This window comes from Chryseobacterium paridis, assembly GCF_016595215.1.
GTDB classification, from domain to species: Bacteria; Bacteroidota; Bacteroidia; order Flavobacteriales; family Weeksellaceae; genus Chryseobacterium; species Chryseobacterium paridis.
Genome location: NZ_JAENHK010000005.1, coordinates 1 through 57,671, shown reverse-complemented (window position 1 = coordinate 57,671; position 57,671 = coordinate 1). Strand labels below are relative to the sequence as shown.

47 protein-coding genes (1 of these 47 running past the window's edge) are annotated in these 57,671 nt (G+C 35.3%); 25 read left to right on the top strand and 22 right to left on the bottom strand.

The annotated features are described in order from the left end of the window. The 17 genes from tssO to JHL15_RS05165 all read left to right on the top strand — a co-directional run. Positions 1-253, top strand: partial view of a type VI secretion system TssO gene (gene tssO, locus JHL15_RS05245; RefSeq protein ID WP_200243911.1) — the 3' end only. 269 nt of this gene lie to the left of the window's left edge; only the last 253 of its 522 coding nucleotides appear in the window; its start codon lies beyond the left edge, outside the window; its stop codon occupies positions 251-253. A 41-nt stretch (positions 254-294) separates the two neighbouring features. After that, complete coding sequence (locus JHL15_RS05240) at positions 295-1,206, top strand: PKD domain-containing protein (protein WP_200243909.1); 912 nt, start codon at positions 295-297, stop codon at positions 1,204-1,206. Positions 1,207-1,251: 45 nt separating this feature from the next. Continuing rightward, a complete protein-coding gene (tssR, locus tag JHL15_RS05235; RefSeq protein WP_200243908.1) occupies positions 1,252-3,651 on the top strand; it encodes a type VI secretion system protein TssR domain-containing protein in 2,400 nt (799 codons plus the stop codon). 289 nt (positions 3,652-3,940) lie between these two features. Then, positions 3,941-4,342 carry a type VI secretion system tube protein TssD gene (gene tssD / locus JHL15_RS05230; RefSeq protein WP_200243907.1) on the top strand — a complete coding sequence of 134 codons (402 nt, stop codon included), beginning with the start codon at positions 3,941-3,943 and terminating at the stop codon, positions 4,340-4,342. Positions 4,343-4,738: 396 nt separating this feature from the next. Next, a complete protein-coding gene (locus JHL15_RS05225) occupies positions 4,739-7,234 on the top strand; it encodes an ATP-dependent Clp protease ATP-binding subunit (RefSeq protein ID WP_200243906.1) in 2,496 nt (831 codons plus the stop codon). Between the two features lie 80 nt (positions 7,235-7,314). Continuing rightward, positions 7,315-8,181 (top strand): lytic transglycosylase domain-containing protein, encoded by an 867-nt coding sequence (locus JHL15_RS05220; RefSeq protein WP_200243905.1) that lies wholly within the window; start codon positions 7,315-7,317, stop codon positions 8,179-8,181. A 260-nt stretch (positions 8,182-8,441) separates the two neighbouring features. After that, entirely contained in the window at positions 8,442-8,849 is a 408-nt protein-coding gene (gene tssD / locus JHL15_RS05215; RefSeq protein ID WP_200243895.1) for a type VI secretion system tube protein TssD, read from the top strand. A 224-nt stretch (positions 8,850-9,073) separates the two neighbouring features. Beyond that, positions 9,074-11,266, top strand: a complete 2,193-nt coding sequence (locus tag JHL15_RS05210; RefSeq protein WP_200243893.1) for a type VI secretion system Vgr family protein — start codon at positions 9,074-9,076, stop codon at positions 11,264-11,266. Between the two features lie 8 nt (positions 11,267-11,274). Then, positions 11,275-12,165 carry a hypothetical protein gene (locus JHL15_RS05205; protein ID WP_200243890.1) on the top strand — a complete coding sequence of 297 codons (891 nt, stop codon included), beginning with the start codon at positions 11,275-11,277 and terminating at the stop codon, positions 12,163-12,165. Beyond that, positions 12,140-12,397: a hypothetical protein gene (locus JHL15_RS05200; protein ID WP_200243887.1), complete on the top strand. Its 258-nt coding sequence runs from the start codon at positions 12,140-12,142 to the stop codon at positions 12,395-12,397. The genes JHL15_RS05205 and JHL15_RS05200 overlap by 26 nt, the downstream gene beginning before the upstream one ends. A gap of 1 nt (position 12,398) precedes the next feature. After that, positions 12,399-13,955, top strand: a complete 1,557-nt coding sequence (locus JHL15_RS05195; RefSeq protein ID WP_200243884.1) for a hypothetical protein — start codon at positions 12,399-12,401, stop codon at positions 13,953-13,955. A gap of 29 nt (positions 13,956-13,984) precedes the next feature. After that, entirely contained in the window at positions 13,985-14,398 is a 414-nt protein-coding gene (locus JHL15_RS05190; RefSeq protein WP_200243881.1) for an immunity 70 family protein, read from the top strand. A 54-nt stretch (positions 14,399-14,452) separates the two neighbouring features. Then, positions 14,453-16,030: a hypothetical protein gene (locus JHL15_RS05185; protein WP_200243878.1), complete on the top strand. Its 1,578-nt coding sequence runs from the start codon at positions 14,453-14,455 to the stop codon at positions 16,028-16,030. A 9-nt stretch (positions 16,031-16,039) separates the two neighbouring features. Next, positions 16,040-16,693 carry a hypothetical protein gene (locus JHL15_RS05180; RefSeq protein WP_200243875.1) on the top strand — a complete coding sequence of 218 codons (654 nt, stop codon included), beginning with the start codon at positions 16,040-16,042 and terminating at the stop codon, positions 16,691-16,693. Positions 16,694-16,705: 12 nt separating this feature from the next. Next, on the top strand, positions 16,706-17,206 hold the full coding sequence (locus JHL15_RS05175; RefSeq protein WP_200243872.1) for a hypothetical protein: 501 nt from the start codon (positions 16,706-16,708) through the stop codon (positions 17,204-17,206). Between the two features lie 125 nt (positions 17,207-17,331). Next, positions 17,332-20,157, top strand: coding sequence for a DNA polymerase I (gene polA / locus JHL15_RS05170; RefSeq protein ID WP_200243869.1), 2,826 nt, complete (start codon positions 17,332-17,334; stop codon positions 20,155-20,157). Positions 20,158-20,159: 2 nt separating this feature from the next. Then, positions 20,160-20,951 (top strand): hypothetical protein, encoded by a 792-nt coding sequence (locus JHL15_RS05165; protein ID WP_200243866.1) that lies wholly within the window; start codon positions 20,160-20,162, stop codon positions 20,949-20,951. A 72-nt stretch (positions 20,952-21,023) separates the two neighbouring features. Here JHL15_RS05165 and JHL15_RS05160 read toward each other — a convergent pair whose 3' ends face one another. The 3 genes from JHL15_RS05160 to JHL15_RS05150 form a co-directional block, all read right to left on the bottom strand. Further along, positions 21,024-22,949, bottom strand: a complete 1,926-nt coding sequence (locus JHL15_RS05160; protein WP_200243863.1) for a hypothetical protein — start codon at positions 22,947-22,949, stop codon at positions 21,024-21,026. Positions 22,950-23,094: 145 nt separating this feature from the next. Beyond that, positions 23,095-23,730 (bottom strand): LysE family translocator, encoded by a 636-nt coding sequence (locus JHL15_RS05155; RefSeq protein WP_200243860.1) that lies wholly within the window; start codon positions 23,728-23,730, stop codon positions 23,095-23,097. A 60-nt stretch (positions 23,731-23,790) separates the two neighbouring features. Then, a complete protein-coding gene (locus JHL15_RS05150; protein ID WP_234047691.1) occupies positions 23,791-24,654 on the bottom strand; it encodes a hypothetical protein in 864 nt (287 codons plus the stop codon). Positions 24,655-24,897: 243 nt separating this feature from the next. Between JHL15_RS05150 and JHL15_RS05145 the strand changes: the two genes are divergently transcribed. The 3 genes from JHL15_RS05145 to JHL15_RS05135 all read left to right on the top strand — a co-directional run bounded on the left by JHL15_RS05145 (position 24,898) and on the right by JHL15_RS05135 (position 27,449). Next, on the top strand, positions 24,898-25,512 hold the full coding sequence (locus JHL15_RS05145; RefSeq protein WP_200243858.1) for a TetR/AcrR family transcriptional regulator: 615 nt from the start codon (positions 24,898-24,900) through the stop codon (positions 25,510-25,512). Positions 25,513-25,606: 94 nt separating this feature from the next. Further along, positions 25,607-26,875, top strand: a complete 1,269-nt coding sequence (locus tag JHL15_RS05140; RefSeq protein ID WP_200243855.1) for an MFS transporter — start codon at positions 25,607-25,609, stop codon at positions 26,873-26,875. A gap of 10 nt (positions 26,876-26,885) precedes the next feature. Beyond that, positions 26,886-27,449 carry a cysteine hydrolase family protein gene (locus tag JHL15_RS05135; RefSeq protein ID WP_200243853.1) on the top strand — a complete coding sequence of 188 codons (564 nt, stop codon included), beginning with the start codon at positions 26,886-26,888 and terminating at the stop codon, positions 27,447-27,449. Between the two features lie 49 nt (positions 27,450-27,498). On the opposite strand, the gene JHL15_RS05130 is transcribed toward JHL15_RS05135, so the two are convergent. The 19 genes from JHL15_RS05130 to JHL15_RS05040 form a co-directional block, all read right to left on the bottom strand. Next, a complete protein-coding gene (locus tag JHL15_RS05130; RefSeq protein ID WP_200243849.1) occupies positions 27,499-28,122 on the bottom strand; it encodes an FEKKY domain-containing protein in 624 nt (207 codons plus the stop codon). After that, a complete protein-coding gene (locus JHL15_RS05125) occupies positions 28,119-28,466 on the bottom strand; it encodes a bromodomain-containing protein (RefSeq protein ID WP_200243847.1) in 348 nt (115 codons plus the stop codon). The genes JHL15_RS05130 and JHL15_RS05125 overlap by 4 nt, the downstream gene beginning before the upstream one ends. Positions 28,467-28,486: 20 nt before the next feature. After that, positions 28,487-29,302 (bottom strand): TraB/GumN family protein, encoded by an 816-nt coding sequence (locus JHL15_RS05120; RefSeq protein WP_200243837.1) that lies wholly within the window; start codon positions 29,300-29,302, stop codon positions 28,487-28,489. A gap of 34 nt (positions 29,303-29,336) precedes the next feature. Next, complete coding sequence (locus tag JHL15_RS05115) at positions 29,337-30,002, bottom strand: hypothetical protein (RefSeq protein WP_200243834.1); 666 nt, start codon at positions 30,000-30,002, stop codon at positions 29,337-29,339. 2 nt (positions 30,003-30,004) lie between these two features. After that, a complete protein-coding gene (locus JHL15_RS05110; protein ID WP_200243831.1) occupies positions 30,005-30,562 on the bottom strand; it encodes a YdeI/OmpD-associated family protein in 558 nt (185 codons plus the stop codon). An 8-nt stretch (positions 30,563-30,570) separates the two neighbouring features. Next, positions 30,571-31,419, bottom strand: a complete 849-nt coding sequence (locus JHL15_RS05105) for a hypothetical protein (RefSeq protein WP_200243826.1) — start codon at positions 31,417-31,419, stop codon at positions 30,571-30,573. A 105-nt stretch (positions 31,420-31,524) separates the two neighbouring features. Beyond that, complete coding sequence (locus tag JHL15_RS05100) at positions 31,525-32,838, bottom strand: DUF389 domain-containing protein (protein WP_200243823.1); 1,314 nt, start codon at positions 32,836-32,838, stop codon at positions 31,525-31,527. A gap of 97 nt (positions 32,839-32,935) precedes the next feature. Then, the gene (locus JHL15_RS05095; protein ID WP_200243820.1) at positions 32,936-34,084 is read right to left on the bottom strand and encodes an FAD-dependent oxidoreductase; all 1,149 of its coding nucleotides are present in this window, start codon (positions 34,082-34,084) and stop codon (positions 32,936-32,938) included. A gap of 21 nt (positions 34,085-34,105) precedes the next feature. Then, on the bottom strand, positions 34,106-34,858 hold the full coding sequence (locus JHL15_RS05090; RefSeq protein WP_200243818.1) for a helix-turn-helix domain-containing protein: 753 nt from the start codon (positions 34,856-34,858) through the stop codon (positions 34,106-34,108). Positions 34,859-34,868: 10 nt separating this feature from the next. Next, on the bottom strand, positions 34,869-35,540 hold the full coding sequence (locus tag JHL15_RS05085) for a hypothetical protein (protein ID WP_200243815.1): 672 nt from the start codon (positions 35,538-35,540) through the stop codon (positions 34,869-34,871). Positions 35,541-36,115: 575 nt separating this feature from the next. After that, the gene (locus JHL15_RS05080; RefSeq protein ID WP_200243814.1) at positions 36,116-36,919 is read right to left on the bottom strand and encodes a hypothetical protein; all 804 of its coding nucleotides are present in this window, start codon (positions 36,917-36,919) and stop codon (positions 36,116-36,118) included. A 5-nt stretch (positions 36,920-36,924) separates the two neighbouring features. Then, positions 36,925-37,488 (bottom strand): hypothetical protein, encoded by a 564-nt coding sequence (locus tag JHL15_RS05075; protein ID WP_200243813.1) that lies wholly within the window; start codon positions 37,486-37,488, stop codon positions 36,925-36,927. A 79-nt stretch (positions 37,489-37,567) separates the two neighbouring features. Next, positions 37,568-39,283, bottom strand: a complete 1,716-nt coding sequence (locus JHL15_RS05070) for an ATP-binding protein (protein WP_200243812.1) — start codon at positions 39,281-39,283, stop codon at positions 37,568-37,570. 5 nt (positions 39,284-39,288) lie between these two features. Then, positions 39,289-40,398 carry a sensor protein KdpD gene (locus JHL15_RS05065; protein WP_200243808.1) on the bottom strand — a complete coding sequence of 370 codons (1,110 nt, stop codon included), beginning with the start codon at positions 40,396-40,398 and terminating at the stop codon, positions 39,289-39,291. A 57-nt stretch (positions 40,399-40,455) separates the two neighbouring features. Beyond that, positions 40,456-41,541 (bottom strand): porin, encoded by a 1,086-nt coding sequence (locus JHL15_RS05060; RefSeq protein ID WP_200243807.1) that lies wholly within the window; start codon positions 41,539-41,541, stop codon positions 40,456-40,458. A gap of 14 nt (positions 41,542-41,555) precedes the next feature. Next, positions 41,556-42,113 (bottom strand): potassium-transporting ATPase subunit KdpC, encoded by a 558-nt coding sequence (kdpC, locus tag JHL15_RS05055; RefSeq protein ID WP_200243805.1) that lies wholly within the window; start codon positions 42,111-42,113, stop codon positions 41,556-41,558. Between the two features lie 12 nt (positions 42,114-42,125). Further along, positions 42,126-44,165 carry a potassium-transporting ATPase subunit KdpB gene (gene kdpB / locus JHL15_RS05050; RefSeq protein ID WP_200243802.1) on the bottom strand — a complete coding sequence of 680 codons (2,040 nt, stop codon included), beginning with the start codon at positions 44,163-44,165 and terminating at the stop codon, positions 42,126-42,128. Positions 44,166-44,347: 182 nt separating this feature from the next. Continuing rightward, entirely contained in the window at positions 44,348-46,042 is a 1,695-nt protein-coding gene (kdpA, locus tag JHL15_RS05045) for a potassium-transporting ATPase subunit KdpA (protein ID WP_200243799.1), read from the bottom strand. 445 nt (positions 46,043-46,487) lie between these two features. Next, positions 46,488-47,813, bottom strand: coding sequence for a sigma-54-dependent transcriptional regulator (locus JHL15_RS05040; RefSeq protein WP_200243796.1), 1,326 nt, complete (start codon positions 47,811-47,813; stop codon positions 46,488-46,490). Between the two features lie 352 nt (positions 47,814-48,165). Between JHL15_RS05040 and JHL15_RS05035 the strand changes: the two genes are divergently transcribed. From JHL15_RS05035 to JHL15_RS05015, 5 genes are all read left to right on the top strand, one after another. Continuing rightward, positions 48,166-51,033, top strand: a complete 2,868-nt coding sequence (locus JHL15_RS05035; RefSeq protein ID WP_200243793.1) for a M16 family metallopeptidase — start codon at positions 48,166-48,168, stop codon at positions 51,031-51,033. 297 nt (positions 51,034-51,330) lie between these two features. Next, on the top strand, positions 51,331-51,558 hold the full coding sequence (locus tag JHL15_RS05030; protein WP_200243790.1) for a hypothetical protein: 228 nt from the start codon (positions 51,331-51,333) through the stop codon (positions 51,556-51,558). Beyond that, positions 51,555-54,548 carry a SusC/RagA family TonB-linked outer membrane protein gene (locus JHL15_RS05025; RefSeq protein ID WP_200243787.1) on the top strand — a complete coding sequence of 998 codons (2,994 nt, stop codon included), beginning with the start codon at positions 51,555-51,557 and terminating at the stop codon, positions 54,546-54,548. Before JHL15_RS05030 ends, JHL15_RS05025 begins: the two co-directional genes overlap by 4 nt. 29 nt (positions 54,549-54,577) lie before the next feature. After that, the gene (locus JHL15_RS05020) at positions 54,578-56,371 is read left to right on the top strand and encodes a RagB/SusD family nutrient uptake outer membrane protein (RefSeq protein ID WP_200243784.1); all 1,794 of its coding nucleotides are present in this window, start codon (positions 54,578-54,580) and stop codon (positions 56,369-56,371) included. Between the two features lie 48 nt (positions 56,372-56,419). After that, positions 56,420-57,337 (top strand): metallophosphoesterase family protein, encoded by a 918-nt coding sequence (locus tag JHL15_RS05015; RefSeq protein ID WP_200243781.1) that lies wholly within the window; start codon positions 56,420-56,422, stop codon positions 57,335-57,337. The last annotated feature ends 334 nt before the right edge of the window (positions 57,338-57,671 follow it).

Below are 57,671 nucleotides of genomic sequence, written 5' to 3'. Positions count from 1 at the left end.
AAATTCTATTCAGACAGGGATCAATGATATTAATAATACTTTTGGACCTGATTTTATAGACATCAGAAAAGATGCTTATCCACAGATTGCCCAGTTTTATAAAATGTACTTTGAAGATAAAAAAATCATTTCAAGAACTACGGAAGATATAAAACTCTTTCAAAAACAATATCAGGATTGCCTGATTGGTCTTAAAGAAACTAAAAACCGCGTATTTGAGCGACAAAATGCATTAAAGGAAAGAACTCAATAAACGGAAAAATCATTTTCAACAAATCACATCACATTATAACTATGAATTATTTTCAAAAAAACAAAAAGAACATTATTATCGGTGTTATAGCGACATTGCTAATTGCGGCTCTTGTTGCACTATGGCTGCAGAAAAAGGTCATTCATTCTGCGGATGATATTGTAGGGGTTGTGTATCCATCTACCATAAGTGTAGGAGATACGCTGGTATTTGAAGATAAAACACAATTTGCAAAAAGCAAAAAATGGAACTTCGGAGACGGAACAACTTCTGAGAAAAGCAGTGGGATTCACTTCTACAATAAACCAGGATACTATCCGGTGACCCTCATTATTGATAACAAATACTCTAAATCCTTCCCGGTATTGGTTTCTGCAAGAGCTCTTCAGAAAGCAAAAGACACTGCAACGGTTAAAACAACAATAGAGGCTCCATTGCAGGCAATGCAATTCGAAAACGTACAGTTTCGTGCGATCTCTGATGCAAAACAGTTTAGCTGGAAATTTGGAGAAAGTGGAACGACTGACTCTAAAGACAAATTGGCTATCTATTCCTATAAGGAACCAGGGGATTATATTGTTACTTTATACACGGACGAGAGCATTGAGCCAATTATACACCGTATCAGAATCAATCCTTCTTATGATGCATTGAATGATCAGGATGTAAGTGTAGAAGATGCATATGCTAAGATCGATAATGATTTTAAATACCATTTACAGCAAATAGCCAATGGGAATAGCTTCAATTCACACTATAATTATTTACTTCAGAAATATCTTTGTAACAACGAAAATACGGTGGTAAAAGTAAATGATAGCAAAGTAAATAATTTTTACATGTACTGTGCGGGACTTCAGTTTGAAAGAAATACTGTTATTCAGACTGTAAAAGTTAATTTTGATGATACACAGAATTGTGTTACCAAAGTTGATATTAACCAAAGCAAATAACTATAACCCATTGTTGGGTACACCAAATCATAAAAGAAAATTAGGATGAGAAATAAATTTCCTCTAGCAGCATATTATATCGGAGTTTCATTTTTATTGACCAGTTGTCAGGTAAAATTACCGTCAAAGAAAACTCCAGAGCCGACGCAATACGGGCAAATTGATAATTCCCCGGTAGTTAATGGTTATTCGAGAAAATCTGTTCCATGGATTGCCATTTCGGATAGATCAAGAAATACTGCTTATCTCGATAAAAATGATGAAAAATCATATAAAGAAGTTAAGTTCCTGGAGCCTTTAATGGTTTTGAAACATAGAGACGGCATGGTAAAAGTGGCGGAATATATTCCGGATGCACTTATGAAGAAGGTGTCATCAAAATCTATCAAAACTTATGGCTGGATTCCTGAATCTGAACTTTTGTTGTGGAACAGTTCATTAAAAGACGAAAGGACAGGTTATCCGGTAAGGGTTGCTGTCGTTCCAAGCAACAGTGATGTAATCAGAAGTGCAGAGAGGTACTATAAAAATGATTCTATCATGGTTTTCAATTCTCCTAGCTTAATTGAAAACGCTAATGTGAAGATTCCTAACGGGCAAATAGTATATGTTTACAAGCAGGCTGAGAATAACAAAAGATTTTTGGTAGGAAAAAAACCAAATATTGATTTGGATAGCATCAGTACAGGATTATACGGATGGGTAAGTTCGAATGTAATATCCGCGTGGGGCGAGCGTTCTGCAGTGAAAATGAAAAATACAACGGGTGTTACAGAAACTGCTTTAGGTTTACATGAAGGAGCTCCGGGAGGAAATGATGCCGTAAACAGAACAGCGGTTCTTCTTACAGATGTTAATAAAAGAACACCCCTTGAAAATATTTATCCTGTTAAATTAGCTTTAAAGGATGCTCCAACTCCAGATTCAAAAACTAAATATTTTACCAATATTTTAGATTATAGCAAAAACTATATCTTCAACGTACTTGGTGAACCTATTTATTTTGATCGTTACCGTGAGATTACGGAGAGAAATAAAAGAATCAATATCGTATTTGCAGTAGATATCAGTGGGCCAAATGCTCCATATACTCCGATTGTAAAATCTTTATTACAGGATTTACAGCTTAGATTTGAGAAACCTTCTTATTTCAATACTGTAAAGTATGGAGTTGTTTTATACAAAAACAATACATGTGGGGATAATGTAGCGGTATCTAATTTAAGTACTGATTATAGTAAAATAACAACCTTTATTGATCAGAAGATTAATGAAATGAATTGTCCTACTAATAGCGGTTATCAACCTGTTAGTGAAGGGCTGATGGCGGCAGGAAACCTTCTTTCAAATGTTCCTGATGAAACCAATATTGTGATAACCGTAGGGACATCTGCTAATCAGAGCGGGAATATGTATGGCGTTATCAATTCCCTTACACAGGCACAGGCAAGATTAATTATGTTCCAGACCAGTTCGAGATCTTCAGACACTTACAATGATTTCGTATTGCTAGGTCAGAATGTAGTGTCCAATACCGCAAAAAATATTGCTGAACTCAAAAAGCAAAAGATCATCAATCAAAATGATGTATTAACAAGAAATAACTTTAATCTTGTAGAAGGTGATGAAGGGTTTTTCTCACTGGATTATCCAAAGCAAAGTATGTCACAGGGATTTGTAATTTTTCCTAAAAAAGGTGATATAGCGACACCAGGGTATTTGAAAAAATCTGTAGATAGTTTAATTTCTCAGGTAACTCTTGATAATTCAACAATCGACAATTCTCTGAATGAGTATTTCCACTCTTCTGTAGGAGCTGGAAAAACAGATGTAGACTACAAGTATAAATATTTATATACAGGACTTACCAACCCGGTTCCTGCAGGAATTGCCGCTCAGCTTATCAATTACGGAAGTCCGTTTTTGGTAAAGGGATATATTCCAAAAGAGCTTAAAGAGTATCAGCCAGGTCTTGAAAAAGGTATTTTAATTTCTGAAACAGAATATGATAACCTTAAAGCTTTCTATAAAGAAGTTTATTTAAAGACAGGTGCAGAAAGGGCAGATTTTAATCAGTCAAAAGCGATTAAAGAATATGTTAAGCTTCTTAAAAAGTATAATCCAACTACGAAATTCTTAGACAAAGGAGATTTGTATGAACAGCCAATGTCTTATGCAGTAGGGGTAACCACTGGTTTTGATAATTCTGAAGAAGAGCTCATGTCAAAGTATAAGCTTAAAGGTTGGAAGAAATCTAAAATTGTTTTAAATGAAACAGTTAGAAAGTACTTCTTAAACTATAAAGATTTAGCTGAAAGAATGCTTACTCACAGAAATAATCCAGCAGTGAAAATTCAACAAAACGGACAAACATTCTATTGGCTAAACGAATATTTTATGCCAACAATGCTTCCTGTTGAAGAGCCGGAGTATACAAAGCATTAATCAATCATAATAGATCACGAGGCGGAAATTTATTTCCGCCTCTTTTTTTGTAACAGAAAGAAAAAACAGCTATCTATATCTCTACAATTTCAATATTTTAAAAATAATGAAAACCACTTCTGTCAAAGGAAAAATTAGATGTTATAATCTTATAGCAATTGTGATAAATCGTAGAACTACTACAAAAAATCAGAAATTTATTTAAAAGCTTTTATGTAAGAAATCGGGTGGTTATCTTTGTTTCACATTCACGGAGTTAAAAATACTATTAACGATAAAAATTTACATCATGGCAGCGAATTCAAGAGGCATTTTAAAATTTAACGGAGGCGAAGGTCAAAAATTATTAAAACTTAACTACAGTGTTTCCAGATCTACAGACGTATCTGGAAGAGTAGCATCCGATCCATCAAATGCCCTTATAAAAATAACCGTAGAAGCTACAGAAAAATCTGATATTCTTGAAAGCCTACTGAACGGGAAATACAAACCAACAACCGGAGAAGTTACATTCAACAAATCTCACGAAGAAGGAACCTTGATTACTTTGAAGTGGGAGAATGGGTATGTAATCCAGCATGAAGTAGACTTTGATGCAGTAGATGAAAACAGTATGCTGATCAGTTTTGTAGTAAGCGCTGAGACAATCAATTATGGTCTTGCTGCTTTTGACGGTTTATGGCCAAGCTAATTCAAAACGACACATTTTAATCCACATTCATAGAAAAAGAGACTGTCCATCAAAAGGCAGTCTTTTTTGCCTGAGTTATGCATTGGGGTAGATCAGATATGTATAAAATTTTGGTAAAATAATACTTTTAACGAAAAACAATCTGATTGGATATTTTTTTTTACCTTTAAACCTCACCAGAATCACGAAATTATGTCAATTACGCCCTAACATATACAGTTTATCCTACAGCCCCTCACAGAACTGTGAAGAGGCAATCATAATAGGAGTATAACTATCGCAAAATAAATTCAAAGCTTTTCTATTTTAGAAAAATAACCGACACTGGACCACAATTGGTGGGAAATAGAATTATTTACACAAAACACACAACACATATTAATAAGAAAATTATCAATGGGAGTACTAGTAACCAACGAGACAGTAAAACAGCTTTTTCATATTGCACAATCTATAGCAAGAGAAAATTATAATGCCACTTATGGCGGACCACATCTTTTACAGGCTTTGATGCATAAAGATATCGGGCTTAATGAGTTTTTGAGAAATATAGATAAAGACCCCGGATATTTTTATGAGTGGGCGGATGTGCGAATCGAGGACTATCCGAAAACAACCCATCTTCCTGATGAAGTAGGACAGGATGAGCATGTTGATCAGATCACGGAAGAAGCTGATGATATCAGGCTAAAATTAGGGTTGGATGAGATTACCCCGATCTGTATACTAACTGCCATTGTAAAACCTCAGGTTGCATTCTCGTTACAACAGTTGAAGTCTTTGCCATTAAGAGAGCATGAGATACTCAATCTTTACAGAAAAGATACCCCTTTCAGTACCTCAGAAAATGGTGAGTTTTCTTCACTTTTTTCCAATACGTCCGACTTTTCTGAAGCTTCTTTTCCATCCATTAAAAATTACTGTGTCGACAGGACTGCTCAAGCAAGACAGGGAACACTGGAAAATATTATCGGAAGAGATAAAGAACTAAGAATGCTTGTGGAAATTCTTTGTCGCCGAAGTAAGCCTAATGTAATTATCATTGGTGAGCCTGGAGTTGGTAAAACTGCTTTAGTAGAAGGTTTTGCTATTGAGATCACCAAAGGTAACGTTCCTGATATGCTTAAAAATGGAACCTTATTAGAACTGGATACCGGAGCGCTATTGGCGGGAACTTCTTATAAGGGAGAAATTGAAGACCGTCTGAAAAAAGTAATTAATGAGTGTAAAAAAATAGAGAAAGCTATTTTGTTTATTGATGAAATTCATACCCTGCTAGATCCAAAAGGAAGCATCGGAAATGTTGCTAATCTCTTAAAACCTGAATTGGCAAGAGGAGAAATTACAGTTATCGGAGCAACGACTCAGGAAGAATACAGAAAAATTATTGAGCCGGAACAGGCTTTCAACAGACGTTTTGAAGTGCTGACCGTAAACGAACCGGATGAGAAGACATGCGTCAAAATGATTGATGTTTTGCTGGATGGTTACAAAAAGCACCATAATATTGAAGTTGAGAAAACAGCTATTCCGGAATGTGTGCGCTTAGCAAAACGATATGCTAAAGGGAAGAAATTACCTGATGCTGCGATTGATCTTCTGGACAGAACAATGGCTGCTATTAAAATGCTTGATGAACTTTCAGAAAAAGAACTGGAAAGCTGGAAAGAAAGTTATGAAACCATTTTAAAAGAGGAGTACACAGATGCTAAAGATCAGGCAGATGAACTGATCTGGACGTATAATTTATTGAGAGATAAGATCAGTCCTATTTTATGGGGATCTTTGAGCGAACAACCTGCTATTGATAATTCAATGCCGGTAGATCAGATTAAAAAGATCATTGATGATACATACGCTGAGTTGCTTCAACATGCATCTAAGAAAAGAGAGAAGGTTGACAGGCTTGAGCTTGCAGCGGTAATGGCTGCTAAGACCAATATTCCTATTGGTAAAATCCAGGCTCAGGAAAAAGAGAAGCTTCTGAATATGGAATCTCTCTTATTAAATCGTGTTGTAGGACAGGATCATGCCTTAAAAATACTTTCAGATGCAATTGTTGAGAACCGAAGCGGACTTAATAAACCAGGACAGCCGATAGGATCTTTCTTCTTACTGGGGCCAACAGGAACAGGGAAAACAGAGCTGGCGAAATCAATGGCTGAACTTCTTTTCAATGATGAAAAAGCGATGGTTCGTTTTGATATGTCAGAATTTAAAGAAGAACATTCAGCGGCACTCCTATATGGAGCGCCTCCAGGATACGTTGGGTATGAAGAGGGTGGTATGTTGGTCAATAAAATTCGACAACAGCCATATACCGTAGTTTTATTTGACGAAATTGAAAAAGCACATCATTCTGTTTTTGACGTATTCCTTCAGATCATGGATGAAGGGAAAGTTCATGATAAACTTGGAAAAGAAGGAGACTTTAGCAATGCTTTAATATTATTCACGTCCAATATAGGAAGTGAGGAGATTGTAAAGCAGTTTGAAGAAGGCAAAGTCCCCGAGTCTTCATCATTAATGCAGATCATGTCTAATTCGGGAAGATTCAGACCTGAATTTTTAGCCAGAATTACTGAAATTATTCCTTTTGCACCGATTACAGAATCTATCGCTGAAAGAATCTTTAATATTCAGTTGAAATCACTCCATGCCTCATTGATGAGATTGGGTATGACACTTAAAATAAGTGATGAAGCGGTTAAAAATCTTGCTTTGGGAGGATTTAGCAGTAAATATGGAGCAAGACAGATTTCTGGAGTTATCCGTGCTCAACTGGCGAGACCGATCTCAAAAATGATTGTCCGGGAAGAAGTAAAATCAGGACAAACCATTCATGTAGATTGGAATACTAAAGAAGAGAAACTAAGCTGGAATGTAGTATAATATTTAAAAGATAAGAGCATTCTAGAGTGCTTTTATTTTTTTTAATTTTATAATGAAAATATTAATAATCAAATTGTAGGATGAAATTTAATTTCAAACACATTGCTACGGGACTATTATTGATGACATCCGTTCATTTTGTGAATGGGCAGTTTCTATCTGCGTCAGATACTTCCGAGAACAGTGTGAGAAGATATAAAAGTGTCATTAATTCAAATAAAGAAATAGTTGAATTTATAGAATATTCACTCTCTCAAAGAGGATTGCCAAGACACTTAAGAAACCTGGCATTGATTGAATCAGGTTTTGACAGAAAGCAAGTTTCAGGGGCCGGAGCAGTGGGTGTCTGGCAGTTTATGACTGCTCACGCGAATCAATACGGGCTTTCTGAGCAAAGCCGATCAGATCTGTACAGAAGTACTAAAACAGCAGTAATCTCGCTGGGCAAATTATATAAGAAATATAACAATTGGGTAACGGTTGTTGCTGCCTACAACTGTGGTGAAGGCAATATTTCAAGAGCAATGGATGCTGCCGGATCTTCACAATATCATATTTTCAGTAAATTCCTGCCAGAAGAGACCGTTAATCATGTAAAAAAATATTTAAATGCATGCTATGCGACCGGTGAGCTGCAAAGTGTATTAGGTGATTATAACAATTCCCGGATGAATGCAGTCTTTATCAATGGGACCGGACAAAACAAGGTTGCAGCTTCTCTAGCTGAAACGGATATCAATGCAGGATTTGATTTGAGTATTGTTGCTGATGAACTTGATGTAGATATTGATAAAATCCTGGCGTGGAATCCCGGAATAATGGACGAACTTCAACGAAGTGGTGAAAGCATATTATATTTACCGGTAGATCTGATGCCAGACTTTTTACTCAAGAAAAATAAGATACTTACTCGTTCTATAAAAGAAGGAAATAAAACGACGAAATAAAGATATTATCCAGAATTTTTGCGGATAATTAATACCTCCAGCTATGTTTTTTCCTGTTGTTTTGTAATTTAATTTATTGTTAATCAGTAACTTGTGTTTATTTTTATTTCCAGAGTCGTAGAATTACTACATCAAATCGTAGAATTACTACAAAAACTCAAATTGATGTTAGAAAACTTTTGAGTTCGAAATAAAGGGTATAGATTTGTTTCATAATCAACACCACATCACAAAATATTAACGATTAAAATTTACAAATCATGGCAGCAAATTCAAGAGGAATCTTAAAATTCAACGGAGGCGAAGATCAAAAATTATTAAAGCTTAACTATAGCGTATCAAGATCTACAGACGTTTCCGGACGTGTAGCATCAGATCCATCAAATGCGATCATCAAATTAACCATTGAAGCTACAGAGAAATCTGACATCTTAGAAAGCTTATTAAACGGAAAATACAAACCAACAACTGGAGAAGTAACATTCAACAAATCTCACGAAGAAGGAACACTGATCACTTTAAAGTGGGAGAACGGATATGTTATCCAGCACGAAGTAGACTTCGATGCAGTTGATGAGAACAGTATGTTGATCAGCTTTATCGTAAGCGCAGAAACGATCCATTATGGCAATGGTATCTATGAAGGTGTTTGGCCAGGAGCTAAATAACCCGATCATCTTAGTAAAAATAAAATTGGTACAGAATAGTTTACTCACAAAAGTTCACTATTCTGTTTTTTCATTTTGAGACATCTTACTCTATTTATTTCCTATATGTACTTATTAATTAAGTATTTATAGTTTTTATAATAGATAAAATGAGAAAATTATCTAAATAATAATCGGATAATTATGTTTATCGTACCAGCCACTAAACCCAAAATACTAAGGTTATGTTTAATGATGATAAATCGTCAAAAATACCATCTTCCAAAAATGTAAAAGCTCCTTCTGAACAATTAGGAGATGCAGTTAAAACACAGGCAATACAAAAAGCTAGTGAAAAAGTACAGGAGAAAACAAAAGGTAAAGTTCAGAAAGTAACTCAAAAACTGTCGCAGGCACAAGCTTATTCAAGTGCAGCCCAGAATGTCTCCAACCTTTTTATGAACCAGGTGATGCAACCGAATGCACCTTCCATCGTAGAAGATAAGGTATGGAATAAACAACCCACTTCTAAAATACATAATGCAGGTGCTATTCCTGAAAGTCAAATCATGGGTATTAACCGTGTGGTTAAACTTGACATAATAATTGAGGGGAAAATCGTAAAGCATTTCAAACACTTTAAGTTAAAACAAAGTGCCGTAAAGCATCATGAATTCGATTTGATGCTGGCTCATGATACATTAGGTAATCCGGAAAATCATAATCTTGAAGAAGCTCAGAATTTTCTGGGAAAGAGGATTACAGTAGTTTTCAAATACAAAGACGTAGAAGATGGCCCTGAAAGAAGTTTTATAGGTGTCATCACTGAAGTTGGCTTTAGTCAGGAAAAAGGCAGTCTGGGCAATGTTGTACTTACGGGATCAAGCCCTAGTTTTCTTTTAGATGCGGCACCACATATTCAAAGCTTTGGAGGTGCTAAGGAAATTAGTTTAAACAGTATTGCTGATCAGGTTATCAAAGAAGGCCTGGGACAGAATAAATTTGATTTCAGAGTAGATTCCCAGCATGGAAATGTTTCTTACAGCTCCCAATACGAAGAAACGCATTATAATTATCTGGCAAGAATGGCTGAAGCTTATGGCGAACAGTTCTATTATGATGGAGAAGTACTTCATTTCGGAAAGCTACCCCCTCAGGAGCAACCTGTAAAATTGACTTATGGCAGCAGTGTCAGTGATATAAAAATCAGAATGAAGGCTCAACACGTTAACCCAACTTTTTATGGGTATAACAGCAGCAAGAATGAAAAACTTACTACAGGTAGTTCAAAAATAAACCATAGTTCAGACATTGCTAAAAGAGCATATGAAATTTCTGAAAAGACTTTTACAACACCCTCTTTAAGAGTAGCTCCTATTAAAGCAGCTTCATTTATGGATATTGATGCATCTCAAAAAGGAACTGCAGGAAGTAAAGCCTCTGATGTATTCATTACTTCAGGAATTACAAGTGTTCCGTTTCTATATCCTGGATGTGTTGCAGATATTGAAATGCGTAAAACAGATAGTAATCAAACCTCTTATTTCACTAAATTAATGATCATTGAGGTCAGTCATGAAGTGGATGCCAGAGGATATTACACGGGTAGCTTTGATGCTATTGCTTCAGACACCGGATTTATTCCGCGTCCAGAATTTCAGCAGCCAAAAGCAGAGGCTCAATTTGCCAAAGTAATCTCTAATACAGATCCACTGAATCAGGGACGTGTACAGGTACAATTCGACTGGCAAAATGGATCTACAACCACGGAATTCATTCGCGTAATGACTCCTGATGGTGGAGGAAGTGAAAAAGTGAGTAAAAATCGAGGCTTTATGGCTATTCCAGAAGTTGGAGACCAGGTTGTCGTGAATTTCGTTCATCAGCATCCCGATCGTCCTTTCGTTATGGGAGGAATGTTCCATGGTGGAGTCGGCGGTGGCGGTGGCGCCGGAAATAATATCAAAAGCTTGAGCAGCAGAAGCGGAAATAAACTGGAATTAGATGATGGTGCAGGTTCAGTATTCTTAACGGATCAGGGAGGGGCTAATATGAAGTTTGATGGGGCAGGGAATGCTACAACGAATGCTAATAATGATAAAACAGTAAAAGTTGGTAATAACAATACAGTAAACACGGGAAGTAAGAATGTCATTAATGTAGGAGGTAAAGATGGTGGAGGTGCCAATTCCGTTTTTTCTATGGATAATGCAGGTAATATTTCTTTAGAATGCGATACTAACGTTACCATTAAAACCGGAGCAAGCTCCATTACACTGAAATCTGATGGTACCATCATCCTTAGCGGTAAAATAATTGGAATCAGTGGGGAAGGAATCGGAGTTGTCGGTACCAAAGGAATTGATCTTTCATCCCCTGCCAATCATCTCGGTGGCGGACAGACCAAGATCGATGGTGGGGACGCCTTTATTAATTAAACAAATTTATGAGTGAGTTATTCAATATAAAAAATACATTTTCTGAACAATATACTTTAATAATAGATTCGGATATTAAGGCAGTGAATGTGCATATGATTTCCCGGTCACAACTGAGATGGGATTTTACAGTTTTACAGGTAGGAGACGACCACGTAAAAGTAAAGATAATTGTCCTCGATCATATCCTGCTGGAAGCCAATAATCCTTTAATTAAAGAGGTAGCAGCTTTAACGAATGCTTTTTCTAGATTGTATAACGAATTGTATTTAACAGTAGATAAGGAAGGTAAGGTGATTGAAGTTTCCAATATGGATGTTATTCGTTCAAAATGGCAACAGACAAAAGCTGAAATGGAAAAGATCGCTGAGAATAATCCGGAAATTAAAAATGCCATTGTTTTGAATGATAATATTTTTCAGGATGAAAAAAAGTTAATAGAGGGAATTCAGAATAACGAATTTTTCCTGATGTATTTCAATAAGATCTATGGACGAAAGATTCCGGGAAATTTTAAAGAAAATGCATTAAACTTTTTTAATTCTGCCAATGTGCATTGGAGTTTCGATCTTAAGAATAGCAGTAACCCTTTGTTATCTTCGAATGAGATGATTGTAGAACTTTCGGGAGAGCCTTCAATCTTATTGAATATAGGATTTTATAATAGAGCCTATATTCAGTTTTCTAATCAAATTGATGTTTCAAAGCTGAAAACTTCACTCAACGAGAAAGGAATTTATAGAACAGAGAAGTCTACAGGAAGGATTATAGAAGCCTCTATAACAAGAGAAGAAATTGCCGACCCTGAAAATCTTTATGCAAAATTGAAATATACATTTTATAGCGACGAAATCCTTAAATATAAAATGTCAGATGAATACAATACAGCGAATTCCTGATGTAAAATCTTATATAAAAACTATTTCTATAAGAAACTATAGTTTCGGATTTAATTTAAAATCCGACAGGAAAAACTGTACTAAGACCTTTTTCATATTTATGGCAAAAGAGTATGAAAAGGATCATGAAAAATTTATCAGAAAAATAGCTTTTGGTTTAGAACATCAGCGGATTAATGATAGAAACAGAATAAAGGCCCATACAAGAAAACAAACTCTAAAAAGACTTTAATATGGGACATAAGATTATTACAGAAAAAGATTTTTGGATGTGTTCCAGTGGGGCGATGCCTGCACAATTACAAGGCACCCGTAAAAGCAATAAAAAAAGTTCAGGAGAAGTCTATATCACCGTGGCAGATACTGCTACTAGCAGTTGGATAGATTTTGGCTGTACAAAGAATATGCTTTGGGCTGCGCTTTTGACTGCTGTGGCAGTAGTCGTTGTGGTTGCATTAATTGTAGGTACAGGAGGTGTTGCTGCTATAGGCCTTATCGGAATGATGGCTATTGGTGCAGCAGCAGGAGTAGCAGGAGGGGTCATTGCAGCCGTTGACGGAGCATTGAAATGTGGACAGAAGAATGCTACTGCCAGAACGTGGGACGCGAGTAAAGACAATTTACTTCTTACAGGAACTCCTGGTATAACGGGGGACCGAACTATGACCTGTTCTATAGGTGGGGTGGTAAAATTTGCACCAGAGATCAAAAGCTGGACACATGCTTTAGCTTTAGGAAGCTTTAATTATGTTACCCAATTAGCTGGTTGTGCACTTGGTGGTGCCGCAATAGGAGCTGGTGGGTTTCTTGCTTCAGGGCTGGCAGGCGGATCTTTGGCCTTTGCTGCACCTTCCCTTCCAAGCGTATTATCCAATGTTGCAGGAAGTTTTACCGGGATCTGGGGAGGAAGTAGAGTTTTATTTGGTCTTAATTCTTTAGCCAACGAACATGCTTATGGAAATGTGCATGATGCAGAAGATGTTGGAAGTGTTCTGGTGAATGGCGGAATACCTGAGATCGGGATGGCACAACGTATCTTTTCAGGGCAGGCACACCTTTCTGATTACCTTCTTTTTCTATATTTGCTTAATATAAAAGTAAAAGAACCAGCTCCACCCATAAAAGAACAAAATACAGGTGGAGACAAAGATGGAAATACACCTTCTGATAAAGATGGAAATAATACGAATAAAGAAGAAGGGGCTAATGGAAATAAAGGACAAGGCGAAAGTTCTACAAAACCGAATGAAGGTGGTGAAGGGAATTCATATGAAAGTAGTCAGCCAGGAGATCCTCCAGGAACTTACAGAGACAGTAATGGAAGATTAAAAGATTCCAAAACTCACAAATTCGTTAAAGATCCAAATGCCCAGGTTGCAGATCCTAATGAGCCTAATCCTAATAATCCTAATGATTCGAATAGGCCAAGCTGGAGGAAAAGTGAGATAGATGCAGAGCAGATGTATCCGGGATATGATACTCAGAAAAGTTTTATTGACGGAAAAGAAGTGCCATATGGTACAGAAGGAAGTACAAGGCCGGATTTATATAACCCAGGACATAGTGTCGAGGTGAAAAATTATGATGTAACATCAAATACAGGACGAAGAAATTTAACTAATGAACTTAACAGGCAATATACAGATCGATTACAAAACCTTCCACCAGGAACAAAGCAAACAGCGGTAATTGATGTGAGAGGTCAGAATATGTCTCCGGAAGCATTGGTTCAGTTAGAGGCCAGTATTCAAAAAAGCTGTCCAAATCTGGAAGTAATTTTTGTTCAATAATTAATATATTTAAATAATAAAAAATAATAATGACAGGCTTAAAGGTAGGACCTATATTTTATAAAATAGGAACAGGTAGTTTTTTACATTCTTTTTTTTCAACAATTGCATATAATTTAGAAAATAATAAATGGGGAAGTAGATTTCCTCTGTTAATGAATGAATTATATTATAAGACCTTAACGGTAGATCATATCGATGGTGCCATCGATGAGTTAAAAACGATACAAAAAGAGTTGGTAGAATATGACCCTTCAATGGTCGTGTGGGATATTGAAGATCTTAAAAAACTTCCTCCTTGGGGAGATAATATTGCTGAAAGAATAACTGATCTGTCGAATTATTTCTATACCAACGATGGTGAAGATATCTTTATTTTATTCTATAAAGCTTTGGATGCGGCAAAAAGTGTCAACAAAGACGTAGCGATTCATAGTCTTTAGCTAATGATGGTTACTATAAAATAGCCATCATAAAACCAGTTCTAAAACCAGAGTATGGGAAATAAGATTATTACAGAAAAAGACTTCTGGATGTGTTCCAGTGGCGCAATGCCTGCACAACTACAGGGAACCAGAAAAAGCAACAAAAAAAGTTCCGGCGAAGTTTATATCACTGTTGCAGATACTGCTACAAGCAGTTGGATAGATTTCGGCTGTACAAAAAATATGCTTTGGGCTGCACTTTTAACTGCTGTGGCTGTAGTGGTAGTAGTCGCCTTAATTGTAGGTACTGGAGGAGTTGCTGCTATTGGTCTTATCGGAATGATGGCCATAGGCGCGGCTGCTGGGGTTGCGGGTGGAGTTATTGCAGCTGTAGACGGAGCATTGAAATGCGGACAGAAAAATGCCACTGCAAGAACGTGGGATGCCAGTAAAGATGACCTTCTTCTGACAGGAACTCCCGGTATTACAGGAAACAGAACCATGACCTGTTCTATAGGTGGGGTGGTAAAATTTGCCCCTGAAATCAAAAGCTGGAGCCATGCCATAGCTCTGGGTGGGTTTAATTATGTTACTCAGCTGGCAGGTTGCGCCTTGGGAGGAGCTGCGGTGGGAGCCGGAGGATTTCTTGCATCAGGACTGGCAGGCGGATCACTAGCCGTAACAGCACCAACCTTTTCCAGTGTTCTCTCAAACGTTGCCGGAAGTTTTACAGGGATCTGGGGTGGAAGCCGTGCATTGTTCGGATTGAATGCCCTAGCCAATGAGCAGGCTTATGGAAACGTTCAGAATGCCGGTGATGCCGGAGCTGCTTTAGTCAATGGAGGAATTCCGGAAATAGGCATGGGAAAACGTATTTTTACCGGACAGGCCCATCCCTCTGATTATCTTCTTTTCTTATATTTGCTTAATATTAAAGTGAAAGAGCCTGCTCCGCCTATAAAAGAATCAAACAGCGGTAGTGATAAGGATGGAAATACCCCTTCTGATAAAGACGGAAATTCCAACAATAAAGAAGAAGGGCAAAATAATAAAGACGAAAATAAAACACCAGAGGAAGAGGGGGCAAACGGAAGTAAAGGACAGGGAGAAAACCCACCTAAGGCTGATGAAGGTGGTAATGGTAGTGCTTATGAAGAGTCGGTTTATCGTCAGGATAGCCGTCCAAACTCTTCAGAAGGATCTAAGCCGGGAAGAGTAAAATCAAGTGTTAATGAAAACGGAGATCTCGTTCCTGCAAATAAAAATGGAAAAGGAACCGTTGCAGATCACGTAAGAGGTTCAGAACCAAAGAAAAGTGATAGCCCATATACCTCATTCTCAGAAGGGAAACCTGGAGTAGGTAAAACATACGGGGACCATGTTATAGAAGTTGATATTAAAAGATTAGAGGCTGACATCGCAAACGGAAAACTTAAGGATGTGGAAGTTTTGAGGCCCGAGCAGGTTCAGGCAGAACTACAAAGTAAGGTGGATGCTGCGAAAGCCAGATATGATGCTAATCCAACTCCTAAAAATGCAGAAAGATTACAAAATGCCCAAAGAGATTTGGATAACACTATAAGAGATAGGGAAGTATTAATTAAAGGTCAGGTACCTGCGGAGTATATTAAAGTTTATCCTAACAAATAGAAGACAATCATGGAAGAAAATATGTCAAAAGAAACGTACGATACTTTATACTATTATGATGAAGAAGGAGAAACAGGATATGATCTTAGTGAGGTGATGCTTCTTGAGAATGTAAATGATTCGGACAGAATAAATAAGTTGGTTCAATTACTGAATTCAGAAGATAAGGAAATAGTTTATCAAGCTATTCTTATATTGGTTTCCTGGAATAAAAAAGAAGGATTTTCTAAACTTCAGCAGTTTATCAATGAAAGATGGGATAAAATAGAAAATTTTGATCCTCACAGGATCTATGGAAAAGATACTGCATATGATAAATTTTCGCATGCACTTAAAATATCCGTTTTCAACGGAAACTCCGAAACCCAATTAATACCCTACATAAAAGAATTTTTAGAACTGTATGATGGGGTTTTCTTTGAAAGTTTTTTTAAAGATCTTCTATTATCACTAAATACTCTGGAACTGTATAGAACAGAAATTGAAAAAGCAGTAGTGCAGACCGTTGAGGCTGGAGAACCTTATCAGGCCAGTCAGTTATTTCCTGTATTGGTAAAAATAGATAAGTCTTATTTTGAAAAATATAAATCTTACTTTGAAAAGCTTATTCCGCAAGATGACAGGATATCATATAACATAGAAGAAGCTGTAAAGTTAATATAGTTTTATACAGTCATGATTGACAAAATTGCAGTGCTGAGATTAGAAGATACTGACGATCGTTTATATACCAAAAATGATATAAATGGAGAAGCCATATATTTTTTAGATAAAGAATTTACACAACCTTTTACAGGTGAGATATTTATAAAATATAAAGATGAGGTTGAATCTGAAGCAGAATATAAAAATGGCTATAAAAATGGGATTGAGTATATCTATACCTCTGAGGGTATTTTAGAGCAAACCAATGAGAATAAAGGAAATCTGATCTTTGGTATTTCAAAAGAATATGATGAAGAAGGACAGGTCGTAATTTCAAGCATAGTTTATAACAATGATTATTTGAAGTCTGTGGAAATCGTGGATGGAGTGATTCGGGAAACGACTGCTTATAATAATAAATACGGCGAGGCTTTACCGGAATATATCAAAATGTTACTAAGTCTTTCGGACGAGGAAGTTTTTAATTATGAATTTAAAATCAATAATCCCTATCTGAATTATAGCAAATAATAAAAAATAAAGAAGACCTGAAAAGGTCTTTTTTTATTTGATGGCATTTTAAAATTAAAAAATCTCCCTCTCAATTGTAGAACATACATATTCCTATTTTCTTATATTTGTTCATTATAGAAAATATGGACGCAACTCAAGATAAAAGGTTATTTCTCATCGATGCTTATGCGATGATTTTCAGAGGTTATTACGCATTGATCAGGAATCCGAGGTTAACGAGTACAGGAATTGATACATCAGCTATTTTTGGCTTTACCAATTCTTTGATCGAATTGATCAGAAGAGAAAGACCTACGCATTTAGCTGTTGTTTTTGATGTGGGACAAGCCAGTGTAAGAACTGATGATTTTGCCGATTATAAGGCGAACAGGAGCGAAACTCCAGAAGCAATCAAAATTGCAGTTCCGTACATTCACAGGATTTTAGAAGCAATGCATATTCCCTATTTGGGAGTAGAAGGATATGAAGCAGATGATGTGATTGGAACAATTGCCTGTAAAGCTGAAAAAGAAGGATATACTACCTTTATGGTAACTCCTGATAAAGATTTTGCCCAATTGGTTACGGATAAAATTAAAATGTATAAACCTGGATTAAAAGGTGGAGATATTGAAATTTTGGGTGTTGATGAAGTAAAGGCAAAATACGAAATTGAAGACCCTAAACAGGTAATCGATTTCTTAGCAATGATGGGGGATGCAGTAGATAATATTCCGGGATTAGATGGTGTTGGAGAAAAAACGGCAATGAAATTCCTTAAAGAATATGGAAGCATTGAAAACCTTTTAGCGAATACCCACCAGTTGAAAGGAAAACTAAAAGAAAAAATAGAAGCTTCAGCAGAACGTGGAATTTTATCTAAAAAACTGGCAACCATTATCTGTGATGCCCCCATAGAGTTCCACCAGGAACAATATGATCTTGAAACTCCGGATTTTGAAAAAGTAAAACAGGTTTTTGATGAAATAGAATTCAGAAGATTGTATGAGAATCTATACCGTGCCTTTGCGCCTTCCGAAACAGTTGTCGTAGCAGAGGTTGAGGTTGCCGAAACATCGAAAGGAACTATCGTAAAAGGACAGGTAACTCAGTTGGATCTTTTTGCTACCTATGAAGAATTGGATCAGGCAACTTCTACAAAATCAACAATAGAGCATAATGAGCATTTATATCAATTCATAGATAATCCAAAAGCTCAGAAAATCCTTGTCAATAATTTATTGCAACAAAGAGTAGTTTGTTTTGACACGGAAACTACTTCATTAAATGAGCTGGAAGCCGAATTGGTAGGAATGAGCTTTTCTTACAAAAAAGGATTAGCATATTATATTCCTTTATCAGAAGATAGAAATGAAGTTTTAAAGACATTGGAGATCTTCAGACCATTTTTTGAAAAAGAAGATTTGCTGAAAGTAGCTCACAATTTAAAATTCGATTATAAAATTTTAAAACAATACGACATCACTGTAAAAGGAGCGATGTTTGACACAATGATTGCCCATTATCTTCTGAATCCAGATGGAAGACATGGAATGGATTATCTTTCAGAAGTGTATTTAAATTATAAGCCTGTTTCGATTGAGACTATTATCGGAAAGAAAGGAAAAAGCCAGGGAACTTTCAGAGATGCTGATGTAAGGACACAAACAGACTATGCAGCAGAAGATGCAGATGTGACTTTCCAGTTATATGAGCTGTTTGCGCCACAATTAAAAAAGGAAAACTTAGAAGATCTGTTCTTCACAATAGAAATGCCTTTAATGGTAGTTTTAGCAAAAATGGAGCTGGCTGGAATTTCTCTTGATGAAAAATGGCTGGCGCAGGAAAGTATTGATCTGGAAAATGATTTGAGGCAACTGGAATCTAAGATCTTTGAATTTTCCGGAGAAGAATTCAATATGAATTCACCAAAACAATTGGGAGAGATCTTATTTGAAAAAATGGAACTTGACCCAAAGGCTAAAAAAACCAAGACAGGACAATATGCAACCTCTGAAGATGTATTGCAAAAACTATCTTCAAAGCATGAGATCATTAAGCATATTCTGGAATACAGAACCTATCAGAAATTAAAATCAACCTATGTAGATGCTTTACCATCTCAGATTGATAAAGATGAACGTGTTCACACCAATTTCTCTCAGACAACAGCTGCAACGGGCCGTTTGGCGAGTGTAAACCCGAATCTTCAGAATATTCCGATCCGGACATTGAGAGGACAGCAGATTCGTGGAGCATTTGTTTCCGGAGAAGGGAAAAAAATTATTTCTGCCGATTATTCGCAGATCGAACTTCGTCTGATTGCAGAAATTTCAGGAGAGAATAATATGATCAAAGCATTCCAGGACGGAGAAGATATTCACGCTTCCACTGCTGCGAAGCTTTTTAAAATTCCTTTGGAAGAAGTATCAAAAACACAGAGAAGTCAGGCCAAAACAGTGAACTTTGGGATCATCTACGGGCAAGGTGCTTTTGCATTAGCAGAACAAACGGGATTATCCAGATCTGAAGCCAAGCAAATGATCGAAGCTTATTTTGAGAATTATCCAAAGCTCAAAGAATATATGGCTGAGCAGGTAAAGAAAGCTCGTGAGCTCGGCTACGTAGAAACCATTTTAGGAAGAAAACGTCATTTAAAAGATATCAATTCCAATAATTTTGTAGTACGAGGACACGCCGAAAGAAATGCAGTCAATGCTCCTGTTCAGGGAAGTGCTGCAGATGTTGTAAAAATGGCGATGATCAAAATTGATAAACAACTGGATGAACAAAACCTTCAAACGAAAATGCTACTACAGGTACATGACGAATTAGTGTTTGAATCTCCGATAGAAGAGATTGAAATTGCTTCTAAGCTGATCAAAACAGAAATGGAAAGTGCTATTGAAACACAGGTTCCGTTATTGGTTGAGGTTGGTGTAGGAAACAACTGGCTGGAAGCCCATTAAAAATGTCAGCAAAAAAGGTTCTTCTCTGTATTTTTCTGGGACTGGGAGTATTTGTATTTTCACAGGAAAAGAAAATACTATTCATTGGAAACAGCCTCACATATTATTATGATATGCCAAAAATGCTGGAAAAAATGCTGAATGAAGAGACGGGTCATAGCTATAAGATTATCCAGGTTACTTTTCCAGGTGCACAATTGCAACATCAGATAAGCGCCGGAGTTGCAAAAGTCAGATTTGCTGAAAATGCCTGGGATGATGTAGTTGTACAACATGGAACTTTAGGATATTATGTTCCTGAAGAAGTGGAAAAGAATATTCTACCAAGTATAAAAACACTTCAGAAGTATGATACCAGTGGTAAAGCAAAGTTTTATTTGTTTTCGACCTGGGTAGATAAACAGAAATATCCTTTTAAGAACTGTTATCCTAAAATGTTATACAGCAGAAAAGGCGAAGATCAAAGTGAAAAATATTGTTCTAAAGAATTTCAAAATCGGGATGAACAAAAAGAATATCTTGAAAATCAATATTCTTTGATCGCAAAAGAAACTCAGATTGTCAAAACAAAACACTCTGCTATGGAATATGTATTTGAGAAAAAGTATCCGTATTTCAATATGTGGGATGATGAATCCCATCCTTCGAAAATAGGTTCTTATTTTAATGCCTGTATCTTTTTCAAAATGTTTTCGAATAGCAGTTTGAAAGCTATAAAAGAGAATTTTGGTATTTATCCTGAAACGGCTCTTATCATTAGGAGCTTTGTTGAAGAGAAGTATTCAGAATTCTAACGGAAAAATTATAAAAAAATGCTGAACGTAGTTCAGCATTTTTTTATTGGGATTAGGATTTTATAAATGTGGTCATGGTTTTAAATACGTAAACTGTATAGATTTGCTATTCCAGAATATTAATGATTTTTTTTGTTCTCCATTAATCTTAAATTCGATAGGTTTGATGGGAATTTGAAAATTGTCGATAGGATAGCTTCCATTGGTTTGCCCAAGAAGTAATAGTTTTTGTTCAGGTGCTAATTTAACCATATTTAAAAATTCTCCGGCAGCAACACCTATTTGAGCCAAGGTTAATAAGAGACTGATAGGACATTGTATCTGAAATCTAGGATCTAAGAGCAGGCTATGAAGTGGACTTGGGTTTATAGATGCATGGTATGAAATATTACCAGGTTTGATATTAAGTAGTAGATTTTCACCCTCACGTGCTGAATTGATAGAAATTTTAGAGACAACTTGTGGAATATTGATATCTATATCACTGGTTACTTTCTTATCATAATCAGAAAAACAAAAGAAGATATGTCCCAAATCGACAGGCTTTAGTTCTAGATTCGATTGTAAAGTCGCATCCACATATCCAGAATAGGGTATGGTTATTTCTGAAAGTTCCTGATTAAAGCTCAAAGATTGAAGGTTAATAAATGCTTTTCCATCTCCCGATATTTCACCTTTAAACCTTCCCAATGCGAGAAAGTCCAAAGTTTCCCGCCATACATTACAAGCCACTACCTTTGCTTCATTTTCAGCTTGGTGAGCTATGCGGGCTGTTTCACGGGCTACTTGCCATGCTACTCTCTCAGCTTCAACCCTTATTTTGCATGCCCTTCTTGTAGCTGCACATACAGGATCCTCAAGGCGAACCCTTCTACAAAATGGACAAACTCCAACTGTTATAGTATGCATACAATCCCAATCACAGCGATCTCCTTTAAAATCGGGATATTTAAAATCAGTTCTTACTTTCTGGCAGTTGATGTCACCTCTTTTTACTTCAAGTTTTTCATTAAATGCGGTTTGAGGAATAATGAAGTTTTGTTTTAAAATAATTGGCTTAGAAAAAGCTTCATTAAATATAGAAGAAATTTCCGCTTTGCTTATATGAGCTGTTATTGAAGATTTTATATCAATAGGCTCAAAAACACTTAACCAAATGTCATTATATTTTTCATTAAATACTTTAAATATTTTTGACAATTCAGAATTGGTTCTTGGTGAAATTGATGAGGTAACTGTAGTATTTACATTTGTTGGCTTGTCCTTTACCAGTTCTGCCATTACTGATATTCCATCTGACTGTATTCTGCCAGAAGATTTTTTCACAAATCGGGACACTTTTATAGAATCTGCGATAATTTCTGTATCCGGATTTTTAAACATTTCTTTAAGACTTAACTTGTAAGAATCTCCCCAGCCAATATCAACAATTGTAGGTTTTTTAAAGATTTGTCCGTTGATATTGTTGATGTAATTCTTAAGTATTGGAGCAATTAATTTGGCTAATGCTTTTTGAGAGATCTTAGGATGCTTTAAAAATTTAATACTCTCAATTTTTAAAGAAGTTAAAGCGCTTCTCAAGTACAAGGAATCAGCTTGTGTAGAGATTGCCGTAACACCTAGAAAATTGCCTTTGGCTTCTATCTCATATTTAGGAAATTTGACTGAAAAATCAGCTTCTATAAAGATACCTTGTTGATCAAAAGACAGTTTAGGGTTTACATTTTGTACAATGATGTTTTCATCGTTTATTCCTTCTGTGACCCTTTTTATTTCTTTGGGAAGATATTGAACGATAATGTCTTTATTTACATGTGCACCAATATGTGGTTTGAAATCTGTCAGTTCAGAAAGGTTTTTTTCTACTGAAATATATTGCTGATCAATTGGAGAAATAGGAGGGAACTTCTTATTCAAAGCAGTTTTTAGAGGGGTACAACTGCAGAGAAACAGCAAAACAGAAAGTAAGCCTAAGGCTCGGGTAAGGTAATTTTTCATGGCTTTTGTTTTTAGTTTTTTCTAAAACAAAGTTGGAACAATAGAAGTTGAATATCAATTACCCTTTTTCGCTATTTTATTGCTGTTTCTTAAAAAAATAAAAGTCCTAAACATAGTTAAGACTTATAGTAATATTTGTTTGAATTTATTTCGCTTTCGAAAGTGCCATTTTCACAGCCAGAAAAACCAATACACTCGCCATAAACCACTTTTGTACTCTTATCCAGACTGGATTTCTCGAAAAAAAAGAAGCTACTTTTGCGGCAGTTAAAACAATAATGAAATTTACAGAAAAGCTTGTGAAAGTCTGTATGACACCTAGCTCTAAACTTTGAGTAAAAATAGATCCGTATTCCGGTTTGATAAATTGAGGGAAAAAGGATAAGTAGAAAACGGCAACTTTCGGATTGAGAACATTGGTTAAGAAACCAACAGCAAACAATTTTCTAGGTCTATCTATAGAAATGTTTTTATCTACTTCAAAAATATTTTTACTATTTGGTTTTATAGCTTGATAGGCTAGGTATAGAAGATATATTGTTCCTAATGTTTTGAGAACAATATAGGCATAAGGTACGGCAAATAATACAGCAGTAAGCCCAAAAGAAACCATAACAATGTCGAATAAAAAACCACAAACAACTCCGGCAAGAGAAATTAATCCTGCTTTTTTTCCTTGAGTTATCGATCGTGAAATCAAATAGATCATATTAGGTCCCGGACTTATGACTAAGATAAGTGCTGCCAGAAGAAAAAAGAGAAGATCGTGAATGGGTATCATAATTTTTGACAAAGATAAGGATTAGGCATATCTTAATTAAAACAAAATTCTGTTCTAAAGTTAGTTTTTGATTTCATAAAAACCTTTCTCATCATTCCATACGAACTTATTGTGATTGGTTGCCCAAAAATCTTTCCACCATTTTGCATCTTTTGTTTCATCTCGTTTTTTGTCACCAAATAACATTGATAAATAAGCAAATGAATGAGTGTTGGGATCACAAAAGATTTCAGGACCTTTTTCTTTGGGCATTTCATCTAGTTTGTAAATCTTTTTTAAGCATTTTTTTGTTAATTCTTTTTTGTCCTGATTGTCCTGTATACTAATAATTAAAGCTTCCACAGCTTTCAAACTATTTATTTCTGGTATTTTAGCATTTTTGTATTCTACAGTTTTATATTCGTCCACAGATTTTCCTGATAAAAAATCTATCCACTTATTTTTTAATTTAACAAGATCTTTTTCTGTTGAACTTTTATTAACATATCCGAAATTTTTTAGAGTGAGATTTTGAAGAAGCTGATTGGCTCTTCCTGCTACAACAAATAAATCGTTTTCGACCACTAGTCCCTTTCCTTCAAAAAGAATATCATTGCTAATAATTCTATCCCAAATGATAAGCTTACTTGTTCCTCTGAGGTTAGTTGTTTTAGAATTTGTGATCTGATTGACTAGTCCTTTTAAGTATTCCTGATTTTTAGATTGATGATTCACAGAAGCATTAAGTGTTAGAAATACATCACACCATGTTGTATCATTTAGGTTTTTCTCTAATAGCTGGTCTGATGTAAGTGTTTGAGCATCATCGTATTTCTCTTTTGTGATTCCTTCTATATTTTGTTGTCCCCAAGACATTAATACTTTTTGAGAGTACATAAAATGAAAATTAACAAGAATACTTATAAGAATCATTACTTTTTTCATAATAAGTTTATGTTTTATTTGCATGATAATAACTGAAAATATACCATTCATATTGTGTAAGCTTGTAATTACTTTTAGATATTCGGAAAATTATATAATTTATATCCTTATCTTCTTCTTATGAGTGGTATTATTGGACCTTTTTAATGCTATTTTTCAAAAAAAAATAAATAAATATTTTTCATTTCGACAAAATTTGTAAATTTGTCAAATATTTCTATACTAGATTTAAGATCAGATTACATGAGCCAACCACTTTCCCAGGAGGAAATTTTAAAAAGCCAGATTTTACAGACCGCACAGGAGCTGTATCAGCGCTATGGAATCAAAAAAGTGACCATGGATGATGTGGCTAAGGCGGTTGGGAAAACAAGAAGTGCTCTTTATTACTATTTTAAAAACAGGGATGAACTTTTCGAAGCGGTAATGATATCATTGGTGGATGAGGTAAAAAATGAATTGGAAGAAATCATTTACAAAGAGAAAAAACTAGAATCCCGGATTCAGGCATTTTGTTTTGCTAAGGTTAAAGGGTTTAACAAAACCAGAAATTTTATATCAGCTATTGAAGCGAGAATGGATAGTGAAGAACGATCCAAATATTCTGATATCATTTGGCAAATTCATCAAAGAATGATGCAGTCAGAAACAACGCTATTAAAAAGAGTAATTCATGAGTCTGCCGAAACGGGTGAAATTCTAAAGCCTGACCCGAAAGTCATTGATACTTTATTATTTGTGTTATTGAGTAGTATTCGAGGTATTCGTCGTGAATCTGTAAGTGAAAATTATAAAGGCCAATGGGAAGAAGGTGCTAATATGTTGGCAAAAATGATTGTGGAAAAAATAAGAGGATAAATTTTTTTATTTAAAATTTGACGTTTTGATAATTTTTGTCAAATGGATAACTAAATTGTTTAATAAGTAAAACAGAATATAGTTGAAGTAAGGTATGATGAGTATAAGTAATGTAAGCACATTCAGAGCTTTTAAGAGTGATAATTTTAAATATTATTTTGCAGGACGGTCGATATCTCAATTCGGAACCTGGATGCAGCGAACGGCCATTGTATGGTTGGTCTATTCGCTTACTCATTCTTCATTTATGTTGGGTGTAACAGTATTTGCAGAGCAGTTTCCATCATTTTTATTCTCATTTGTTGGGGGTGTAGCTGCAGACCGTTATAACAGAAGTACCATCATTCGGTGGACGCAGATTGCAGCAGTAGTTCAAACATCTTTGCTGGCCATTCTATTTCTGACCAATCATATTGTAGTGTGGCAAATCTTAAGTCTGAGTGTTGTGCTGGGAATAATCAACGCATTTGATGTTCCCGCCAGACAGACCATGATCGGGCAAGTGGTAAGGGAAGAAGGTGATGTCCCAAGTGCACTTTCATTAAGTGCGGCAATGTCAAGTGTGAGTAAAGTTCTGGGACCTGCAGTAGCTGGATTTGTACTGGAACATTGGAATGTAGGATTTTGTTTTGTACTCAATGCTATTGGCTTTATGGCTGTAATTGGATGCTTTGCAATGATGAAGCTTCCTCCTTATGAAAAAAGAATAACGGATAAAAAAGTGATTTCAGAATTTAAGGAGGGAATTAGTTATCTGAAAAATGAACCAAGAATTGGATTAGTTATTTTAATGTTGTCTTTAATTGGTCTGTTGGTTCTACCTTACGACACCTTAATCCCTGAAGTTGCAAAAATGACCTTTAAGGGAGGTGCTGCAACCTTTGGATATATATCAGGATTTATTGGGCTCGGAGCTGTATCAGGAACAATATTACTGGCGTCTCTGAAAAGAAATGATAACCTTCGCTTTTATCTTATCATGAGTACCGTAATACTTGGAATTGGGCTTATTTTTTTCTCACAAACCACTAATTTCTATTGGGCTATGTTGTTTGTCGTTTTTACGGGATTTGGAAGTGTCATGCAGTTTACCAGTTGTAATATCATCGTCCAGTCTGAGGCTGCTGCCCATATGAAGGGAAGGGCAATCAGTATTTTATTAACTGCTATTTTTGGGATGCTACCACTGGGGAGTCTGTTGACTGGCTTTGCATCAGAACATATTGGAAGCAGCAATACACTCCTTATTCAGGGATTTCTCGCTATTCTGATCGCAATATGTTTTTACAGATTATTTACTACCTCTAAAAAGAAACAAGTCTCTTCCTTAGAATCAGAAGAGCTCACTAATACAACAATTTAATAGTAAAGAAATGCAACAATCAAACAAAAGCGCTTTGCTGGTAATGGATTTACAAAATTCCATTTTACAGAATCTTGAAGATTATTCAGGGTTGGTTACCAAAATGTCTAAAGCTATTTCCCATGCAAGAGCCAACGGGATTCCTGTTATTTATGTAGTAGTCTCTTTCCGGCCAGGAGCTCCTGAAATCAGTGAGCATAATAAAAGCTTTTCCAGATTCAGTAATAAAGAAATGTGGACACCGGAATTTATTGCACAGTGGGAAGAAATTCATCCGGACTTAAAACCGGAACCTAATGAAATTACTGTTACCAAACGCCGTTTCAGTGCTTTTACAGGAAGTGATCTTGAGGTAGTACTAAGAGGACAAGGCATTCAGCATCTTGTACTTACTGGAATAAGTACCTCGGGAGTGGTATTGTCAACACTTCGTGAAGCAGCCGATAAGGATTATCAATTGACTGTGATCGAGGATTGTTGTGCAGACAGAGATCCGGAGGTTCATCAGGTACTGACAGGTAAAGTATTTCCTACTCAAGCTGAAGTAATAACCTTAGAGAGCTGGATCAAGTAGAAAATGAAAACACCGGATCAGTAAAAAGAATCCGGTGTTTTTATTTGTATTATTTTTTTGCAGTTTTTTCAAAATTCTCAACTTCCTTTTCCATTCTCTGTTGCCAGCCTTTTCCATTTCTTTTATCAAGATAGGCTCTAATAATATTATTGTATTTTTCGTTCACTAAAATAAATTTAGCATCTATAATACAGCCTGTATTCTCATAGGTAACACCATACTTTTTACGAATACTGTCAATTTTCTGATTGGTTTTTTTATCATATAAAGGAATTTCAAATCCACCTACATATTTAATGGATACCTGGTTATTTTTAATATCTGTTTTGGCCTGTTTAATCGATTCATTTTCAAGCTTGTTTATTTCTTTTTTTGTCTGGACAAATTGATTTACTGATGTATATAGGAGAAAAAGAAATAATAGTACATTTAATGTAAGAAAAGCACGAAGGAATTTAGTTTTAGAATCCAACTGTTTGATTTCTATCACACTGATCAACCATGAAATGAGTGTAATAAATCCCATGAAAATCAACAAATAGCCAATTCCACATTCAACTATCATTTCCTGGAGATTAAACCTCATTGGATAATTGATAAAGTAATATCCCAGAATGTAGATGCTGAAATTAAGAACTAATGTGAGGATAATAAAAATGCAAAATTTTTTCATTGAAATAAAAATTGATATGCCTTTAGAATAATAAATCCAACCACAAAAAGAACAATAGCCAACATAATGGCAAAAAAATAAATCTTCCTGTTATGTAAATAATCAGCAGGAGCTTTAAAATCATCCGTGGTTTGAATCTCATTCTCTTTAAGGAGTTTTTCAACGACGTTTGCATCCTTCTTATTAAAATAAAACCTTTTGTAATCCGAACTTGTATAATGCATTTCGAGATCAATCCAATAATCAATTTTTGCATCAATAAGTCTGTTCTCTAATTCAATAGATTTTCGGAAGGGGACATAAATTCTATATTGATCATTATCGAAAATTGTAGGCTTCATCATAATGTACTTAGCAAGACTGTTTACAGATCATAAAATTCTTTGATTACATATTTCAGATCGTTAAGCTTTGTCAGCTGTTTAATGATATAGTAACGGTGCAGGAATCCTGTTAGAACAACAATTTTTTTTCCTGGATGTTGAGCTGCAGCTTTATAAATATTGGAAGCCATTGTTTGATTTCGGAGATCCCAGAATCCGGACATTAATTTAAACCCATCCCTATAGCTTATTTTTTCTCCATTGGGTTTCACGACAAACCTCTTTGCAAATTCAGGTCTTTTATCCGTAATTTTAGTCAATTCGTGGTATTGTTCATTCTGTCTTTTCTCACAAAGCTGATCATTTTCTGCGTTGTTAAAATTTTTAGGGGCTAATTCTGCAACCTTTTTTAATTCTTCGGTGGTTGAGAGAAAACGCTCATATATTTTTGAATCAGTAGCGTCCAAACTTTTAGCTTTATACAAACTATCAATGAGTTGAACAGCCAGATTATCTGTTGGAACCATCCCTTTATCTTTTCGGTATTGATTTCTTCCTTCAAAATCAAATGGAGCTCTTATTGTTTTTGGATACTTTTTTAGGTATTGAGTACTTGCAGTAATTTCATTTTCTTTTAAATCAGTTTCCGCCATCGCTTCATACTCATTCATCCCTTTGCTATCCACTTCATGTAATATAATATCTGGTTTTATCTGATCGAGGATTCCAAATAAAATAGCTGGATTATAATTAGGAACATTTTGATGGATATTTCCAATTACATAGATCTCATTTTTATTTTGAGAAAACCAGACCTGAGACCATGCAAAGAAACAAAGTGCAATTAAATATTTCATATCATAAATTATTAAATAAGGAAATTCAGATTCTTTAATTTGCAAAACTGATGGTTAAAAAAACAGTTAGCATAAATCCGGTGATAAGTAAAATAAAAACGGCCAGTTTTTTAATGTCATCGAAACTTCTTCCTTCTTTTAAAATGATCCTTCTGAAGCCAGATGATACTAATGTAAGCAGAGCTGTCAGAAAAATCAATCCTAAAGCAGAACATACTCCCGGACCAGGAAATGTCGGTGTTGAATCCTCATTTTTAAAAACAGGAAAGAAATCAAAGATAAAAAGAGCATTCCATGCTATGATGAGAAAAACAGATATAAAAGGTTTTAATGGAAATCCTCCCTGCATTTGCTGTTCTGTAATCCTGGAATCCCGTGGGATATTAACAGAATTCTTATTATCTAAGAATCCGGTATTTTTAATTTCATTAATTACCGTTTCAGCGCTTTTAAAAGTCCAGAAAATAATATTCGAATTATAATTATCAACTCTATGATTGATCTTAATACCTTTACCAAATAACTGAATGCCGGCATAAGGGGTAATAGAGATGATATCCTGCGGTTGGAAGACCAGATTTCCAACCAGAGAGGCATTGATCTTCAATACATTTTCATCTACATACAGATCTGCAAATGGATAGGTTGCATTGGCAAGGCCAATTCTCGCGCCACCCGTTAGTTTAAATGCTTTTTCCATAATTATAATACCCGTTTTTCCTGTTCACTTTCTCTTATTGTTTTTTCAAGTCTGGATATTCGTGTTTTTTCCTGTTTCGCTGACATGATCCAATGAAGCATTACTTTTTTATAAGAAGGTGCCTGATTATTAAAAAAATCCCATGCCTTTTTGTTTGATTTAAATTGCTTTTCATAAGCAGTGTCTAATTGAGCAAGTTCATTTTCATGGGAATATATGGATGTCTTTTCAGGTTTTCTTAATTCAAATGCTTTGAGACCTGCCGGTTTCATTAGACCTGCTTTGGTCAGATCTTCCACTTTTTTAATGTTGATACTGCTCCAGGTGCTGGTTGATTTTCTTGGGGTAAAACGATTACAATAACTGTCTTTATCAATTGATCTTCTTACTCCATCGATCCAGCCAAAACATAAAGCCTGATCTACAGATTCAGACCAGGTCATGGATGGTTTCTTAGTTCCTATTTTATAAAAACCTACAATCACTTCTGTCTCTGTGGTATGGTTTTTCTCCAGCCATTCCCGAAACTCTTTTGGTGTTGCAAAAAATAGAGCTTCCATAGTTTAGGTTAATTTTTTAACGATGATTTTAATTCTGTAAATATTATTTTTCTGTAATATTTACGGGCTTTTCTCATCAGCTTATACGAAGAAACATCTTTATTGACTTGCATTCCATTAAAGTAGAATATTGTTTTATTATCATCAATACTTCGCATGGCAAAATCAAGGTTTCGTAAAGTATCCTGGTCGATAATTAACCGCCTGATTTTATAAAAGTGAATATCATCTTTACGAAAAAAAGGATATTTATTAAGGACTTTTTCACTGATTGGAAAAATAGTATCAAAAACAATATCATTTTTTTTGAGCTTCTGTACGATTTCTTCCTGTGAATAATCGACTCTGAAAGAGCACTTTCCACATTGTAAATTGCCTCTGCTTACTGTATAACTGAAGCTTGGTGGAGGAGAAGTAGCCATCAGTGTAAATAATGACGGAATGAAAACAAAAAGCGGATGAAGGCGCATTATTTTTATGCTGCGCCAGCCTTCTATTTTTTGTACGATATAATAGGGAATAGGTAAAAGCAACAATACAAATAAATCAGAATAATCAATCACCCTGGTTATCGGAATCAATGCATATTGGTTGTATAAACTAATTGCCCCTTCTGAATAGCCCGATTTCCAGAATATAAATAGTACAGCACTCATCCATACAGAATGAGTTTTAAGTTTTGGAAAGATGTAGGTTAATAATAAAGGCAGAATAATAATTCCGGTAATGTCTGAAAGTTTACCCGTCAGAAAGTTTGAAAATTCATGTTTAAAGAAATGATCATTCAGAAATAAAGTGAGCAGACACACTAAAAAAATATAATTGAGCAGAAGGTATTTATTTCTATTAACTTTCATCAGGTACCACTTAATATTCAAATCCGAATTTACATAAATTAAAAGAAAAACAAAAGCGAATGAAATTTCACTCGCTTTGTTTATTTTTAAATAAGATAAGTCTACTTAATTTTTCTTTTTAACAGCATCTTTTTTCGTATTGAACAGGATAATATTATTTGTTTTAAGCCTGTTGGCTAACCATGCTTTTAACTTTTCTTCGTCTATTTTAGTGTCGGATTGATAGACAAAAGCGGTTTCTAAACTGGTTGAATCAGCTGTGAAATAATTTTGAAGCTTCCCAATGGCCATTTCCTGTACTTCCGGAAAGAGAATTTTCACTTCTTTTACCAATTCAGGATTATCCATTTTATAGATATTAAGTTCATTTTTCAACTCATTTACCTGGAGATCTTTTTCAGTAATGTTTGTTTTTTGAAGATTAATCTCGCTTAGGATTTCTTTTTTGAGATCACTGGTATTTTGCTTAATAACGAGATTGGTATTCTTTATTCCAAAATCCTGTAAAGAAGTATTGAATTTCTTGATCTCTGTGCTGTCGAATTTAGTGGATAAAAATACGAGTTCGATCAATTTTGGATTGGCATTATAATCCACTTTTTTATAGATCACGGTATAACCTTTTTTTGAAAACTCATCATTGATGAAATTTTCTACATTTTGATTGTATTTTTTCTGATTTAGAAGGTTATAAGCCAAATAACAACTGGGAACGATCATTACAATGATCAATATTGAAATACCATAACGGATCCTTTTTTCGAAAGCTTTATTGGTGGTTTCTACAGCCTGATATTTCAGGAATTTTATAATCAGGAAGGTAGAAATACAAATAAAGAAACAGTTGATTGTATACAGATAGAATGCACCTGCAACAAATGACCAATTACCTGTAGCAATACCAAAACCAGCAGTACACAATGGGGGCATTAAAGCCGTAGCAATAGCCACTCCCGGAATCGGATTCCCTTTTTCCACTCTTGTAATGGATACTGCACCTACAATTCCACCAAAAAAGGCGATCAATACATCATAAATATTGGGTGAGGTTCTTGCCAATAACTCAGATTGGATATCTTTAAATGGACTTAAATAAAAATATAAACTGGAAACCGTTAAGCTGACCACCGTAGCAATCAACAGGTTTTTCATGGATTTTTTTAATAGGCTAAAATTAAAAGTGGCTAAAGCAAAGCCTGCTCCTACAATAGGTCCCATTAATGGGGATATTAACATCGCACCAATAATTACCGCTGTTGAATTGACATTAAGTCCGACAGATGCAATTAAAATAGCGCAGGCTAAAATCCAAAGATTAGCTCCCCGAAACGATACATTACTTGTAACATTTTCAAGTACCAGAGCTGGGTTCTCTTCCCCTGTATGAAGGTTTAGAAAATCAGAAATTGTTTTTCTCATAAATGTGTATTTAAAAAAGTAAAAAACGACGGGATGAAATAGATTTCAACCCGTCGTTTCAAATATACATGTTTAGTATTAATTACAAAACACCGTTTTATTCACCATCAAACATTTTTAAAAGATTTTCAATGGCATTCTGAGAGTGAAGCATTACTGTATTGTCCAGGGTAATTTTGGTTATTTCAGATGCTCTTTTCTGCATTTTTTGTTCAAAATAAGATAAAGCCGTTTTCACATCTGTAAACTGACCGTTGGTTAGACATTCTGCTAATTCATAAGCATCCTGCATGGCCATGTTAACTCCTTCTCCGGCATAAGGAGGCATTCGGTGAGCAGCATCACCCAGCATTGTTAGATTCTGAAGTGTTTCCCAGGTTTGATCAAGGGGATAATGATATTGGGGACGAACCACAAATGAAGATTCAGGGGTTGTGAATAATTCCTGCCACATCTCATCCCATGTTCCATATTCCTTTTTAAACCATTCAAAAATCTGATCTTTGTTGGTAAAGTCAATCCCCGATTCTTTTGCCCAGCCTTCTTCCACATTACATCCCGTATAAAAGGTGAGGGTTCCATCTCCTTTGGTGCTGAATAATAAGGTCTTTCCTTCATCTAATGCAAACATTTTTCCACCATCAACCAGTTTCCAAAGTTTTGGTGCATTGATTTCAGCATTATAGATATTTCCTTCCACCATTGTGACACCAGAATAAATAGGCTGGATATCTGTAATATAAGGTCGTATTTTAGAATTGGCTCCATCTGCAGCGACAACAATATCGGCATAATAAGACTTACGATTTTTGAAATGTAATATCCAGCCTTCACCATTTTTCTCCATCGACAGGAATTGGCTGTCCCAAACTACAGTATCCGGTTTTAATGTTTCCAATAACATCTTTCTAAGCGGAGCTCTGTCTATTTCAGGACGGTCTTCTCCGTGAGTGCTTCCTGAATGATGTTCGTCGAGGTATACGCCAAGGTTTTTATCTACCACTTTTAATTTCCCTGCATCAGGACGATAATTGGCTTTAAAAGCATCTATTAATCCGGCTCTTCGAAGCGCTTCCAAGCCTGATTCTTCATGCAAATCCAGAGTAGCTCCCTGTACGCGAACATCCTTATGCTCATCACGTTCATATACATGAACTTCGGCATTTTGAAGTTGTAAAAGTCTTGCTAAAGTCAATCCTCCCGGACCACCGCCAATAATGGCTATTTTTTTATTTTGTATCATCATATTTAAATTAATGATGCAAAATTACTTCTTGGGGAGAACGGAAAATTGTATAAATCGGTCGTTTTTATTTTGACTGAGTTCTTTGGGTAGAAATCCTGAAAGTCTTTTTATCTCTTTGATAAAATGAGATTGATCGCTAAAGTTCTGTTCCGGGAATAGCTTTCCTTCTTTAATATGTTTGAAGGATGCTCTGAAACGGAGAATTCCACAGTAAGCTTTTAAAGAAATACCGTATTGCTGATTAAAATACCGATTGATCTGTCGTTCACTCCATATCACTTTTTCAGAAAGTTCTTTAATCGGAATAGCACCATTGGATGAATAGATGAGATCAAAAAGTTTCAATTTTCGTTCATCAATTTTTTGAATAGCAAGTTCAGCTTGTATTTTTTCAGATGCTTTTGTACAGAATTGATCAAAATCTCCCATATCATCAGCTGTGAATCCCCAAAAATCAAGAGGCAAGTTTTTCGCATAATTTAAAAGTTCTGAAACGCTTTCATGCAGGATATATTCGGTTGCAGGTAAATTAAAACTGATGGCGAAAGTTTTGGTTTTTTCTGCAATGATGATTTCTTCAGGGTGAGTGCAGATACCTAAAAGAACGATATGAAAAGGTTCTGTTGGTGATGTTGAAAATATCACGTCTATCCTTCCATCAGGTAAAAGAATAACTTCTTTATTCTCTGACGGATTATCCAACATCCAAAAGCTTTCTACAAAATCTTTGAGGGAAGCGGATGGAGCAGAAGATGTGTAAACCAGATCACTCATGAGATATATTCTAATTCTTTAATGCAAAGGTATTTTTCTTCCTAAAAGATATAATATCATCTACATCAAAAGCCTTTTTAGGATAGGCCGTCTTATCTTTTATTATGAAATAGGGCTTTGGATAATATTTGCTTCGACAATCTTTATCACAATTTTGAATGTCTATTTTGAGAACGTTATCTTCATTAATATTTTGTGCTTTAAAATTTCTCCAAGAGTTTTTACTGTCATTAGCAAACGCGACGCTGTAAAGCCCAACCCATTTTCCATCAATTTTATAAACAGGATCATAAATATACTTTTGATGAAAAAGCTCTCCTTTATCGTTTTTGGACAAATACAAAATGATATTTTTGTCATTTTCAAACCCAAGGCTCCCATAATGATCATAAGCTTTAAACTGTATGGTATCTTTTAGATTTCCCTGAATATTTCTCAAAACTTTATAGGTGCAATTAAATGCATTATCCATTACATGAGTTTCACGAAAAATTGTTACGGAATCACCTGTTTCCTCATCAAATTCTTTTCTAATGTTTTTTACATTATCAACATTAGGATCAAACTCATGTATACTTACTTTTTCTCCAATAAAGATATAGAGATTATCATCACTTACATTCTTTTGGGAGTATAATAATACAGACAAAAGAAGGAAAAAGAGTGAAAAATTTTTATTCATAATTAATAGATCCAAACTATTAAATCAATACATCCTCGTGCTTTTATTATTTAAAACATTCTCCAATAATGAAATTTGATTCTGATCAAGATTTTTTAAATATATTTTACGACTGCGAGCAATCATAAATGATGGATAATAAATAAATTCGACGCTGTTTTTACTGATTTTATACTCTCTGAGAAGGGTAAAGTTACCGGTATTTTTATCACCATAATTAGAGAACCTTAATTTAATGATTCTACTAGGAATGAAGTATAAATGTTTTGAAAAAATAAAAATTGAATTTTGATTGATTAATAGATCAAAACTGCACCATTCAACACTTCTACTTAAGGTGCCCTTATTGGTTACAATACTTCCTCTGATATTTTTAAATTCTTTAGAGTCGGCTTGTTTAAATTTGGAAATGATATTTTTTCTTTGAATTGAAAATACTATAGAAGATACAATAAGGAACGTTAAACCAAGTAACAAAAATGGATATGAAAAAAAAGAGAAAAAGTCAGACATTATGTTTTATTTAAATGTAGGTAATTACAAAGATAGACCCTATAACGTTTTAAATTTGATTTTTAAAAAGGAGATTTCATTCCAAAACCTGACCACCCGGTATTATAAGAAAGAATAATGTCCTGCCAAAAAGGGATAACTTTGCTTTCATCATATTGAAAGTCTTTTTCATGAATTTCCAATGCCTCATCTGTCAGTCTAAAATCAAATTCGCCATCTTCATAATCAATTCTTTTAACAATGTCCAAATAATAACGAATTTCATTAAGAAGATAAGTTCGTATAGTCCAACCATAAATTATAGTATCAGTTCCCCAAACTGATAAAATCGGCCTATGCTTTAGATTCATGTCACTAACAACAAATCTGTGCGAAGTTATAGGAATAAGCTTTGGAGCCTTCTTGTATAAATCGGTAAATACTTTTATTACTTCTTCTTTTGTTTCGGGTCTTTGTCCCCAAGATTTACACCAAAATGGACTATTTGCCTCTGAAAATATATCACGTAATACTTCTTCAAAAGGCCAATTTAGCTTAGCTTTAATTTCATCATCATCTGTCAACCAGTTATAAAAGAAAGGATCCTCTCTAATTAAGACTTCTGCATCATCTTCAAAGCTTTCTGTATATTCATATTTTTCTTTTCTGTCAATAGTGTGTAAAATCCTTAAAAACTCCCTATGTTCGGGAGTAAATTGTATTGAATACTTTCTCTCAACCTCATCAATTTGCTGATCAGTTAATGGTACCCATTTCGCACCATGAACCCACTCTTCACAACCTGAAGTTTCAAGGTCTTCACTCCATAGGGTTTCAGTATTTTCTTTTACCCAATATAAAAACTCAGTTAGATTTTCTGGAATCATTAGTATTATTGTTGATTGTGAAAGTTATCAAAAAAATCTTGGGGATTTACTAAAAATTTGTAATTATCAGATCGTGTAATTAATTTGTATACTTCACTTTGTTCAGGACGTATTAGATTACCTTTTACATCCATCAGTAAACAATTGTATTTTTTTGCAATGGCAATAAACTGATTTAAAAATTTTAAATCCCTTTCTCTTAAATCAGCTCTGAAATGAAGTTCCGCAATCTTCTGAGATTGTTTATTCAACATAAGATATGTATCGTGATCGATACTATTAGAGTAATATTTCCAATAATAAGAATTGGAGTTTTTAATAACTCTGGTGGGAAATAACTTACTTATATAATAAATGATTTCAGTTGGTAATATATCAACAGATTTCCACCAATCTACAATTAAGGCATCCCTGAAAAAGTCTGAGAACTCCAGAAGGTTATCTTCTTTTAGATGATAATGTTCAATTCTTTCTTCGAAATTAATATCCAACTTTGTGGGAATAATTCCTAGTGTTTCTAATACCCCTTTCTCAGGGATAAGGTTTAATTTAAATTGATAAATAGCCATTATTTAATTTCATATTCTACTTTTTCCTGAGCAAAATATTTTAGGTGGTGAAATTAAATAAAATTTATTGAATTTGATTTTAAGCCAAAGGCAACTCAAAATAAAAAGTACTTCCCTGATTGGGTACACTTTTCACTCCGATTTCTCCATGTTGTTTTTCAATAAAATTTTTAGAAATAGCCAATCCTAAGCCTGTGCCGTTCTGATGTTCACCAGGAACCTGAAAGTAACGATCGAAAATCTGACGGTGGTATTTTTCATCAATGCCACTTCCGGTATCTGTGATGCTGAACTGAATCATAGCTACCGTTTTTTCCACTTGAATCTGGATATTCTCATCCTGAAAAGAATGTTTGATAGCATTGCTCAGGAAGTTATTCATCACCCAAACCGTTTTATCAAAATCAGCGGAAACAAAATCTTTATCCTCCACATGAAAGTTTGTAGTAATAGCGATATTCTTTTGTTCAGCCAGTTTTTCAACGTTTTTAATTGCAGTAAGAACGATTTCTTTGGGAGAGCAGCTCTTGATGTTTAGACGGATATTTCCGGTTTCAACCTGAGATAAGTTGAGAAGTTCTCCTGTGATATCCAGCAAACGCTGTCCATCATCATTGATGCTTTTCAAAAGTTCTTGTTGCTGGCTATTCAGTTCACCAAATTTTTGATTTCCCAGAAGCTGAACGCCCATTTTTATAGCTGCAATCGGTGTTTTCAATTCATGAGAAATGGTGGCTATAAAATTGGTTTTGGCAAAATCCAGTTCTTTAAAAGGTGTGATATTTCGAAGCAGAATTACTTTTCCGATGTACTTTTTATTCTTTTCACCAGTTTGCACAATATTAATGGGTACTATTTCCTGTTCAAAGTAGTTCTCTTTATTATCTGTGACAATTTTAATCGGATCTTTTACCGGGTGATCCATATTTTTAAGAAGCTCCCTAACCAGGTCATTGTTTATCGCAACTTCGTGTGCCGTTTTTCCAATAATCTCCTCCTTGCGAAGGTTGGTGATATTCAGGGCTTCATCATTAATCATATAGATATGGTGATTTTCATCCAAACCAATAACGGCGTCATGCATATTGTTGACCAACGTTTCGATCCTTTTTTTATCCATTAGTTGTGTGGCGAGTGTACTGCTTTCATACTCCTGTAATTTCTCAGCCATGATATTGAAGGAGTTCGCCAGATCATTAAATTCCTCACTGCCTTTAAAATGAACCCTTTCACTATAATTTTTATTAGCAATCTGCTTGATACTAAAGGTCAATTGATTGATAGGCTCTGCAATGGTTTGTGGTAAGTTGAAGAGGAGCGTAAATGCAATCAGAAAACAAACCGTTCCGATACTAACGATCCAGAAAGTAGCGCGCTCTGCGGTTATAATTGCTGTGTCGCTTTTACGTTCAATCCCCTTCATATTTAAAGACATGATCCTTACTAAATCTTCACGAATGAGCTTTTCTTTTTTGTAGTCCGGTTGTTTCAAATAACTACCAAAATGGATCTTAAGATTTTGCGTAATTTCTTTTTCACCCACCTCCGAAAGATTGTTTTCCTGCAAGGCATTATTTTTCTCAAAATCCCTTACAGAAACAATGCTGTCTGTACTCATCCTGTCTAAGGCGATCAGCATATTTTTAGAATATTCTAAGCTGTTGTAATTGGCGGTAAGAATTTTCTCGGTGTCTGATTTCAATTTATTGATGTATACAGAACCAACTACCGATAGTAAAACGATCAGCAAAAATAAAAGACCTACGCCTAGTGTGAGTTTAGTTTTAAGTTTCATTACTCTTAAGATAAAATGATAATGTCTATCTGTCGTTCGTTCAATCGGTTCATTAATGTGTAAATCCAACTGTAACCCGAAAGTCTTTGCCAGAAATGAGAATGTGGCTTCCCGATGCAAACCGTTGTAATATTATGCTGAATCACATAATCCAGAATTCCTTTGTGAACGCTGTTCTCTTTTATTCTGATCACTTTAGCCCCCATTTCTTGTGCTAAATTAAAATTATTAATTAAATATCGTTGCTTATTTAAAGCTATTTTTTCTGGATTTTCGGAAGGTTTCTGAATGTATAAAACAGTCCAGGGACTGTTATAATAACTGGCCAGACGGGCTGTTTTCCGAATAATGTTTTTGGCAATCTTTTCATTGCTGCTGATGCAGGCGAGAAACTTAATAGGTTTAAAGTTTTCCGTTTTAATTTCCGTTTCCACCTTTCTCTCAACGTGTGTGGCTACTTCTTTTAAAGAAAGCTCCCGAAGTTGTAGAATGTGCCCGCTTTGAAAAAAATTATTCAGTGCGGTCTGAATTTTATCTTTCTTATAGATCTTTCCTTCTTTAAGTCTCGTTAAAAGCTCATCAGCGGTTAAATCAATATTCACAACTTCATCAGCAAGAGCAAGGATTTTATCGGGAACACGCTCAGAAACTTCAACGCCTGTAATTTTTTTTACCTCTTCATTCAGACTTTCAATATGCTGGATATTCATGGCACTGATCACGTTGATTCCGTTATCAAGAATTTCCAGGACGTCCTGCCATCTCTTTTTGTTTTTTGAACCTTCCACATTGGTATGGGCCAGTTCATCTACAAGAACGACCTCCGGGTGTTCATTGATAATAGCCTGAAGATCCATTTCTTCAAGGTTTTTACCCTTGTAAAATACAGATCTTCTTGCTATTTCAGGAATGCCATCAACCAGTGCTACCGTTTCCTCCCGGCCATGGGTTTCAACGTAACCTATTTTTACATCAATACCATTTCGTAACAAAGCATGGGCTTCCTGAAGCATGCGGAAAGTTTTTCCCACACCGGCACTCATCCCAATATAGATCTTGAATTTTCCTTTTTTGGATTTTTGAATCAGTTCTAAAAATTGTTTTGCTGATGACATTGATTTTATTCTTTTTAATTTGAGTTTAAACACCTTTATCCGTGGCTGAATTTATTATTAAAACCAAGCTGCAAGACTTGTTGTAATAAAGAAATTTCCTTGTCTTACATCATCACTTTTTACAAAGATCGCATCTTTGGAGTTAAATCCTCTGGCTTCTGTGCGAAATATTACATTCTTTAAAATAGCATAATCCACATTCACCGAATATCCGAAGGTTTGAAAACCATTTGGAGTTTTTGTAGCGATAATAACCCCATTTTTATCATTATAATATTCTACTCTTCCTGCCAAAGCCCATTTATCATCAAGCTGATATTTCATTAAGATATTTGGACTGTACCACAAATTGTATTGTTCGCTTCCTTTTGATTTTTGTTCAGCTCCAATATCAAAGCCTAATACGGTTGAAAATTGATCTGTCAATTGGAAGCTGCCATATAGATCATGGAAATAACGCATTCTTTTGTCTTCTTTTGCTTTATCATTTCCAATAAATGAGCTGCTGTTTAAAGTAATTTTATCATTAGGTTTATAAGTTAGCTGATGCCCAAAAGCAATAGTCTGATTTCCTTCAGGTTTTGCAATACGCTGCCATCCATTTAAGACCAACCCACTTAAAAACCATTTTCCATTATCTGAGGTGTAAGAAATTTTAGCACCAGTTTCAAAATAAGGCGAGTTTTCAGCGGCCAGACTCCTTGTTAAATTAATATTATCTTTTCCAATAGCACTTTCCCAACCAATATGAGAAGGCATTATTCCGGCATCGATCCAGAGGTTTTTATTTTTGGAAATTTTAATTCCAATATTAGCTTCATTTACATAACGTAAAGCATTCTGTTCTGCTGCCATATTATCCTGTGCATAAGTTCCTGCCATTAAAGCAAAATTAGCACGGAGCTGATCACTTTCATACGAAGCTTTTACCAAGCCAAGATTAAGATTTACTTCATTATGTCTGTTATATGAGTATAGAAAGTTTTGACGGAGATGATTGGTAGGTTCATTAAAATCGTAGGTGTAAAAGAGTTCTGCATAAGCGGAGAATTTAACTTTTGGACTTATTTTTACTGAATCTGAAGATTGAGCTTTTGGAAAAAATATCCCAAGCAAAATACCAGCGACAATGTATTTTTTCATGTTAGTTTTAAGGATTATTGTAATTTATCTAAAGCAATGTTAAGCTTCAGTACGTTCACTTTTGAAGGTCCGAAAAGTCCCATAAGAGGTTTTTCAGTATTTGTTTTGACAAGGCTTTCAACTCTGGCTTCTGAGAGATTTCTTTCCTTTGCCACTCTTTTAATTTGATAAAGGGCTCCTACTTCAGAAATATCAGGATCCAATCCACTTCCGCTTGCAGTAACAAGTTCTACAGGTACTTCCGTATCTTTCATTTTCGGATTCTGCATTCTCAAAGTATCAATTCTTTTTTGAACAGTTTCCAGATACTCTTTATTACTTGGTCCTTTATTGCTTCCGGCACTTCCTGCGGCATTATAATTAGCCGCAGATGGTCGACTGTGGAAATATTTCGGGGACTTAAATTCCTGTCCGATATTAGCATAAAACTTTTGACCTTTATAAGTAATGGTTTCACCATTCCCTTGTGTTGGAAGTAATTTTGAACCTGCAAACACAAAAAGCAAATAAAAGCCTGTACAAACCAGCATTACGAATGTTAATTTTAATGCTGAAATAAAATAAATTTTCATTGTTTTAAAATTTTAAAAGAATAAACTGATGAATAAATCAATAAGTTTTATTCCGATGAATGGAACAATAACACCTCCTAAACCATAGATCAAAAGATTTCTTCTGAGCAAAGCACTTGCGCCAATGGGTTTATAAGCCACACCTTTCAATGCCAATGGAATTAGCGCGGGAATGATAACCGCATTGAAAATGATCGCCGATAATATTGCAGATTCAGGGCTGTGAAGATTCATGATATTCAACTTCTGAAGAGCTGGAATAAAAGTGATAAACAAAGCCGGGATGATGGCAAAATATTTAGCAACGTCATTCGCAATACTGAAAGTGGTAAGGGTTCCACGGGTCATTAATAATTGTTTCCCGATCTCTACGATTTCAATCAATTTAGTAGGATCATTATCAAGGTCTACCATGTTTCCGGCTTCTTTTGCAGCCTGAGTTCCACTGTTCATAGCAACACCCACATCTGCCTGAGCTAGAGCTGGCGCATCATTCGTACCATCTCCCATCATGGCAACAAGTTTTCCTGACTGCTGTTCCTTTTTGATGTAGTTCATTTTATCTTCAGGTTTGGCTTCTGCAATGAAATCATCAACCCCTGCTTTTTCAGCAATAAATTTTGCAGTTAAAGGGTTATCTCCCGTTACCATCACGGTTTTCACACCCATTTTTCTCAAACGCTGAAAACGTTCCTGGATTCCTGTTTTAATAATATCCTGAAGTTCGATGACTCCCCATACCACTTCATTTACTGATACGACCAAAGGAGTTCCTCCGTTTTCAGAAATTTTAGTGGTGGCATCCTGAGTTTCCTGAGGAAAAATATTACCTGCTTTTTCAGTTAGTTTTTTAATCGTATCATAAGCTCCTTTTCTGATTCTTGTATCTTCGAAATCGATCCCAGAAGTTCTTGTCTCAGCAGTGAAATCTATATAGCTGGGACTTGGAACAAGCAGGTCCTGAGGTTGTAGATTACTTAATTCAATAATTGATTTCCCTTCCGGCGTTTCATCTGCTACAGAGCTTAGAGCAGCAGCTTTAATAAATTCATCAAGCTGGATATTATTGGCAGGATGGAATTGTGTGGCTTTACGGTTTCCAATAGTAATTGTTCCTGTTTTATCAAGAAGCAGAACATCAATATCTCCGGCTGTTTCTACAGCTTTACCACTTTTGGTGATTACATTTGCTCTTAAAGCTCGGTCCATCCCGGCAATACCGATTGCAGAAAGCAAACCTCCAATTGTTGTCGGGATCAAACAAACGAAAAGGGATATAAATGCCGCAATAGTAATTGGGGTTTGCGCGTAGTCTGCAAAGGGTTTTAAAGTTAATGTAACGATTATAAAAGTCAGGGTGAACCCTGCTAAAAGTATGGTTAATGCGATTTCATTGGGTGTTTTTTGTCTTGATGCTCCTTCAACAAGAGCAATCATTTTATCAAGAAAAGATTCACCAGGTCTTGTGGTCACTTTCACTTTGATACGATCTGAAAGTACTTTCGTACCTCCGGTTACAGAGCTTTTATCTCCACCTGCTTCACGAATGACCGGAGCACTTTCTCCTGTAATAGCTGATTCATCAATCGTTGCCAGTCCTTCGATGATTTCACCATCCATAGGAATTTGATCACCCGCTTCACAAAGGAAGATATCACCCAATTTCATTTCAGCAGACATTTTCAATGTGGTGTCAACCTGAAATCCAGGTTTATTGTCAATGATCATTTTGGCTGGAGTTTCCTCACGGGTTTTTCTAAGGGTATCAGCCTGTGCTTTTCCTCTTGCTTCGGCAATAGCTTCAGCAAAGTTGGCAAATAACACCGTGAAAAATAAAATGATAAATACTAAAAAGTTATATGAGAAGCTACCTTGTGTTTTATCACCTGTCAAGCTAGATAAGCTTACGATGAGCATAACGACAGTTCCGACTTCTACCAGAAACATCACTGGATTTTTAAACATAATTTTCGGATTCAGCTTTACAAAAGACTGTTTGATAGCCTCGTTGACCAAATCTTTTTGAAACAATGTTTGTGATTGATTTTTCATTTTTGAAAAGAGTTATATAATTGTTAATCAATGGTAACCATTAAGGTTGGTTAAAATAATAAGGTGAGGTATGGATAATATTTTTCAAGTGAATGTTTCTATGATTTCAGACTAGTTTGAATTTCCTTGATCATTTCAACGCCTTAATGGACCTATTGATTTTTAATTGGTAGTGTTCACGTTTATTTAGAAAAATACTGGATTTGTTCCGCTATAGGTCCCAGTGTCAATGCAGGGAAGAAAGACAATGCTGCTATGAGAAGGATCACTGCGAGAGTCATAAATCCAAAGGTTGCAGTATCTGTTTTCAATGTACCGGCACTTTCCGGGATGTATTTCTTCTGAGCCAGGTATCCGGCAATTGCAATTGGACCAATGATTGGAATAAATCTTGAAAGTAACAGTACAATTCCTGTTGAGATATTCCACCATGGAGTATTATCACCTAATCCTTCAAATCCGGATCCGTTATTGGCAGAAGAGGAAGTGAATTCATATAACATCTCACTGAATCCATGGAATCCTGGGTTATTCAATGTTTTGGCTCCGAATTCCGGGAAATAAGCTGTAAGAGCAGTTCCTACAAGAATTAAGAACGGATGGAACAAAGCCACGATCATGGCGATCTTCATTTCCTTCGCTTCAATTTTTTTACCTAAAAACTCTGGCGTTCTACCAACCATAAGTCCACTAATGAATACGGCAAGAATAATAAAGATGAAATAGTTTAAAATTCCTACACCACAACCGCCATAGAAGCAATTGATCATCATTGAAAGAAGCTGATTCATTCCTGACAAAGGCATCATGCTATCATGCATGGCATTTACAGAACCTGTAGAGATAACAGTTGTAGCAATACTCCAATATCCTGAGGCTGCACTTCCGAAACGGATTTCCTTACCTTCCATCGCACCTAGCTGGTGATCTGCACCCATTTGAGTGATCAGTGGATTTCCGTGAATTTCATTCATGATCGTAGGAGTTGCTAAGGCAAGAAAACCGATGGTCATCACAGAAAAGATAGTCCATGAAAGTCTTTTTTTCTTTAAATAAAATCCTAATGCAAATACCAATGCAAATGGGATGATCATCTGAGTGACCATTTCTGTCATATTGGTTAAATAATTAGGGTTTTCAAGGGGATGCGCCGAATTCGTACCAAAGAAACCTCCACCATTTGTTCCCAAATGTTTGATCGCAATGAATGCAGCAGCAGGACCTCTTGAAATATCGGCTTTTTGTCCTTCCAGAGTAGTGATATGATCTTTTCCTTCAAACGTCATTGGACTTCCGTTTGCAGAAAGGATAAAAGCAACAATAATACTTATAGGGATCAGTATTCTGATCATGGATTTTGTGAAAAAATCAAAAAAGTTTCCTAATTCGGTTGTAGTTTTTTCTTTAAATGCCTTGAAAAGTACTGCCATTGCAGCCATTCCGGTTGCAGCGGTTACAAATTGAAGAAACATTAAATACAACTGACTTAGATAACTTACACCCGTTTCCCCTGAGTAGTGCTGTAGATTACAATTGACTAAAAATGAAATTGCTGTGTTGAAAGCAAGATCGGGGGACATATTTGGATTTCCATCAGGATTTAAAGGAAGCCAGGATTGATTGAGTAAGATGAAAAATCCAATAACCAACCACACCAGATTAATACTCAACATGGCAAACATATTTTGTTTCCATGTCATTTGACGGTTAGGATTGATTCCACATGCTTTATAAATTAATTTTTCAATCGGTTGAAAAATAAAATCTAAAAAGGTTTTTTTATGACCATACACATTAGCAATATACTTACCTAAAAATAGCCCTATTATTAATGTGATGACGAACATCGCTATGATGCCTACAATTTCTGTGTTCATGATTGATTAAAATTTTTCTGGTTTTATAAGAACATAGCAGATATACACAAAGGCCAGTATTGAAAGAAAAAATAAACTCCACATAGCTTTATATTTTATCAAAGAATTCAACGGATTTATACAAAAGCCAAAATAAAATGGCACTGAGTACTAATAAAATTACCAACATCATAATGTAACAATTAGGGTTAAAAGGGTAAACAGTACATACGACACGATCAGGAAGCTGAACTTCGAATGATCTCGCTTTTTGAATGTTTTTTTTGAAATAGTCATTTTGAAATATTTTATTCTAAATCTCTAATGCCAAAAAAGAATCCATTTTGTGACTTTTTGTGTTAAATCGCTTTATAGTAGTGGTTTATCTGTGATATAAGATTTTGCCAAAAACAAAAAAGCCTATCAAAATGATAGGCTCTTTATTAAAATGATAGGCTCTGTTTTTTTATCTTAATCCATATTCTTCAAGTTTGCGATACAGTGTGGCAATGCCGATCTCTAGCAGTCTTGCTGCTTCTGCTTTATTACCCTTTGTATAATGCAAAACTTTTTGAATGTGCTCTTTTTCAAGCGATCTTATACTTAAAGAATCTTTGTCATTGGTTACTTTTTCTGAATAATGAGGAAGACTTTCAGTATCCAGAATATCGTCGTTCATTAAAATAAGACTTCTTTCTATCGTATTTCTTAGCTCCCGGATGTTCCCCTTCCAGTCGTTCTTTTCCAATGTTTTGTAATAATCAGGAGAAACCTTTACTGAAGTTAAATGAAGTTTGTGGGAAAAGATATCAATAAAGCTTTTCGCCAGAACTTTTAAGTCTTCTTTTCTTTCGCGGAGAGGGGGGAGGGTGATTTCGAAAACATTTAATCTGAAATAAAGATCTTCTCTGAAGTTTCCCTGTCTGATTTCATCCTCCAGATTCCTGTTGGTCGCAGCAATTAACCTGAAGTCCGATTTCGACACTTTTGTTTCACCCATTTTCATAAATTCATGGGTTTCAAGAACACGGAGTAGTTTAGCCTGCAGTTCAATAGGCATCTCTCCGATTTCATCTAAAAATAAAGTACCGCCATTGGCTTCTTCTACCAATCCTTTTTTATCTTTTATCGCCCCTGTAAAGGCGCCTTGTTTATGCCCGAAAAGTTCACTTTCAAGTATTTCTTTACTGAATGCAGAACAGTTGATGGCAACAAAATTATTTTTCTTTCTGTCACTTCCTTCGTGAATAGCGTTTGCAAAGACCTCTTTTCCTGTTCCTGTTTCTCCTGTTAAAAGAACGGTAGCATCAGTTAAAGCAACTTTTTCGGCTAATTTTTTAGCCTGAAGAAGGAGGGGGGACGTTCCGATAACTTGTCCAAAGCCTTTTTGGTTATCCGTTTTTTGAATAATTTTAGATTTATTGTCTTTTACTTTATCCAGTGCCTTATAGACCAAAGGGATGATCTTATCGTTGTCATCACCTTTTACCAAATAATCATAAGCCCCATTTTTCATAGCTTGTACTGCATCCGTAATATTACCAAAAGCAGTCATCAGGATAATTTCCAGATGTGGATATTTGGTTTTAATAGATTTTACCAGTTCCACTCCGAAGCCATCAGGAAGACGGACATCGCTTAATACGACATCAAATTCATATTGCTCAAGCATCGTCATCGCTGAACGGGCAGTTGAGGCTTCTTTTACATTAAAATCTTCTTGAGAGAGAATCATTCCCAATAATTTGAGAAGCTTTATTTCATCATCGATAATCAGAATATTTCCGGACATGGTCATATATTTTTTAGGAAAAACCTATACAAACTTAAACAAACTTCAAGATACAAACCGAATGTTGAAGATTATTATTTATTGTAAAATGTAAAATGTAAAATGTAAAATGTATGTTGAATAAAATACCCTATGAGCTCAATCGGTAATTAACTGCTTTTTAAATTCGGCAAATTGGCAAATTGGCAAATTGGCGAATAGGCGAATTAGCGATTTTGCAATTCAACAATTCCGCATTTCCTCTTTCTCAATTGTCATCATAGATTTAATAATTATAAAATTAATAGGCATTCTTTTTCTATTCCTTACATTTGTAAGGCATTCTACTTAAAGAATGGAAATGAATTTACATATGAAGGACAAAAGATATAAGGAGACGATTCATACAGATAAAAACAACTACGAATATATAACCATTACTCAGGACGAAAACGGAGTGAGGATTTACACCCTAAAGAACGGATTGAAAGTTTTTCTGGCGCAAAATTTTGATGCACCCAGAATTCAGACCTACATTCCTGTGAGGACGGGAAGTAATAATGATCCTTCTGATAATACTGGCTTAGCTCATTATCTGGAGCATATGATGTTCAAAGGAACTTCCAAAATAGGAACACTAGATTGGGATAAAGAAAAAGTTTTATTGGATCAGATTTCAGAGTTATACGAACAGCATAAAGCTGAGCAGGATCCTGAAAAAAAGAAAGAGATCTACAAAAAGATTGATGAGGTATCTCAGGAAGCCAGTCAATATGCTATCGCTAATGAGTATGATAAAGTGATTTCTTCATTAGGAGCCAGTGGCACCAATGCTCATACATGGTTTGATGAAACAGTGTATAAAAATAATATTCCTAACAATGAGCTTGAAAAATGGCTGAAAGTTGAAAAAGAAAGATTTTCAGAAATAGTTTTACGCCTTTTCCATACGGAGTTGGAATCTGTTTATGAAGAATTCAACAGAGCTCAGGATAATGATTCCAGATTGGTAAATTATGAGCTGATGGATGCACTTTTTCCTACCCATGCGAATGGTCAGCAAACTACCTTAGGAAAACCAGAACATTTGAAGAATCCTTCTATGAAGGCGATACATAAATATTTTGATGAATATTATGTTCCAAACAATTATGCTATGGTTATGGTAGGGGATTTGGTTTTTGAAGATGCTATTCAACTTATAGATCAATATTTTGGAGCTATTCCGTATAAAGAATTGCCAAAGAAAACTCCGGTTATTGAAAAACCACTTACCGAGATTGTAAAGAGAACAGTCAAAAGTCCTACTACACCAAGAGTACAGTTAGCCTGGAGAACAGAAAGCTATGGAACCAGAGAAGCAATGTTAGCAGATATTACCGTTAATATCATGAGCAATAGAGGAGAGGCAGGTTTGCTGGATCTTCATATTAATCAGACTCAAAAAATGCTTTGGGCTCAGGCTTTTTCTGTAGGTTTAAAACAATACGGTTATTTTTCGATTGTAGCCGTTCCTAAAGAAACCCAAACTTTAGATGAAGCTAAAGCTATGGTACTAGAGCAGGTTGAATTGGTGAAAAAGGGTGAATTTCCGGATTGGATGCTTCCTGCAATTATTAATGATTTCAAACTTCAGAGAATGAAAGCGCTGGAAACAGCTGATGGTTTGGCTACCAACCTTTATGATACGTATATTAAAGGAAGAACATGGGCCGAAGAGCTTAACGAAATGGATGAATATGCTTCATTTACAAAACAGGATGTTATCGATTTTGCTAAAAGCTTCTTTAAGGATAATTATGTAGTCATTGATAAGGAAAAAGGAGTTAATGATAAACTGATAAGAGTTGATAACCCAGGAATTACCCCGATTAAAATTAATAGAGAAGCACAATCAGAATTCCTGAAACAAATTTTAAAAGAAAAAACAGAAGATATTCAACCTGAATTTATTGATTATGATAAAGAAATAATAACTGATACCGTTAAGGATAAGAAGTTAAGCTTTGTCAAAAATAAATACAATGATATTGCCCAGGTTTATTTTATTTTCCCATTTGGAAGTGATAATGAGCGGGATTTAGGAATATCCACACAGTTACTTCAATATTTGGGAACAGAAAAGTATTCTCCTGAGGACCTGAAGAAGGAATTCTTTAAAATTGGAGTGAGCAATGATTTCAAGACGACAAATGATCAACTTTTAATCTCATTGAGCGGTTTGGAAGAAAATATTGAGAAAGGAGTTGAATTACTTCAACACTGGATGTACAATGTAAAACCGGATCAGGAAGTTTATCATCAGTTTGTGGGAACAGTTCTTGAAAACCGCCAGGCCATTAAAAAAGACAAAAACAGAATCATGACTGCGTTGACGAATTACGCAAAATTTGGAGAATTCTCAAGATTTACTGATGTGATTTCCAAAGAGCAGCTCGAAAATACTAAAGTAGAAGAATTTACAGAACGGATTAAAAACGTTTTTAAATTTCCTTATCAGATGTTTTTCTATGGAAAGAATTTTGAGAACTTTAAAACTTATATAGGAAATTATGTGGAAATAGCAAGCTTGGAAATTCCTGAACCTAAAAAATATCCTGAACCGGAAACCAATAAGCATGTGTACTTCATAGATTATGATATGGTACAGATGGAAATGAGTAAAATAGGGAGAGGACATGATGTTAATCCTTCCAATTTTGGTAAGATTAATGTTTTCAATGAATATTTTGGTAGAGGATTATCTTCTATTGTATTCCAGGAAATTCGTGAAAGTAAAAGTTTAGCTTATTCTGCTTACGTTTCTTATGCGGCTAACTCGGAATCCGGGCATCCTGATTATGTGACTACTTACATCGGAACGCAACCGGATAAATTACAAGTCGCTGTAGACACAATGACTGAATTGATGAATGAACTTCCCGAGGTGGCCATTCAATTTGATAATGCTAAAAATACAGCCCTAAAACAAATAGCTTCAACCAGAATTACCAGAACGAATGTTTTCTTCAATACATTAAAATTGAAAAAAATAGGAATTTCTCATGATTTCAGGAAAGATATTTACGGACAAATTCAAAATCTGGATTTTACGGATGTGAAGCAATTTTATCAGACAGAAATTAAACCATTGCACTTTAACACCGCAATCATTGGTAAGAAAGAAAACCTGAATACGGATGCCGCTAATGAAATGGGAACATTTAAGGAACTCAGTCTAAAAGATATTTTTGGACATTAGATAAGATATAAGATATATAATAAAGACATAACCTCCGGATTAGTTCGGGGGTTATTTTTTTGTTTTTATAGGTCTTTTTCATTAATGATTCTAACCACTTTACCAGCATACTCAGAAGAACCGAGGCAGAGTATCAAAGATTTATTATTAGTGTTTGTTATGTAGGAAAATAGGCTAAAAAGGACAAATACCGGAATAAGAAAAATTAATATGAGATTAACAATTTAATAACATGTAAAAAATGCTTATTTGTAAATATTTAATCAAATTTGTCACTAAAATTTACAAATAGTAAAAATGAAATTTAATAATTCTCTTTTTGAAACTACTATTCCAGATCGCAGATTTATTATCGATGATAATTTCATTTCTACAAAATGTAAAGATATGATTTTGATGCAGGTAAATGAATCTGCAACTTCTGAATCTACTGATGCCGTAGCTAGCTTAGAGCTATATTCTACTAATGGTGCTTATCTATTGAAAATTTTAATAATAATTAATAATAATAAAATTAAACCATGAGAAGAGGCTCTTTAATTGCCCCAAATTCTTTAAAGGTAGCTATTGTGTTTTTCCTGTGTACTTCATACACCGCTGTAGCACAACAAAAACTTTTAAAGAAAGATAATTCCAAGAAAAATGATACTGTAGCGAAGTCTAAAGATATAGATGAAGTTATTGTAGTAGGCTTTGGGAAACAGAAAAAGATCAATCTTACCGGAGCGGTGGATATGGTTTCGGCCAAAAAGCTGGAGAACAGACCAATTACCAATATTGGCGCCGGACTTCAGGGACTTATTCCCAACCTTAATATTACGATTGATAATGGGAGAGCTACTTCAGCAGCGAACTTTAATGTAAGAGGTTTTACCAGTGTAAATGGAGGAAGTCCTTTAATATTGGTAGATAATGTACCCTATAGTGGAACAGAATTAGCAAGGTTGAATCCTGCGGATATAGAAAGTGTATCAGTTCTGAAGGATGCGTCTTCTGCAGCAATATACGGTGCAAGAGCAGCATTTGGAGTGGTATTGATCACGACGAAAAGTGCAAAAGGAGGACAGCTCAATGTATCTGTAAACACCAATACTGCCTATAAAACAGTAGGGAAACTACCAGAGTTGGTAACCGATCCATTGACGGTTATGCAATATAAACATGATGCAGCAACTCCGTTGTACAATCTGTATCCGGAAAATGAAAGAGAATACGCCAGACAGCTTGCTAATAATCCTAATCTTCCACGTGTAATTCTGAATCCTTCAGATAAAAGCTCCTGGGCCTATTACGGATCTACTAACTGGCTGAAAGAAGCATATAATAACATAGCACCTTCCTATACTAATAATATGAGCATTTCCAGAAAAATGGAGAAAGTGGGTTATCTTCTCTCCGGAGAATATTACCGTCAGGATGGGATGCTTCGCTATGGAAATGATATCTATAACAGATATAACATGAGAGGGAAGGTAGATCTTAATATAAATCCATGGTTAGATTTATCCAACAATACAACATTCACTTTTTCAGATTATGACTCTCCAGTGTTCATAGATGATAACTTTTTTTCAAATGTTAACCGTACACCATCACTAAGTGTACCCAAAAACCCTGATGGAAGTTGGACAAGCGATGGAGCAGGTATTCTGGGAAGACTACAGGATGGTGGTCGGTCAAAAAATGAGTACAGGCAAACTCAGATATCTTTTGCAGCAAATGCTTCCATTATTAAGAAAATATGGGATTTAAAAGCAGAAGCAACCTTTAGGAATACATCATCACTTACCCAGTCTTATGATATTCCGGTAATTTATAAAACAGGACCAGATAAACCTATTTCTTATGCTGGTGCAGCAACCTCATGGGCAAAGAATGAAAATATGTCTGGCAGATATTACGTGTATAATATATATACCGACTATCATCAGAACTTTGGAGATCATTTTCTTCAATTGTTAGGTGGATTTAACCAGGAGTATAATAAGTACAGCTATTTTTCAGCAAAGAAAAATAACATTTTATCAACCACTCTGCCTTCCATAGGGCTAAGCACCGGGACCATGGAAGAAACAGAAAAGATCTTCGAATGGGCTTTGCAGGGATTATACTACAGAGCAGCCTATAATTTTAAAAACAAATATTTGGTAGAGTTAAATGGCCGATATGATGGATCTTCAAGATTTCCAAAAGGACACCGTTGGGGATTCTTTCCTTCAGCATCAGTAGGTTGGGTAGTATCAGATGAAAAGTTTTTCTCTGGGATAAAAAATGCAGTAGGCTTTAATTTATTGAAGTTCAGAGGATCATATGGATCTTTAGGAAATCAGGATCTGTTTGATAAAAATAAAAATACAATTGCATATCCCTACATTCCAACAATGACAACGGGTACAGTAGGACAAATATTAGGAGGTACACGCCCTATTGCCGTTTATGCTCCGGGAGCTGTATCCGATAACTTTACCTGGGAAAAGGTTTCAACTGTTAATTTTGGTGCTGATCTTTCCTTTTTCAATAATAGATTGCAGCTGAATTTCGATAAATATACCCGTTATACTAAAGATATGTTGATTCCGGGGAAGATTCTTCCTAATGTTTTTGGCACAGCTGAACCTAAAGCAAATGCAGGGGACCTTAAAACTAAAGGTTGGGAATTGAGAATAGGTTGGAATGATCAGTTTAATTTGGCTGGTTCACCGTTCCATTATAATGTTGCTTTTACCCTTGCTGACAGCCGTTCATTTATTACAAGGTTTGACAATCCTGGAAAATTGCTTTCCGGGTACTACGAAGGTCAGGAAATTGGGGAGATTTGGGGAGCAGAGATAGAAGGTTTTTTTAAAGATGAAGCCGATATTAAAAACCATCCTAACCAAACTGCGATGGGAACAGATGACCAGTCTTACAAATTCTACCCTGGAGATCCAAAATTCAAAGATCGTAATGGCGATGGAAAAGTTGATATGGGAGATAAGACCGTTAATAATCCGGGGGATTTGTATGTTGTGGGAAATACTTCCGCCCGCTTCCCATTCAGTTTAGATTTGTCTGGAGACTGGAAAGGGATTGATCTGCGTATATTTTTACAGGGCGTTGGTAAAAGAGATTGGTATCCGGCAGCAGGCTCAATTTATTTCTGGGGTGTTTATGCTCAGCCATGGACTAATGTGACACAACAGAACTTAGATCACTGGACGCCAGAAAATCCTAACGGATACTTCCCGGCAGTACGGGCATATACAGCAGAAGACGATATGCAACAATTAGGTATTCCCAATAAAAGATATATGCAAAATGCTGCTTATGTTCGTGTAAAGAATGTTACCATTGGCTACTCTTTGCCATTGAAAGAAACCTCCAAAATCCATTTTAATAAGATCCGCTTCTATTTCAGTGCTGAAAATATATTTGAAATCTCACACCTGAAGGTAAAATTGGATCCTGAAACGCTTGGGCAGGCAGCTTATCCTTTTCAGCGTACTTATTCTTTTGGGATGAATCTAAATTTTTAATATCCAATAACTTCTTAAACATATAAAAAATGAAACTAAATACATACTTATTCAAAGGAGTTTTGACCGTGTTTGTAGGATTATTCTTAATATCCTGTGAAGGCGATTTTCTTCAAAGAGATCCTGTTACAGAGATTACTAAAGATAAATTCTTTAATAGCCCTCAAGATTTAGAGACCTATTCCAATGGTTTTTATAGTTATATTTCAGCGCCCTATATGGATGTATTTTCAGACAATATATCCATATATACAGGAGCCAACAACACGGATAATCTTTTAAGAGGCTCTCTTACACCCGCTAATGTGGATGGATGGGATTGGAAAGAACTGCGTTCTATTAATTATATGATTGAAAACTCTGGGAAAGCAACCGGTGATCAGTCTCTTATCAGGCATTATAAAGGAGTTGCCAAATTTTTCAGAGCCAATTTCTATTTTAATATGGTCAAAAAGTATGGAGATGTTCCCTGGTATTCCAAAACGATCGGTAGTAATGATGATGAAATGCTTTATAAGGCTAAAGATCCGAGAACCTTAGTAATGGATTCTATAATGGGTGATCTGGAGTATGCTTCTGCCAATGTATTACCAGCCAGAACCAATAATACAATGATCACCAAATGGGCTGCTCTTACATTACTTGCCAGGGTGGCTCTATATGAAGGCTCCTTCAGAAAATATCATGATGAACTTGGATTACAAAGCTCTTCAGGAAAGTTCCTGAATCGTGCTGTAACAGCTTCTCAGGATATTATGACCAATGGAGGTTTTAATATTTATAATACAGGAAAAGGTGGTGAAGACTTTCGCTCCCTGTTTGCCAGTAATATGCTTGATGGCAATAAAGAAGTCATTTTCCTTCAAAAGAATAATAAAGATCAGGGAGTGAGCAATAATACCCATACTGTTTTAGGATGGCAGTGGGCATTGAATGGAAGTCTCGCAGATGAATTTTTAATGAAAGATGGTACACCTTTCACTTCAATTACAGGGTATGATAAAAAAGGTTTTACGGAAGTGTTTGCTAATCGTGATCCTCGTATGGCTGAAACAATCATGCCACCAGGGTTTGCAACAATTCCCGGTGGTGATCCTTATTTAGTTCAACCTGTCTTTGGAGGCTATTTACAAATTAAGTTTTATCCAAGAGATCCTTCACTCAGAGGAGGGTGGAATCTTAATTATACAGATCTGCCTATATATAGATATGCTGAGGTATTATTAATTAATGCAGAAGCAAAAGCAGAATTAGGAAGTTTAACACAAGGAGATCTTGATAATACCGTGAACCTATTGCGAAGAAGGGTTAAAATGCCCGATCTTTCCATGGTGGCTGCTAATAGTAATCCAGATAATTATTTGGTACAACAATATCCCAATATTAATGGGAGTAATAAAGGGGTTATTTTGGAGATCAGACGTGAGCGTCGTGTAGAGCTGGCTTGTGAAGATAAACGACTTGATGATTTGTTCCGTTGGAAATCCGGAGTTTTGTTAGGGCAGCCTTCGAAAGGATTCTATACATCAGCATTAGGAGCTATCGATGTAACGGGTGACGGAAAACAAGATATTGCCATTCTTGAAGCTCCCGGGAAAGAAGATCCTCTGAATGGACTTCCAGCGGACATAAGAGCCCATCTCACAAAGTACTATATTTCAGATGGAGTATTCTATCTTTCTAATGTTACTTCTGGTCATATTATGTTCGATAAAGACAAAATTCTTCCAAGAACTTTTGTTAACCCCAAATACTATTACCTTCCCATACCAATCAGTCAATTAATCCTTAATCCTAAACTTACACAACCACCGGGATGGTAATGAAAACCTGGAATCAAATATTAATTTACAGAGACATAACAATAAACTATGAAAAGAAGAAAGTTTTTGACAAATGTTCCACTTGCAGTTTCAGCATTAATGCTGGGTGGAACAGCAACCAATCTTTTGGCTGCACCTCAGAAAGAGAATAATGTAAATAGTAAAAAGAAACTTTTGCTAACAGTAGCACATATTACAGATGTACATTTGCCGGCAGATCCTAAAGTGATGGAAAGATTTTTAAAGTGCCTGAAAGAAATTAAAACTAGAAAAGTAGATTTCTTTCTCAACACTGGGGATTCCATTATGGCTGTAGATCGGGATAATTCTACCCGTCAGGAAGTCTATGACCAATGGAAGGCCTGGGATACTTGTATTAAAGAAATTGCAGACTATGATATGTATAGTTGTGTAGGAAATCATGATATCTGGTGGGCTGGTGAAAAATCCGATGAAATGTACGGAGTACCATATGCAGCTAAAAGACTTAAAATGCCCAAACGGTACTACAGTGCTAAAAAAGGGAAGTGGCATTTTATCATGCTGGATGGTAATAATTCCGGAATTACTTTAGATCCTGAACAAATGAGCTGGCTAACCCAACAACTGGAAAGTATTCCTCAGGGAGAATATGCATTGATCATGTCACATTATCCTATACTTACTGTTACTGGAAGCTGGGAAGGAGGACAACATAAAGATCATGTTGCATTAAAAGATCTTTTCTATAAACATAAAGATAAAGTGAAAGGCTGTCTTAGTGGTCATCAGCATTTACTAGATAGAGCATGGTATGACGATATATATTATTTCTGTAACGGTGCGATGTCAGGATTTTGGTGGGGAGAAGGTGATAAACGCTCCGCAAAACCCTTCTATTACCAGGAAACACCTCCGGGATATGCAATACTAAAATTTTATGATGATGGTTCATTTGAGAATGAATATATAGCTCATCATTATTAATACATATATTATATGCTAAATAAAGACTGTCTTTTTTAAGTCAGTCTTTTGTTTTTATAGTGTTTTATAAAGCGTATAAAATATAAACCGTCTTATCATTTTCATTTTTTGTGATATCAATTAAAAGTTTTGTCACCAGTACTCAGCTAGTTATATATATTATGTTAAAAAAGTTTGCAGAATGCTTGCCAGATAAGACCAAAGTTTATACTTTTGCCCCACTGAAAACGAGAGATAGTAGGTAGCGCAGAAGAGTAATTAAGAACGAGAGGCTGATAAAAAATAAATAAAGATTTATTTTGAAAAGTCAAAAAAGTTTGTATCTTTGCAGTCC

Coding starts and splice junctions, on each gene's coding strand:
- kdpC (WP_200243805.1), bottom strand. CDS start 42,113: ATGAAAATTTATTTTATTTCAGCATTAAAATTAACATTCGTAATGCTG.
- kdpA (WP_200243799.1), bottom strand. CDS start 46,042: ATGAACACAGAAATTGTAGGCATCATAGCGATGTTCGTCATCACATTA.
- polA (WP_200243869.1), top strand. CDS start 17,332: ATGGACGCAACTCAAGATAAAAGGTTATTTCTCATCGATGCTTATGCG.
- JHL15_RS05195 (WP_200243884.1), top strand. CDS start 12,399: ATGGGACATAAGATTATTACAGAAAAAGATTTTTGGATGTGTTCCAGT.
- tssD (WP_200243895.1), top strand. CDS start 8,442: ATGGCAGCAAATTCAAGAGGAATCTTAAAATTCAACGGAGGCGAAGAT.
- JHL15_RS05115 (WP_200243834.1), bottom strand. CDS start 30,002: ATGGAAAAAGCATTTAAACTAACGGGTGGCGCGAGAATTGGCCTTGCC.
- JHL15_RS05140 (WP_200243855.1), top strand. CDS start 25,607: ATGATGAGTATAAGTAATGTAAGCACATTCAGAGCTTTTAAGAGTGAT.
- JHL15_RS05080 (WP_200243814.1), bottom strand. CDS start 36,919: ATGATTCCAGAAAATCTAACTGAGTTTTTATATTGGGTAAAAGAAAAT.
- tssD (WP_200243907.1), top strand. CDS start 3,941: ATGGCAGCGAATTCAAGAGGCATTTTAAAATTTAACGGAGGCGAAGGT.
- JHL15_RS05185 (WP_200243878.1), top strand. CDS start 14,453: ATGGGAAATAAGATTATTACAGAAAAAGACTTCTGGATGTGTTCCAGT.
- JHL15_RS05205 (WP_200243890.1), top strand. CDS start 11,275: ATGAGTGAGTTATTCAATATAAAAAATACATTTTCTGAACAATATACT.
- JHL15_RS05125 (WP_200243847.1), bottom strand. CDS start 28,466: ATGATGAAGCCTACAATTTTCGATAATGATCAATATAGAATTTATGTC.
- JHL15_RS05175 (WP_200243872.1), top strand. CDS start 16,706: ATGATTGACAAAATTGCAGTGCTGAGATTAGAAGATACTGACGATCGT.
- JHL15_RS05190 (WP_200243881.1), top strand. CDS start 13,985: ATGACAGGCTTAAAGGTAGGACCTATATTTTATAAAATAGGAACAGGT.
- JHL15_RS05025 (WP_200243787.1), top strand. CDS start 51,555: ATGAGAAGAGGCTCTTTAATTGCCCCAAATTCTTTAAAGGTAGCTATT.
- JHL15_RS05130 (WP_200243849.1), bottom strand. CDS start 28,122: ATGAAAAAATTTTGCATTTTTATTATCCTCACATTAGTTCTTAATTTC.
- JHL15_RS05180 (WP_200243875.1), top strand. CDS start 16,040: ATGGAAGAAAATATGTCAAAAGAAACGTACGATACTTTATACTATTAT.
- JHL15_RS05085 (WP_200243815.1), bottom strand. CDS start 35,540: ATGAATAAAAATTTTTCACTCTTTTTCCTTCTTTTGTCTGTATTATTA.
- JHL15_RS05100 (WP_200243823.1), bottom strand. CDS start 32,838: ATGAGAAAAACAATTTCTGATTTTCTAAACCTTCATACAGGGGAAGAG.
- JHL15_RS05210 (WP_200243893.1), top strand. CDS start 9,074: ATGTTTAATGATGATAAATCGTCAAAAATACCATCTTCCAAAAATGTA.
- JHL15_RS05090 (WP_200243818.1), bottom strand. CDS start 34,858: ATGAGTGATCTGGTTTACACATCTTCTGCTCCATCCGCTTCCCTCAAA.
- JHL15_RS05150 (WP_234047691.1), bottom strand. CDS start 24,654: ATGAAAAAAGTAATGATTCTTATAAGTATTCTTGTTAATTTTCATTTT.
- JHL15_RS05225 (WP_200243906.1), top strand. CDS start 4,739: ATGGGAGTACTAGTAACCAACGAGACAGTAAAACAGCTTTTTCATATT.
- JHL15_RS05220 (WP_200243905.1), top strand. CDS start 7,315: ATGAAATTTAATTTCAAACACATTGCTACGGGACTATTATTGATGACA.
- JHL15_RS05095 (WP_200243820.1), bottom strand. CDS start 34,084: ATGATGATACAAAATAAAAAAATAGCCATTATTGGCGGTGGTCCGGGA.
- JHL15_RS05060 (WP_200243807.1), bottom strand. CDS start 41,541: ATGAAAAAATACATTGTCGCTGGTATTTTGCTTGGGATATTTTTTCCA.
- JHL15_RS05135 (WP_200243853.1), top strand. CDS start 26,886: ATGCAACAATCAAACAAAAGCGCTTTGCTGGTAATGGATTTACAAAAT.
- JHL15_RS05020 (WP_200243784.1), top strand. CDS start 54,578: ATGAAACTAAATACATACTTATTCAAAGGAGTTTTGACCGTGTTTGTA.
- JHL15_RS05030 (WP_200243790.1), top strand. CDS start 51,331: ATGAAATTTAATAATTCTCTTTTTGAAACTACTATTCCAGATCGCAGA.
- JHL15_RS05165 (WP_200243866.1), top strand. CDS start 20,160: ATGTCAGCAAAAAAGGTTCTTCTCTGTATTTTTCTGGGACTGGGAGTA.
- JHL15_RS05105 (WP_200243826.1), bottom strand. CDS start 31,419: ATGAAAGTTAATAGAAATAAATACCTTCTGCTCAATTATATTTTTTTA.
- JHL15_RS05160 (WP_200243863.1), bottom strand. CDS start 22,949: ATGAAAAATTACCTTACCCGAGCCTTAGGCTTACTTTCTGTTTTGCTG.
- kdpB (WP_200243802.1), bottom strand. CDS start 44,165: ATGAAAAATCAATCACAAACATTGTTTCAAAAAGATTTGGTCAACGAG.
- JHL15_RS05040 (WP_200243796.1), bottom strand. CDS start 47,813: ATGTCCGGAAATATTCTGATTATCGATGATGAAATAAAGCTTCTCAAA.
- JHL15_RS05145 (WP_200243858.1), top strand. CDS start 24,898: ATGAGCCAACCACTTTCCCAGGAGGAAATTTTAAAAAGCCAGATTTTA.
- JHL15_RS05120 (WP_200243837.1), bottom strand. CDS start 29,302: ATGAAATATTTAATTGCACTTTGTTTCTTTGCATGGTCTCAGGTCTGG.
- JHL15_RS05015 (WP_200243781.1), top strand. CDS start 56,420: ATGAAAAGAAGAAAGTTTTTGACAAATGTTCCACTTGCAGTTTCAGCA.
- JHL15_RS05240 (WP_200243909.1), top strand. CDS start 295: ATGAATTATTTTCAAAAAAACAAAAAGAACATTATTATCGGTGTTATA.
- JHL15_RS05070 (WP_200243812.1), bottom strand. CDS start 39,283: ATGAAACTTAAAACTAAACTCACACTAGGCGTAGGTCTTTTATTTTTG.
- JHL15_RS05200 (WP_200243887.1), top strand. CDS start 12,140: ATGAATACAATACAGCGAATTCCTGATGTAAAATCTTATATAAAAACT.
- tssR (WP_200243908.1), top strand. CDS start 1,252: ATGAGAAATAAATTTCCTCTAGCAGCATATTATATCGGAGTTTCATTT.
- JHL15_RS05155 (WP_200243860.1), bottom strand. CDS start 23,730: ATGATACCCATTCACGATCTTCTCTTTTTTCTTCTGGCAGCACTTATC.
- JHL15_RS05065 (WP_200243808.1), bottom strand. CDS start 40,398: ATGTCATCAGCAAAACAATTTTTAGAACTGATTCAAAAATCCAAAAAA.
- JHL15_RS05075 (WP_200243813.1), bottom strand. CDS start 37,488: ATGGCTATTTATCAATTTAAATTAAACCTTATCCCTGAGAAAGGGGTA.
- JHL15_RS05035 (WP_200243793.1), top strand. CDS start 48,166: ATGAAGGACAAAAGATATAAGGAGACGATTCATACAGATAAAAACAAC.
- JHL15_RS05110 (WP_200243831.1), bottom strand. CDS start 30,562: ATGGAAGCTCTATTTTTTGCAACACCAAAAGAGTTTCGGGAATGGCTG.